Here is a 53878-nt window from a genome sequence, read left to right as displayed (position 1 = left end):
GCCTCGAGGCAACCGGCCTCGATCGCGGCCCGCACCAGCCGGTTCGGCAGCGCCGTGTTGATGCCCACCCACACCGGCTCGCCGCCGGCGCCGGGCACTTCGGCCTGTTCCCACGTCCAGGCCAGCTTGCGGCTGGGCGAGGGGTCGTGGCGCAGCCGCACGCGCCCGCCCGGCAGCAGCACGCCGGTCATGGGGCCGGTGTTGGGGCAATGGGCGGTCACCACGCCGCCGCCATCGAGCTGAACATCCGCGAGAAAGCGCTTGTAGCGCTTCAGCAGCACCCCCTCCACGAGCGGCGGGAACGCCAGGATCTGCGGGGCCATCACGGGCAAGGCAGGGCTGCCAGGGGGATGCCCGCCATACTGCCGCTCGAGCTGACGGGCCATCCGGTCCGGACCGATGCCCCAATCCCTGCGCCGCATTGCCCTGATCGTGGCCGTGGCCACCGCGATCAGCAAGGTGGCCGGTCTGGTGCGGCAGCAGGCCATCGCTGCCGCATTCGGCGTGGGTGCCGCCTATGACGCCTACAACTACGCCTATGTGCTGCCGGGCTTCCTGCTGATCCTGCTGGGCGGCATCAACGGGCCCTTCCACAGCGCCATGGTGAGCGTGCTGGCCCGACGCCCCCGCGAGCAGGGGGCCCATGTGCTGGCGGCGATCAACACCCTGGTGGGGGCCGGCCTGCTGGTCGTCACCCTGATCCTGCTGGTGGCGGCCGATCCGCTCATCACCCTGGTGGGCCCGGGTCTGGACGCGGAGCGCCATGCCATCGCCGTGGTGGAGCTGCGCTGGATGGCGCCGATGGCCCTGTTCGCCGGCCTGATCGGTCTGGGTTTCGGCGCCCTCAACGCGGCCGATGAGTTCTGGTTGCCCTCGGTGAGTCCGCTGCTCTCCAGCGTGGCGGTGATCGCCGGCCTGGCCCTGCTCTGGTGGCAGCTGGGCTCGGCGATCACCCTGCCGGAGAACGCCCTGATCGGTGGCGTGGTGCTGGCCGCCAGCACCACGGTGGGGGCGGTGCTGCAGTGGCTGATCCAGCTGCCGGCCCTGGCCCGTCAGGGTCTGCACCGCTTCCGGCTGGTGTGGGACTGGCAGGACCCCGGAGTGCGGGAGGTGCTGCAGGTGATGGGGCCGGCCACGCTTTCCTCGGGCATGCTGCAGATCAACGTGTTCGTGTCGCTGTTCTTCGCCTCCGGCATTCCGGCGGCGGCGGCGGGACTGGGCTACGCCAACCTGCTGGTGCAGACGCCCCTGGGGTTGATCTCCAACGCGCTGCTGGTGCCGCTGCTGCCGGTGTATGCCCGCCTGACGGCGCCGGGCGACCGCCCGGAGCTGGTGGCCCGCATCCGACAGGGCCTGATGCTCTCCAACGCCTCGATGCTGCCGCTCGGGGCCCTGATGGCGGCGCTGGCCGTGCCGATCGTGGCCCTGATCTACGAGCGCGGCGCCTTCGATGCCGGCGCCGCCACCCTGGTGGGCCAGCTTCTGATGGCCTACGGCATCGGCATGCCGGCCTACCTGGCCCGCGACGTGCTCGTGCGCGTCTTCTACGCCCTTGGCGACGGCGTCACCCCCTTCCGCTGGTCCCTGGCGGGGATCGGCCTCAACGCCCTCTTCTGCTGGGCCTTCGTGGGCGGGCCCACGCCCTGGGGCCAGCAGCTGCTGCCGGTGCTCTACGCCGGCGCCGCCGGGCTGGTGCTCGCCACGGTGGCGGTGAACCTGATCACCTGTGCCGGGCTGCTGCTGGCCCTGCAGGTGCGGCTGCATGGCCTGCCGTTGCTGGCCTGGGGCCGGGACAGCGGCCTGCTGCTGGGCGCGGCGCTGCTCGGTGCCGCGGCGGCCTGGGCGTTGGCCACCTACGTGGGCTGGCCGACAGGCCTGCTGGGGCGGCTGCTGCAGACGGGCCTGAGCGGCAGCTTGGGGCTGCTGGTGTACGGCCTTCTCGCCCACAGGGCCGGGGTGCCCGAGGCGGAGCAGGTGGTGAGCCAGTTCAGCCGCCGCCTGCCGAAACTGGGCCGCCGCTGAGGGCCGGGACCGGCGCAGCCGCCCAGCCGCCCAGCCGCCCAGCTGCTCAGCCGATCAGGAGGTGAGGCTCTGGGGCCCCACCTGCCGGTCCTCCCGCACCTGCAGCGGCAGCTCCAGGTGGGAACGGCCCAGCAGCTGCGGGCCCTGCACCGACACGATGCGGGCCTCGATGCCGAACTCGCGGAAGGCGGTTTCCAGCTCCTGGATGAGGGCTTTCTCCACCTGGGCCTCGGCATCCACCACCTTGCCGATCAGGCGGCTGCCGAGGCGACCGAGGCGCTGGCCCACGACCTCGCGGGCGTTGGTGACCTCGATCAGCAGCACGGCCCGCTCGCAATGGCCGCAACACTATCGGCAAAAAGGCTCCAGCACCTCCTCGAGGTCGCGCAGCTGACCAGCAGGCACCAGCCGGGCCAGAGGCAGGCGGGTGGTGCCGCCTCCGATCGGCACCTGCACGGCCTCCAGCGCCTGGCGGGCGCACACGCTACTGCCGGCCTGCAGCCGGGCGGCGCACTCGATCGCCAGCTCCTGGGCCAGTCCGGCATCCCCGAGGTAGAGGTGCCAGCCCGCCACCTGCAGGTAGAGCCTGTCGGCCAGGGCCACTTCCAGGTCCTTGAGGTCGCCGGCGGAGAGGCTCATGCTTGGTTGCGGGGACGCAGGGTCACGACCACTCCAGCGTGCACCAGCAGGGCCGCCAGCCACACCAGGCTGAACACACCCAGATGTCCCCAGGGGTGGCGCAGTTCCTGCACCACCCACAGCCCGCTGTTGATCGCCGAGAACAGGGCGGCGTGGAGGGTGAAATTCACGATCCGCTCGAAATGCCGGAAGGTGGGGTCCTCGGGGTTGGCGGGTCCGTACCAGCGGATGGGCATGGGAAAGCTCGGTGGGATCGCCGGAGGGCGCAATCACAGGTTGATGGAATCGCAGGCGGACCGTTTGACGGATGGGCCCTCCGTGCGCTGAGAATGGTGCCATGCGCTTGTAGCTCAGCGGATTAGAGCATCTGACTACGGATCAGAGGGTCGGGAGTTCGAATCTCTCCAGGCGCGCTTCCCACCACCGCCTCTGCTTCGGCAGGGGCGGTTTTTCATGGCGCCGCCGCTCCGGCCCGGGGACACGGGTCATTACCATCACCTCAGCACCCACCCCATCCCTCGAGGGCGGACACCCTGATGGCGGACTCCCTGATGGCTGACACCGTGATCGCCGCTGCCGCCGGCGCTGATTCCACCCTGGCGGCCTCCGATCCCGCCATCGCCGCCCTGATCGGCAAGGAACTGGAGCGTCAGCAGACCCACCTCGAACTGATCGCGTCGGAGAACTTCGCCTCCAAAGCCGTGATGGAGGCCCAGGGCTCGGTGCTCACCAACAAGTACGCCGAGGGCCTGCCCCACAAGCGCTACTACGGCGGCTGCGAGCACGTGGACGCGATCGAGGAGCTGGCGATCGAGCGGGCCAAGCAGCTGTTCGGCGCCGCCTGGGCCAACGTGCAGCCCCACAGCGGTGCCCAGGCCAACTTCGCCGTCTTCCTCGCCCTGCTCCAGCCCGGCGACACGATCCTGGGCATGGACCTCAGCCATGGCGGCCACCTCACCCACGGCTCGCCGGTGAACGTGAGCGGCAAGTGGTTCAAAGCCGTGCACTACGGCGTGGATCCAGGCACCCAGCAGCTCAACGTCGCCACCATCCGCGAGCTGGCGCTGGAGCACAGGCCGAAGCTGATCGTGTGCGGCTACTCGGCCTACCCCCGCACGATCGATTTCCAGGCCTTCCGGGCCATCGCCGATGAGGTGGGCGCCTACCTGCTGGCCGACATGGCCCACATCGCCGGTCTGGTGGCCGCCGGCGTGCACCCCAACCCGGTGTCCGTGTGCGACGTGGTGACCACCACCACCCACAAGACCCTGCGCGGCCCCCGCGGCGGTCTGATCCTCTGCCGCGATGCCGACTTCGCCAGGCAGTTCGACAAGGCGGTGTTCCCCGGCAGCCAGGGCGGACCGCTGGAGCATGTGATCGCCGCCAAGGCCGTGGCCTTCGGCGAGGCGCTGCAGCCCTCCTTCCGGGCCTACAGCCAGCAGGTGATCGCCAACGCCCAGGCCCTCGCCGCCCGCATCCAGGAGCGGGGCATCGACGTGGTGAGCGGCGGCACCGACAACCACCTGGTGCTGCTGGATCTGCGTGGCATCGGCATGACCGGCAAGGTGGCCGACCTGCTGGTGAGCGATGTGCACATCACCGCCAACAAGAACACCGTGCCGTTCGACCCCCAGTCGCCTTTCGTGACCAGTGGCCTGCGGCTCGGCACCGCCGCCTGCACCACGCGCGGCTTCGATGAGGAGGCCTTCCGTGAGGTGGCCGACGTGATCGCCGATCGCCTGCTCAACCCCGAGGACACCGCCATCGAACAGGGCTGCCGGCAACGGGTGGCCCAGCTCTGCGAGCGTTTTCCGCTCTATGCCCCGGCCCGGGCGCTCCAGCCTGCCTGACCCCGCCACTTCCCCGTAAGGTGGCGGCCAACGCCCTGCCCCCAGGCGCCTGCGTCGGCCCGCTGTCGTGACCCTTGCCTACAGCCCCAACGCTGCAGCGCTGCTCACCCTGGCCGTGGCCGCCGTGCTCACCGCACTCGTGGTGCCGGTGGTGCGCCGCCTCGGCCTGAACTTCGGGCTGATCGACAAACCCGATGCGCGCAAGCAGCACACCCAGCCGATGGTGCGGCTGGGTGGGGTGGGCATCGTGATCGGCTTCAGCCTCGCCCTCGCCCTCACCTGGGTGCTGGGGGGGTTCGCCCAGCTGGAGGCCAGCAAGGACGCCCTGATCTGGACGACGCTCGGCGGCTCCCTCTGCTTCTTCGTGATCGGCCTGGCGGATGACCTCTTTGCCCTGCCGCCCCTGCCCAGACTGGTGATGCAGCTGCTGGTGTCGATGGCGGTGTGGGTGGAAGGCGTGAGGATCGGCAGCATCGATCTTCCCTTCGGCTGGATGGGTTCGCCTGCGGCGGTGCTGCAGCTGCCCGACTGGCTCAGCCTGCTGGCCACTCTGGTGTGGCTGGTGGGCATCACCAATGCGATCAACTGGCTCGACGGTCTCGACGGCCTCGCGGCCGGGGTGAGCGGCATCGCGGCGGTGGGGCTGCTCTCGGTGAGCTTCAGCCTGCACCAGCCCGCCGCCGGCCTGCTCGCCGCGGCGCTGGCTGGCAGCTGCCTGGGCTTCCTGCGCCACAACTTCAACCCGGCCCGCATCTTCATGGGCGATGGCGGCTCCTACTTCCTCGGCTTCGCCCTGGCTGCGATCAGCATCGTGGGCCCTGCCAAGGGCCTCACCAGCGTCAGCCTGCTGCTGCCGCTGCTGATCCTGTCGCTGCCCCTGGCCGACATGTCGGCCGTGATCATGGGCCGCCTCAGCGATGGCCACTCCCCCTTCTATCCCGACCGCCGCCATCTGCATCACCGCCTGCTGCGCACCGGTCTGAGCCACCGGCGCACGGTGCTGCTGATCTATGCCTTCACCCAGTGGCTGGCCTCCCTGGCCCTGGTGCTGGTGAATGCGGAGATGCGCTTCCTCTGGCTGGCCCTGGCCACGGCCGTGCTGATCTGGGTGCTGGTGAGCACCCGTCGCGAGCTCCAGCGCCAGGCCAGGCCAACGGCCCACCCGCGATGACGGCCGCCCTGCGATGACAGCCGAGATCCTCTGCATCGGCACCGAGCTGCTGCTGGGCAACATCACCAACGGCAACGCCCGCTGGATCGCCGAGCAGCTGGCGGCCCTGGGCATTCCCCATCTGCGCCAGGAGGTGGTGGGCGACAACCGTGAGCGGCTGATCGCGGCCGTGCAGCAGGCCTCCCGGCGCTGCCGGCTACTGATCACCACCGGCGGCCTGGGCCCCACTCCCGACGACCTCACCACCGAGGCGATCGCCGCCGCTTTCCACACGCCGCTCACCGAGCGGCCGGAGGTGTGGGCCGACATCGAGGCCAAGGCCCGCGCCCGGGGCCGCCCGCTCTCCCCCAGCGTGCGTCGCCAGGCCCTGCTCCCCGAGGGCGCCGCCGTGCTGCCCAACCCCACGGGCACGGCGCCGGGAATGATCTGGAGCCCGGTGCCGGGCTTCACCGTGCTCACCTTCCCAGGGGTGCCCAGTGAGATGCGCGCCATGTGGGATGCCACGGCGGCCCCCTGGCTGCGCCAGGCCGGGCTCTCCCAGGGGGTGTACGCCAGCCGGGTGCTGCGCTTCTGGGGCGTGGCCGAATCGGCTCTGGCCGAAGCGATGGCCGACCTGCTGCAGGGCACCAATCCCACAGTGGCGCCCTACGCCGGCGCGGGTGAGGTGAAGCTGCGGCTCACCGCCCGGGCCGACACGGAGACAACCGCCTCCGCCCTGCTGGCGCCGTTGGAGGCCGAAATCCGCCGTCGGGCCGGCCAGGCCTGCTTCGGGGCGGATGAGGACAGCCTGGCGGCGGTGGTGCTGGAGCAGCTGCGCCGCCGCGGCGAGACGCTGGCGGTGGCCGAGAGCTGCACCGGCGGCGGCATCGGTGCGGCTCTGGCGGCGGTGCCCGGAGCCTCGGATGCGTTCCTGGGCGGGGTGATCGCCTATGCCAATGCCGTGAAAGAGAAGTTGCTCGGGGTGAGCGCCCTGGATCTGGAGCGGCACGGGGCCGTGAGCGATCCGGTGGCCCTGGCGATGGCGGCGGGAGCCCGGCGGCTCACCGGTGCCACCTGGGGCGTGGCCGTCACAGGCATCGCCGGGCCTGGTGGCGGCAGCGAGCAGAAACCCGTGGGTCTGGTGCACATCGCCGTGGCGGACGCTTCGGGGGCCTGGAGCGAGGGCGTGCGGTTCGGCTCCAGCCGCGGCCGCCACTGGATCCAGACCCTCACGGCCGGAGAGGCCCTGAACCGGTTGCGCCTGCGGTTGCTCGCCGCCTGAAGTCCCGTGCCGCCTGGTCTTCAGGTCCGCTTCCCCTGGCGCAGCAGCTGGGAGGGCAGGATGCCGAAGCGGCGCTGAAAGGCCGCGCTGAAGGTGGGCAGGTGGTGGAAGCCGTGCCGCCTGGCGATGGCGGCCACCGTGCCGCCGGGCTCCCCCCGGCTCAGCTCGGCATGCACGGCTTCAAGCCGGCGTTGGCGCAACCACTGCATCGGTGAGCAGCCCAGCCGTCGTTGAAAGCGGTACTGGAGATTGCGCACCGAGTCACCGCTGCGCAGGGCCAGGGCGGTGAGGGTGAGCGGTGCGTCGAGGTGGCAGTCCATCCACTCCAGCAACGCCTCGAGGATGGGATCGCGCCATGGGCCCATCGGCGGTGGAGGCTCCGGATCGATCAGGTCCGGCCAGAGCAGCAGCACCAGGTGGCGGCGCAGCAGATCCTCCAGCTGCAGGGCCTCAAAGCCACCACTGGCCTGCAACTGGGGTTCATCGAGAAGCCGCAGCGCCCGGCGCAGCGAGGTCAGGGTGGCCTGCAGGCGTGCATCCCCGCTCCCGTCCAGGACAAGCGGCCGGTTGAAACGGGCCTGAAGGCCGGGGTTCTCCCGCGCTTCGGGGGCCACCATGGCGGTGGCCGCGGCGGCGAGCCGCTGGGCTGAATCGTGCAGCAGCACCGACACGATGCCTGCCGTTGTGCAGTGGAAGGCGCAACCCGGCAGGAACATCGCCGCGCTGCAGGGGGGCAGAAGAACCCGATGGCCGTCGGCGCTGAGGTCTGCGCTGCCCGCTTCGCAGAAGGCAAGGGTGACCACATCCGGCAGGGGGGCCATCTCGAGCTGCAGCGCTGAATGGGCCGTGCCCGCCACCGCCATCGCACCCAGCGGCACCACCACGCTCCGCATCCGCAGCTTCGAGGCGGATCCAGCCTGCACCAGGCCCCGCAGCGGCAGTTGGTCCGCGATCCGCTGCACCACGGCGTCCGCCTGGGTGAGGGTCACGGCCTGCCGGTCAAGAAAGGGAAGCGGTCCGCGCATGGTGGGCCCCAGGCCGTGAACACCCCGACAGCCCCATCCTGGCCAAGGGCAGCAGCGCTGCGCCGTACCCCTGGTCGCCACGCCGAGGCTGCCACCACGTGAGGCATCCAGGCCAGGCCATCCGGCGGCTTCAATCCGTGGAACCCCCTGGGTCAGAGACAGTCCGAGTGATCGCTCCGAGTGATCAGTCCAAGTGATCAGTGGGAGCAATCAGTGAGATCCAGCGATGCGTTGAAGCGATGCGCTGAATCGATACGTTGAATCGATGGGATGAATCCTCGGGATCCCTCAGTGGCAGGAATCCCGTGGGAGGAAGTCCTGGAATCATCAGGTTCTGGATGGGTCTGCAGGCCTGGAGTGCCGATGGAAACCGACATCGGGCTGCTTGCACGTGACCTATGGCATGAAGTTGTTTCTTCGCCAGGGTCTGTTTCCCGGTGATCTGCGTTTTTTCGTTGATGCTGCGCCTGAGCGAGCATGCCCCGGCTGATTGCAACGTTTTCAAGCCCTTTCCTGCTCCCTGATCGATTCCCCAGCACGCTGAAGGTTGTAGCTGGCCCGCGTGGGCGTTCTCTCGACCGTTGTGTCTCGCGTGGGGATCCCGCTGCTGCTGCTCGGAGGCCTGGCCCTGGGCTGGCTGCTGGCGGGATGGCTGATCGGGGGCTGGCGTGTGCCACCCGCCCATGCCTTCGCCTGTCCCGATGGCATGGTGGCCATCCCGGCCGGCTCCTACCGGATCGGGGCCGGCGGACAGCGGCCCGAGGAAGGCCCGCCGGCGCTGGTGCGGCTGAGCCCCTTCTGCCTGGCCACCCACGAGGTGACCAACCGCCAGTTCGCCGCCTTCGTGGAGGCCACCGGCTACCGCACCGTGGCGGAACGGCCGCTGTCCAGAGAGCAGTTCCCCACCCTTTCGGTCGCTGAGCGCGCACCGGGCTCGCTGGTGTTCAGGCCCCTCGATCCCGGCGAGCCCATCGGCCCGATGGCCGGCTGGCACTGGGTACCCGGCGCCGACTGGCGCCACCCCGAGGGGCCCGGCAGCTCGATTGAGCACCTCCTCGATCATCCCGTGGTGCAGGTGGCCTACGAGGACGCCGAGGCCTACGCGGCCTGGCGCGGCGCCGATCTCCCCAGCGAGGCCCAGTGGGAATTCGCCGCCCGCGGTGGCCTGCGCGACCAGGTGTTCGGCTGGGGCGACACCTGGGACGCGAACCGGGCCAACACCTGGCAGGGACCGTTCCCCTACCGGGACAGCGCCGAGGACGGCCATGCCGGCACGGCGCCGGTGGGCTCCTATGCCCCCAACGGCTACGGCCTGCATGACACCACCGGCAACGTGTGGGAGTGGACCGCCGACTGGTTCGCGCCCGGTCATCAGCTGCTGGTCGACCGGCCCGACCCCCGCCTGGACGATGCCGCCGCCTCCAGCGATCCCCGCGAACCGGGGGTGGCCAAGCACGTGATCAAGGGGGGCTCGTTCCTCTGCTCCCCCAGTTACTGCTCCCGCTACCGCCCGGCGGCGCGGGAGGCCGAGAGCCCGGACACCGGCACCTCCCACATCGGCATCCGCCTCGCATCCCAGCCCCTCAACGCCTCCCTGTGACCCATGGCTGACTCTCCCCTGCAACGCCTGCGCAGCGCCTTGGGCCGCCTCCGTTTCGGCTGGGGGCGCAGGGTTGCGGCCTTTTCGGCGGTGCTGCTGCTGGTGGGCTGGCAGCTGGGCTGGACGCCTGCCGCCGCTCTGCAGCTCGTGAGCGGGGTGATGGGGAGCCCGGATGCCAAGGCCACGATCGCCGGAAACCAGCTGCCGGCTCCAGCTCCGCCCTTCGGGGGTGTGATCAAGGACAGCGCCCAGAACTCCAAGCCGTGGTGGCCGCCCACGGTGGTGCCCCCCAAGGACGCCCCCAACGTGCTGCTGATCATGACCGATGACGCCGGCTTCGCCATCGACAGCGTGTTCGGAGGGGTGATCCCCACGCCGGCGATGGAGCGGATCGCCAGCCAGGGGCTCCGCTACAACCGCATCATGTCCACGTCCCTGTGTTCACCCACCCGGGCGGCCCTGATCACCGGGCGCAACCATCACGCGGTGGGCTTCGGGGTGATCGCCGAGCAGGCCACCGGCTTCCCCGGCTACGACAGCATCATCGGCGTCGAGAACGCCACCATCGGCCGGATTCTGCGCGACAACGGCTACGCCACCAGCTGGTTCGGCAAGGACCACAACACCCCCACCTACCAGGCCAGCCAGGCAGGGCCGTTCTTTCAGTGGCCCACGGGCCTTGGCTTCGATTATTTCTTCGGCTTCGTGGGTGGTGATGCCAACCAGTGGGGGCCGAATCTGTTCCGCAACACCACCCAGATCTATCCCTGGAAGGGCAAGGAAGGCAGCCTGAAGATGGATCGCTCCAATCCGGAGGCGACGATCTGGCCGGTCACCGGGACGGAACCCTCCTGGAACCTGATCACCGCGATGGCCGACGACGCCATCGACTGGATGACGCGCATCCACCAGACCAACCCGGACCAGCCGATCTTCCTGCACTACGTGCCGGGCTCCTCCCACGCCCCGCACCATCCCACCAAGGAATGGGTGGACAGGATCCACGCCATGCACCTGTTCGACGACGGCTACGAGAAGCTGCGGGAAAGGATCTTCGCGAACCAGAAAAGGCTCGGTGTGATCCCGGCCGACGAGGAGCTCACCCCCTGGCCGGCCGACATCCTCACCCCCTGGGATCAGCTGAGCGAGGAGGCCAAGCAGCTCTACATCCGCCAGGTGGAAGTGTTCGCGGCCTATGTGGCCTACAACGACCACGAGATCGGCCGGGTGATCCAGGCCTTTGATGATCTGGGCAAGCTGGACAACACCCTGATCATCTACATCAACGGCGATAATGGCACCAGCGCTGAAGGTGGGCCCGAGGGCACCTTCAGCGAAGTGGCCTTCTTCAACGATGTGCGTCCCTCTGTGGATGTGCAGATGAAGTACTACGAGGCCTGGGGCACGGAATATGCCTACAACCACATGTCGGCGGGCTGGTCCTGGGCCTTCGACACCCCCTTCGACTGGTTCAAGCAGAACGCCTCGCGGCTGGGGGGTGTGAACCAGAACATGGTGATCTCCTGGCCCAACCGCATCAAGGACAAGGGCGGCCTGCGGGAGCAGTTCATCCACGTGATCGATGTGGTGCCCACCATCCTGGAGGCCATCGGCATCCCGGCTCCTCAGGCGGTGGACGGCATCTCCCAGAAGCCGATTGAAGGCACCAGCTTCCTCTACACCTTTGATCAGGCCAACGCCAAGGCCCCCTCACGGCACACGACCCAGTACTTCGAGATGATGGGCCAGTGGGCGCTCTATCACGATGGCTGGCTGTTGAGCACCAAGGTGGATCGGGCACCCTGGGATGCCTTCGGACCCGTCAATCCGGACCCGCTCAACAATCAGGTGTTCCAGCTCTACGACCTCACCAAGAACTTCAACCAGTCCGTGGACATCGCCGACCAGTACCCCGAGAAGGTGGCGGAGATGCGCAAGATGTTCGTGGAAGAGGCCAAGAAGCATCAGGTGTTTCCACTCGATGCCTCGGTGGCGGCCCGAGTCGCAGCGCCGCGGCCCAGTCTCACTGCCGGGCTTGACGAGTTGGTGTACACCCGGCCGATGACCGGCGTGCCTCAGGGAGATGCGCCTTACCTGCTCAACACCTCCTACTCGCTCACCGCCGACATCACCGTTCCCCAGCAGGGTGCCGAGGGCATGATTGCCACCTCCGGCGGCCGTTTCGCCGGCTGGGGCTTCTACCTCCTCGGTGGCAGGCCGGTGTTCAACTGGAACATGCTGAACCTCGAATGGGTGAAGTGGGAATCTCCGCAGGCCCTCACGCCGGGCCGCCACAAGTTGGAGTTCGACTTCAAGTATGACGGCCTTGGACTGGCTACCACCAGGTTCAACAGCTTTGCCGGTGTGGGCAAGGGTGGAACAGGTGTGCTGAAGGTGGATGGCCAGGTGGTGGCCAGCAAGCGGATGGAGAAGACGATTCCCATCATCCTGCAGTGGGATGAAAGCTTCGACATCGGCTCCGACACCATCACCGGTATTGACGACAGCGACTACCTGCCGCCCTTCCCCCTCACCGCCAAGCTCAACAAGCTCACGATCAAGATCGATCGGCCTCAGCTCTCCCCGGCTGACATCAAAAAACTGGAAGAGGGCATGAAGACCGCCGCCATGGGAATCCAGTGATGGCCAGCCCTCTGCTCACCCGCCTGCTGGTCGCCACTGTCGTGCTGGCGCCAGCGGCCAGCACCGCCCAGGTGCTCAAGGGGCCGCCGGCTGATCCCGGACTCAGGTTCTCAACCCCCGCCCCACCGGGTGTCGCCACGCCCCCCAGCCTGGACACGCGCCTGGGAACCCTGCGTTTCGACGGCGGCGTGCCCGATGCCGCCAGCACGAACAAGCTGCTCGACAACCTGGACTTCCAGCGTGCCGTGCAGGCCTATCTGCTGGCCCTGCCGCCGGGGAATCAGCTGGCCAACCGAACCGTGCCGATCTGGGAGCAGCTGGTGGACTCCCGCACCGTGGAACTGACGGCCAAGTGATCAACGACATGGGGTAACGCTGGACGCTGGATGACGGCATCACCGGTCCGGGCCCTGGCCTAGCGGATGCGCAACCGGCAGGGCTACAACTACGACAACGCCAACTGGCGCTACGCCTTCTTCTTCTTCGCCACCGGGGTCACCCCGGCTATGGACACCACGATCGGGGGCGAGGGCTCCACCTACCCCTGGGCCGCGCTGGAGGTGAACAACCATCCCCTCGACGGAGGCCGCACCTACCGGTTGCGCTTGCCGCCCGACGTGCCGGCCAGACCTGGTTCACGATCCTGCGTCTGTATGGCCCGCTGGAGCCGTGGTTCCAGCGGGCCTGGCAACCCGGCGCCATCGAACCTCTCCCCTAGCCCCCTGCCACGAGCCGCTGCGGCCGTGCGGATTGCTTTGGTTAAATCGGCTACAGAATCAGGATTAACAACCGATTAAGGCAGTTGGCCTTCTGTGCGTGGCCGCATGCTTCACCTGGATGCTTCCACGTACGTGGGCCGTGGCCTGCACCGCGAGTGCCATCGCCACCCCGACGACCCGGGACGCTGCGTCAAGGTGGACATCGGCGACGATCCCCACGACAGCCGGCGGGAGCAGCGCTTCTACCGCCAGCTCGAGCGGCGCGGCATCAGCTGGGAGTGCGTGCCGCGATTCTTCGGTCCCGTGGACACCAACCTGGGCCCCGGCACCAGCTTCGAGCTGATCCAGGACGAGCCGGGCGTGGTGTCCCGCACCCTGCAGCACTATCTGGAGGATCTGGAGGCCTCCGAGCGGTACTGCCGCCAGCTCTGCCAGGGCCTGCAGGCCCTGAGGCAGGCCATGCTCCGCGACGGCATCCTCACGCTGGCCCTGCGTCCCAAGAACGTGGTCTGCAGGCGTCGCGGTGAGGAGAGTCTGCAGCTCTACATCGTGGACAGCATGGGCAACACCGACTTCATCCCCATCGCCACCTACAGCCTCGCCTTCGCCCGCCGCAAAGTGGCCCGCAAGTGGGGGCGCTTCGAGCACAGCCTGCTGATCCGCTACCCCCACAACCCCTTCCTGGCCAGGATCCTGGGCCGGTTGCCGCTGGAAACCTCCCTGCCGGTCGCCCCCACCGCCCCTTCAGCCTTGCGGGTCCCCCTCGGCGGCAGCTGAGTCCCCTGCCTGGCAAGGTTGACCCTTTCGATTCACGCATGCGGGGAGTTCTGCTGCTGGCCACGGTGCTTCTGGCTGCCCTGCCCACCGGGGCCAGGGCGGCGTCCACCACGCCCGCCACCGACTGGCAGCGCTACCGCGACTTCTACCTGGGGGAGGGGCGCCCCTACCTGCTGAGCTTCTGTGCGATCTGGCGCGATGCCAACGCGGAGGGGCACTCCCTCTGGGAGCCTGGCCTGCTGCGGCGGCTCAATGCCCCCCTGGCCCGCCAGGGTTTCTCGGAGACGGAAATCGATGCGATCACCGCCGGTCAGGTGGTGGCCATGAGCCAGGCGTGCCCGGGCATCCGTTGATTAAGGTTGCCGATTGCGCGTCGAGGGGATCCGGTGAGCGCCGCCACGCTGTACGACAAGGTCTGGGACCTGCATCGGGTGGCCGATCTGCCCGGCGGTTCCACCCAGCTGTTCATCGGCCTCCACCTCATCCATGAGGTCACCAGTCCCCAGGCCTTCGCCGCCCTCGGGGATCTGGGCCTCACGGTGCGCCATCCCGAGCGCACCGTGGCCACGGTGGATCACATCGTGCCCACCACCTCCCAGGCCCGGCCCTTCGCCGACCCCCTGGCCGAGGCCATGCTCTCCACCCTGGAGCGCAACTGCGCCGAGCACGGCATCACGCTCCATGGCCTCGGCAGCGGCCGCCAGGGGATCGTGCACGTGATCGCCCCGGAGCTCGGGCTCACCCAGCCGGGGATGACCGTGGCCTGCGGCGACTCCCACACCTCCACCCACGGCGCCTTCGGGACCATCGCCTTCGGCATCGGCACCAGCCAGGTGCGGGATGTGCTGGCCAGCCAGAGCCTCTCGATGGGCAAGCTCAAGGTGCGTCGCCTCTGGGTGGAGGGCCGGCTGCAGCCCGGTGTCTACGCCAAGGATCTGGTGCTCCACATCATCCGTCACCTCGGCGTGAAGGGGGGTGTGGGCTACGCCTACGAGTTCGCCGGCCCGGCCGTGGCGGCCCTGTCGATGGAGGAGCGGATGACCCTCTGCAACATGGCGATCGAAGGGGGTGCCCGCTGCGGCTACGTGAACCCGGATGCCACCACCTTCGCCTACCTCAAGGGGCGCCCGTTCGCGCCCCGGGGGGAGGCCTGGGAGCGGGCCGTGGCCTGGTGGAGCCGCCTGGCCAGCGGCCCTGAGGCCGTGTTCGACGACGAGGTGCGTTTCGATGCCGGCACCATCGCCCCCACCGTGACCTGGGGGATCACTCCGGGCCAGGGCATCGGGGTGGATGAGGCGATCCCCACCCTCGAGGCGACGCCCGCCGATGAGCGCCCCCTGGCGGAGGAGGCCTACCGCTACATGGATCTGCGCCCCGGTGCCCCGATCGCCGGCACCCCGGTGGACGTGTGCTTCATCGGCAGTTGCACCAATGGCCGCCTCAGTGATCTGCAGGCGGCGGCCCACGTGGCCCGGGGCCGGCACGTGGCGCCGGGCATCAAGGCCTTCGTGGTGCCGGGGTCGGAGCAGGTGGCCGCCGCCGCCGAGGCCGAAGGGCTCGATCAGGTGTTCACCGCCGCCGGCTTCGAGTGGCGTGAACCGGGTTGCTCGATGTGCCTGGCCATGAACCCCGACCGCCTGGAGGGTCGCCAGATCAGTGCCAGCTCCAGCAACCGCAACTTCAAGGGGCGGCAGGGTTCAGCCTCCGGACGCACGCTGCTGATGAGTCCGGCCATGGTGGCCGCCGCCGCCGTCACCGGCCAGGTGAGTGACGTGCGCCAGCTGCTGGCGGCGACCCCGGCTGCCACCGCCGCCCCCACCCGCTGAACCCCAACGCCGCCGGCGTCTTTTTGTTTCTGCCATGGCCACCCCAAGCCCGTCCTATCCCAGCGGCCCGATCATCACCATCAGCGGCACCGCCGTGGTGGTGCGGGGTGACGACATCGACACTGACCGGATCATTCCGGCCCGCTTCCTCAGGTGCGTCACCTTCGAGGGGCTCGGTGAGCAGGTCTTCGCCGACGACCGCGCCGAGCTGCAGGGGCAGCACCCCTTCGATCGCCCCGAGCACCAGGGTGCCAACTTGCTGCTGGTGAACCGCAACTTCGGCTGCGGCTCCAGCCGTGAACATGCCCCGCAGGCCCTGATGCGCTGGGGCATCCGGGCCGTGGTGGGGGAGAGCTTTGCCGAGATCTTCTACGGCAACTGCCTGGCCCTGGGCATCCCCTGCCTCACCGCCCCCCATGCGGAGATGCTGGAGATCCAGCAGGCCGCCGCCGCGGCGCCCTCCGGCGTGTTCGAGCTCGATGTGGCCGCGGCCACGCTGGAGGGGGCAGGCGAGCGCTGGGCCCTGGAGCTGCCGGTGGGGCCCCGGCAGATGCTCACCACCGGGCAGTGGGATGCCACAGGCCAGCTCCTGAGCCATGGGGCCGAGCTTGACGCGCTCGTGCAGCGGCTGCCCTACCTCAACGGGTTCAAGGACTTCACTGGGTCCCCGGTGGGAGGGGTGGCGCTGGGGGCCTGAGCTCAGCCACCCCGGTGTTCCGGCCTGGGCACGAACGGCGTGCCACCACCGTTGAAGTCGAAATCGTTGAGGCGGATGCGGATGCCGCCGATGCCGTCGTAAGGGCTGTAGAAAATGCCCAGTTCGTAGGCCCGCTGCTGCAGTTTCAGCTCCACATAGGAGTAGCTCACATCGCCATAAAACGGCGAATCGTTGTCGATGTTGATGGTCGCTCCGGCCTCCAGCACCAGCGGCCCGTAGATCTGCTGGGAGGCATTGAAGCTCACGGTGCGCAGATCCACCGTGCGATCGAAGCTGAAGGGGCTGGCGCCATCGAGGTAGGTGCCGGCCAGGGAGGCCGAAAAGCGGGTGTAGTCGAAGAACGGCTTCTCGAAGCGGCCGATGGTGAAGGAAGGCCCGGCCGCCAGCGTCACCGTGTTCTGGCTCGCTCCGTCCTGATAGAAGGCGCTGCTGCCGCTGATGCCGAAGTCCAGCCCCACCCCGGGGATCACAGGTTCGGGTGCATGCCGCAGCTGCACGAGCGGATCGGGGTCGCCGCCCCCACGATCCTCCCAGAGCCGCAGGGAGCTGCTGATGCCGCCGCGCACGAGGCTGCGCCACTGGGTGTCGAGCGTGTCGGTCTCGAACAGAGCCGCCTGGTAGTTGCCGCTGAGCACCTGCCAGTTGAGGCTCACGGGCGTGAAGTAAGGCGTGGAGGGTGGTGGGTCGTTCGCCGCGTTGTCCCCGGCGTTGTTCGCGGCGTTGCTCACCGTGTTCTTGGGCGTGTTGAGCAGCACGGTGCCCTCGGCTTCGGCGCCGTAGGAGTACACCACGGTCTGCAGGCCCAGACTGCCGTTGTACACGCGCTGGCGGTAGCTGCCGAACAGCAGGGCCCTGCTGCTGCTGTGGCCCGGCAGCTCCAGCGGGGTGCCGAACTGAACGTTGCTGCGCGTGCCGGCGCGGACGTTGTCGGGGTTGAAGGTGGAGAGGCTGGCATCGCCGTAGAGGCGAAAGCGGCCCACGGGCACATCCAGCAGGGCGGCGAGGCCGAAGAGATCGCCGAACTTGGCGTCCTGCTCCACATCCGGACCCACCAGGTTGGTGCCCGGGCGGACGTAGCTGCCGGTGCGCCCTTCGATCGCCCGCTGGATCATCAGCTGGGGTTGGAGCCTCAGGCTTCCCTCCGACCCCAGGCGCAGGGGCGGCAGGTTGTAGCCGAGATACACCCCGTCGCGATCACGCCGATCGGAGTCGACGCTGAACGCCGCCTGCTGCTGGCCGATCTGGGCATCGCGGATGGCGGGAACGGCCAGCCGTTCGCCCAGCAGGATGCGGCTGTCGCGGGCCCGGATGCTGGTCACGCCGCCGGGCCGGATCTCGGCCTCCACCCCCCGGGCATAGGTCCAGGCCTTGGCCGGGGTGAAGGGATCGTTGGTGAAGGCCACCGCCTCGGCGAACCAGCCGTTGCGGCGGATGCTGATGCTGCTGGCCTGGAAGCGCAGGCGGTTGAGCTTGCCCTGGGGAGGCGGCGCCGGTCGGTAGGTGCCGGTGCCGCCCGGGGCGGGGTTGTCCGCCTGGATCAGTGGCGCCAGATCCACCTTCACCGTGGTGTCCACGCTCTGGCGAAAGCGCACGTCGCTCACCCGCTGCTGCAGGGGTTGGGGCGGCGCCGCGGCGTCGGAGGCGCCCGAGAGGGTGTTGGCCCCATCGGCGGGATCGCCCGCCGGAGCTTCCTGGCTGGTGGGTCCCTCCATGGCCACATCGTTGAGGATCTGGCTGAGGCGCCGGTCCCGGCGGCTGGCGTCACCGCCGGGGCAGCCCGGGGGCGCGGGCATGGTGGGGAGCGGCCCCCGCTGCGGGGGCAGCAGCTGCAGCACGGATCGGCTGTCGGGCCCGGTGGTGAGTTCCGGACAGGCGAAGCTGTCGTCGATCGCTGCCTCGTCGACCGTCACCTCGTCGACCGTGGAGTCGTCGACCGTGGTCTCCTCGTCGGTTGCTGACTCGTCGGTCGCCGTCCCGGCGCTGGGGGTGGGAGCGGGATCCGCCTCGCTTTCGTTGCCCGGGCGCAGGGCCTTGAGTTCGCGGGAGAGGGACTCCTGATCCACCACGCCGTACACGTCGGTGATGGTGCCACTGCCCTCCCAGGCGTTGTAGCGGAGGCTGGCCGCCTGCAGCCGCTGGTCGCCCTTGAACAGGCGGATCCTGCCGCTGGCGAACACGCTGCGGCGACCCTCGCGCAGTTCGATCCTGTCGGCCAGGAGCCTCCAGCCCTCCAGCCGGGCCTCCACGTTGCCGCTCACGGTGAGCGTGCCTGAGAGCCGGTCGTAGCTCTGCCGGTCAGCGCGGATCAGCACAACCCGGGTGGCGCCGTCGGCTTCGGCCTGGGTGGCCTCGGGGTTGGCCGCCGCGGGTTCGGTCGCTGGTGCGGGCGTCGCTTCGGCCCTGGTGGGCGCCGGCAGGGCGGGCAGCAGCAGCAGGCTGGCCAGCCCGGCCAGGCGCCAGCGGGGGGGTCGGTGCTGGCTGGCCCGCAACCTCGTCACAGCGTCAGTTGGGGGAAGGCGAGCATCGGGCCCTGCGGGCTGGGCATGGCACGGCCCAGCGTGCTCGCTCAGGGCTCCGGCGTGGGGTCCGGGGAGGACGGGCGTTCAACTGATCGGGTCCCGCTCAGGTCGATGGGCCTGGAGAGCAGCAGGCCGGAGCGGGAGCCCTGACGCCGAGAGGGGGGTGTGAGAGCCGACAGGATCTCAGTCCTCGAGATCCTTGCGGCTCGGCGTGCGGCTGGGATCGCTGGCCAGGAAGCCGAACACGAAGATCCCGATGAAGAAGAAGACGACCGAATAAACCGAGATCTTGAGAGCGAGCATGGTTCGGTCTGGCGCGGTGCGGGCGGGTAACAGGGAGTGACGGCCACCACTGGGATCTAGGCGGACCCCCCGGCAGCGGCATCATCCTATGGGACCTGGCCCGCCATCCAACGATGCCCGCAGCCTCCTGGGCGGGCCTGCGGCCTCAGATTGAAACGTTTCAGTCACGTTCCGCCCCGTCCCACCGTTGCGCCCACTCCCCAACCCCTGCGTCCGCTTCCCGCTCCGATGCCTGGCGGCCGGCCGTGCCTGATCCCGTGCTCGACCTCCAGGCGGCGTGGCGTTGTCTCCAGCCGGATGGGAGCCAGGGGCCTGCCCTGACGCATCCCTGGGGTGCCCTGCACCGTCCGGACTGGCACGCCCGCGCTCTGGTGATCTGGCCCCGGGGCGAGGTGTGGCACCACCTGCACCTGGAGCTGGGCTGCCCCCCCGCCTGGCAGGCGCTGCAGTGCCCCAAGCCCCAGGTGCAGGCGCGCCTGGCCCTGCGCTGGTGGGCCGACCGTGCCGAGCTGTGGGTGGATGGGGAGCTTGTTCACAGCGGCGATCTGTTCGATACCGCCTGCCGCTGGCAGCTGCCCGCGCACTGGTGGCGCGGTGAACCGCTGCGGCTGGTGCTGCGGCTGCGCAGTCCGCTCCACGACGACGGCGCCCTGATCCACAGCCGGGTGGAGCTGGAACCCCTCGATCCCGCCGACCCCGCCGGGGTGCTGGGGCCCACCCGCCAGGCCCTGGTGACCCTGCGGCGCGAAGCGGGCCTTGCGCCTCTGCCGGAGGCGGCCGCGGCTGTGCAGGTGCTGGGGCATGCCCACCTCGATCTGGCCTGGCTGTGGCCCGTGGCCGACACCTGGCAGGCGGCGGAGCGCACCTTCAGCTCCGCGCTCGATCTGATGGAGCGGTTCCCCCGGCTCCACTTCGCCCACTCCACTCCGGCGCTCTACGCCTGGCTGGAGCGCCATCGCCCCGCCCTGATGGAGCGGATCCAGGCGGCGGTGGCGGCCGGCCGCTTCGAGCCGATCAATGGTCCCTGGGTCGAGACCGACTGCGTGCTGATCAGCACGGCCTCGCTGCTGCGCCAGTTCCAGGTGGGCCAGCACGACAGCCGCAGGCGCTTCCCCCAGCTCAGCCACCATCTGGCCTGGCTGCCGGACAGCTTCGGTTTCGCCGGCGGCGTGCCGGCCGTGGCCGCCGCCAGTGCGGTGCGCTGGTTCTGCACCCACAAGCTGTTCTGGAACGCCTCCCATCCGTTCCCCCATCGCCTCTTCCGCTGGCGCAGCCGCTGCGGGGCCGAGCTGCTGGCGCTGATGACCGCACCGATCGGCACCGACGGGGATCCGATCGCCATCGAACGCCATCGCCTGGACTGGCAGCGGAGCACGGGTGTGGCCAGGGCGCTTTGGCTGCCCGGGGTGGGGGATCACGGCGGCGGACCCACCGCCGAGATGCTCGAGCAGCTCAGGCTGTGGGAGAGCCAGCCGGAGGCCGCGCCCCAGCACCATGGCCCCCTGCGCACCTTCCTGGCGGAGCTGGAGCCGCTGCGATCCCGGCTGCCGGTGTGGCGCGATGAGCTCTATCTGGAGCTGCACCGCGGCTGTGCCACCACCCGGCCCGATCAGAAACGCCACAACCGCACCCTGGAGCGCCTGCTGCGGGAGGCCGATGCGGCCGCCGTGCTGGCCGCTGGCGGAACCGGCGACGGGGCCGGCGACGGGGACGGTGCCGGTGCCGACTGGCGTCCCCTGCTGTTCCAGCAGTTCCACGACATCCTGCCCGGCACCGCCATCCCGGAGGTGTTCGAGCAGGCCGAACCGCAGTGGCGGGCCGCCCGCCGTGAGGCACGGGCCCGGCGTGATCACGGCCTGCGGCGCTGGCTGGCCATCGGACGGGCGGTGCCGCGCGCGCCCCGGTGGTGGGCCGTGCAGCTGCAGCCGCTCCCGAGCCACCGTCGCGTGCGGCGTCTGCCCGCGGGCCAGTGGTGTGCGGCGGGGGCGCCGCTGCCGCAGCAGCCGTCGGCAGCCGGCGGTTCGTGGGTGCAGCTGCCGCCGCTGGCGGGCGTGATGGCGCGCACCCTGGAGCACCACCGACCGGCTCCGGTTCCCGACGCGGCTCCCGACCCGGTGCCCGAGGCCGAGCATCCCGTGTGGACGGCCGGGGCCCGCGCCGGCAACGGGCTCGTGGCCGTGGAGATCGGGCCTCAGGGGGTGGAGCAGCTCTGGGACCGGGAAGGGCGCAGCCTGCTGGCGTCACCGCTGCGCTGGTGCCGCTTCGTGGACCGCGGTGAGTTCTGGGATGCCTGGGATCTGGCCGCCGACTACGCCGAGCACCCCCTGCCCTGGACCTGGCAGGGCGTGCCCGCTTGGCGCGAGCGGGGCCCCCTGTGCGCCAGCTTCGTGTGGCGCGGCAGGTTCGGCCGCAGCCGGGTGCGTCTGGAAGGCCGCCTCCTGGCCGGCACGCCCTGGCTGGAACTGATGCTCAGCATCGACTGGCACCAGCGCCATGAGCTGCTGCGGCTGGAGCTGCCCCTGGCCCAACCGGCCGAGCGCTGGGCCGCCGACACGTCCGGAGGGGTGCTGGAGCGCCCGGCCCAGCCCGTCACCGAGCGGGAGCAGGCCCGCTGGGAGGTGCCGGCGATCAGCTGGATGGCCTCGGCGGGCCCGGCCGGAGGCCTGGCGGTGCTGCTGGACGGCCCCCAGGGGGTCTCGGCCCGTGGCGACTGCCTGGGCGTGTCTCTGCTGCGGTCTCCCACCTGGCCCGACCCCGGGGCGGACAATGGCCGTCGGCGTCAGCGCCTGGCGGTGATGCCGGCCTCGCCCACCTGGCTCGCTGCCGGGGTTCCGGATCAGGCGGTCATCTTCCGCGAGCCCCTCTGGCTGCGGCCCCAGGGGCTGGCCACCACGCCGCCGGCTGAGCCGGCTGATGCCGTGCGTCAGGCCCTGCCGCCCCTGGCGCCCGGTCTCTCGTTGGTGAGCCTGCGGCCCGGGGAGCGGCCCGGCGCTGCACTGATCGCTGTGGCGAATCTCACGCCCTGCCGGCACGTCCTCGACCTGGGGCCGGGTTGGGAGATGCTGGAGCGGGTGAACGCCCTGGAAGAGCCACTGGAGCTGCCGGAACCCAACCTGCTGCGCCCCTGGCAGCTGGGGTTCTGGCGGCTCAGTCGTCCTGCTCAGTCGTCGTGATCGTCGAAGGGGTCGGTGAGCTGCTTGGACGGCGGGCCGAAGGCCATGTAGATGCCGAAACCGGTGAGGCTGAGCAGCACGGCCAGAACGGCCAGAGCGACGGAGAGAGCGGGGGAGCCGGTGGTGGTGGGATCCATGGGGAGAGGGGCGGCGAAGGAGGCGGCGGGAGGGCAGGGACTGGCGGGTGGTTCGGGCTCTGGACAGGAACGACTTTCGCGGCCAGCGAAGCTCCCGGCGCGCCTCAGGGCGCAGCCGCACGGTTCCGTCACAACTCTCGACAGCCCGGCACGCCGGAGCCTGTGAGGCCCTTACAGTAACGATCCCGACACCTCGCGCGAGACGCCCGAAGCAGCCATGGCTCAACGCACCCGTCTCGGAGACCTGCTGCGTCCCCTGAACTCCGAATACGGCAAGGTTGTTCCCGGCTGGGGAACCACGCCCGTGATGGGCATCTTCATGCTGCTCTTTCTGGTGTTCCTGCTGGTGATCCTGCAGCTGTACAACCAGTCCCTGCTGCTCGAGGGCATCAACGTGGTGAACTGGAACGGCGCGGGCTGACCCGCCCCGCCAGGCCACCCTGCGATGAACATCTTCGGAATCGGCCTCCCCGAGATGGCGGTGATCGCCGCCATCGGCCTCCTGGTCTTCGGCCCCAAACGGCTGCCTGAGCTGGGCCGCACCCTGGGTCGCACCCTCAAGGGGTTCCAGTCGGCCTCCTCGGAGTTCGAGAAGGAGTTCCGCACGGCCATCGCCACGGCTGAGGAGGTGGCTCCTCCCCTCAGCTCGGCCGCCGATGCCACTGCGGGCACGGCCCCGGGGGGCAACGCCGAGGCTCCCGCCCCAGACGACCCCCGAGACGCCCTCCCGGACGCCTCGTCCCCATCCACCCCGTCGCCTTCCGCGGAAGCCTGAAGCTCCCGGAGGTCATCCGGCAGGGCTCTGTGGCAGGGTCGGAGATCGGCCCAAAGGCGGACGCCGTTCGCCGGGGATCCAGGCTCCCGGCGTGCCCGCCCCCTTGCGGCCAGCAGGCCAGCCCCCCTGATGCCAGCAGGCCAGCCCCTGACGTGAACCTCTGAACTCGTGCCTTCCGAGTCCCCCACCCAGCCGGCGCGCCTGCAGTTGGTGGTGGGGCTCGGCAACCCCGGCAGTCGTTACGCCGGCACCCGCCACAACGTGGGCTTCATGGCCCTGGAACAGCTGGTCCGTTCCGCCGGAGGCTCCTTCCGGCAGCAGTCCAGGCTCCACGGTCTGCTGGCCGATGTGGGCCAGGGGGAGCAGCGCCTGCGGCTGCTGATGCCCCAGACCTTCATGAACGACAGCGGCCGCTCCATCCGCGCCGCCCTGGACTGGTTCTCGCTGCGGCCGGCCGAGCTGCTCGTGGTGGTGGACGACATGGATCTGCCGCTCGGGAAGCTGCGCCTGCGGGCCAGCGGCAGCGCCGGGGGGCACAACGGTCTGCGCAGCGCCATCAGCCACCTGGGCACCCAGGACTTTCCACGCCTGCGGATCGGCATCGGGGCGCCGGCCGAGAACCCCGCCGAGCGACGGGCGCGCACCATCGGCCATGTGCTCGGCCGCTTCAGTGCCGCGGAGCAGCCGTGCCTGGAGGCCGTGCTGAACGAAGTGGAGGCCGGCATCGGCCAGATTCAGCGCCTCGGCCTGGAGAGGGCCGGTAATCGATTGAACAGTTTTCAGCCCCAGACCCCGACAGCCTGAGCCCATGGCCCCTCTGCCTGCCACCACAGCCCAGCTGCGTGTGCTGCACCAGAGCTTCAGCAAGCGCAGGCTGGAGGGGGAGGTGAGTGCCGGCGGCTTCCACTGGACCTTCAGCTGGGCCTTCGACCGGGGCGAACTCTGTGTGGAGCCTTCCCTGGGCCGGGCCCTGATCCAGGATGCGCTGCTCCGGTTCCTGCTCAAGGCCGACTATCAGCTCGAGCCGGGCGGCGATTACGCCTTCACGGTGCGCGCCCGCTTCTAGGGCCCGCAGGGCCGGGCCACTGGCGCAGCACCGCCTCGGAGCATCGGCTGAGCGAGCGGCCGAGCCAGCGCTCCACCAGCAGCTGGGCCACCACATCGTCGATGTCGCGCGGAGGCAGCCGCATCCCCCGGGGCAGCAGCTGCCGCCAGCTAGGGGTGTGCCGCAGCTCCCAGTAGCGCGTTCGTGCCGCCAGGGTGGTTCCGTGCTCCTCCACGACCCGGGGCTCGAGGCCTTGCCGGCGCAGCGGCTCCGGCCAGGTGGTGCTGCCGGTGCCGTCCCCCAGCACCACCTCCCGCAGGCCCTGGCCCTGCCGCCAGTCCGCCAGCAGGGCCAGGGCCTGGTCCGGAGGCAGGATGGCGGCCTGCAGCACCTGGGCGGTGCCAGGCTCGGCCAGCACCAGACCGCATTTGCTCCGGCCTGGATCGAGACCGGCCACCGGTGGGGTTGGCGCAGGGGCCGGGGGTCTGCCGGGCTGGTCCGTCGTCATGGGCGTGCCGGCCGCAGCGGCGGGTTCTGCCAACCCCCCAGGATGCGCAGCTCCACCGCGATCGGGTCGGGGGTGTCGGCATCGCGCAGGGCCACGGCCTCCAGCTGCACCACCGTGTCCTCGGGCCGCTCCGCCAGGCTGCGGGCCAGCTGGTTGAACTTGGCGGCATCGAACTGGAGCCCATCCACCAGGGTGCCCTGGCGCTGGGCCTGGGCGTAGGCCGCGGCCAGCAGCAGGTTGAGCCGCCGCACCAGCTGTTCCGGGCTGCGCAGGTCCGCCTCGATCGTGGTGCGGGCCATCACCTCGCCCCCGTCCACCACGCGGCGGTTGGGGCGCAGGTCCGGAAAGGCCAGCACCTGGCGCTCGCCGCGCAGCACGTTGGCCGCCGAGAGGATGCTCACCACCCAGCTGCCCGGACGGGCCAGCAGGCTCTCCAGCCGGGCGATGTCGTTGCTGGGCACCAGCAGGATCTGCCGATCCACCGGCTGGCCGGGCAGCACCCGCCGGAAGGCGTTGCTGTTGGCCTGCTGCAGCAGCGCCGTGATCACCTCCTTCGCCTGATCCGGACGCTCCAGCTGCACCTTGGCGCTGGCCAGGGTCTGACCGGTGGTGATCACCACGTCTCCGCGGCGCAGGGCAATGAGGTTGTTCTCGAGGTCTTCCAGCTCCTTCGCCCCGGCGGCGATCTTCTCGCGCACGGTCTTCAGCTCGGCTTCGGTGCGCTTGATCTCGGCATCGCGGCCGCTCAACACCCGGGTCAGCCGTTCCCGTTCCCGCTCCAGGCGGGCGCGCTGGGCCTGCAGCGGCGCCAGTTCGCGGCGCAGGTCGGTGGCCCGCCGTTCGGCCTGGGCGAGTTCCCTCTGCACCCGGCGCTGGCCCTGCTGGGCGCGGGCCACCTCCGCCTGACTGGAGCTCAGCCGCTCGCGGCTCGCCTCCAGCTGGGTTCGGGTGGTGCTCAACCGCTCCTCGAGCCGCTCCAGCTCGAACAGGCCGGTGCGCAGCCGCTCGCTCACCAGCAGCATCAGCCCCAGGGACACGGCGCTGATCAGGCTGCCGGTGAGCACGGTGATCAGCACCGCCGTGCGCCGCGGCCGCATGTTGAACAGGCTCAGGCGGGCCTTGCCGACGCGGCTGCCCAGGCGATCTCCCAGGGTGGCGAGCACGCCACCCAGCACCAGCAGCGCCAGGATCAGCAGCCAGCCCGACACAGGTGCTCCGCAACGGGGTCAGTATCCCGCCCTGACGGGAACCCCCGGGCCGGCAGTGCCATCGGATCAGCTGAACCGCTTGGCCAGGGCGATCGGGTCGAACACGGTGATCTTCTTGCGATCGATCTGCACCAGACCCTCATTGCGAAGATCCCCCAGAAGCCGGGTGATCGTGACCCGGGTGGAGCCGATCGCCTCGGCGATGGCCTGGTGGGAGAGGCGCAGATCGATCGTGATGCCCTCGGTGCCCGGCACCCCGAAGTCACGGCAGAGCACCAGCAGAAAGCTCACCAGCCGGGAGCTCATGTCCCGGTGGGTGAGGGTTTCGATCATGGTCTCGGTCTGGAGGATCCGGGAGGAGAGCCCCTGAAGCAGCAGCAGCCCCACGCTGGCGTCCTGCTCGATCGCCTTGCGCACCGAGCTGGCCGGGGCGCTCAGCAGCTCCACCCTGGTGAAGGCGATGGCGTGATAGAAGCGATCCGAGCGTTGGCCGGTGAGCAGGGACAGCACGCCGAAGAGGCTGTTCTCCCGCAGCAGGGCCACGGTGATCTCCTCCCCCGACTCGTACACCCTGGAGAGCCGCACGGCGCCGCGCCGCAGCAGGTAGACCCGTTCGGCCGGATCGCCCGGGAAGAAGATGGTCTTGCTGCGCTCGATCGTCTCGATGCTGCTGCCGGACAGGCTGCGGATCACCTCCAGCAGGGTCTGGGTGTTCTGGCCGGCGGACCCGATGCCGCTCACCACCCCGGGGGCCCCACTGCTGGGCGTGCTGGCGGTCCTGCTGAAGCCGCGTGAGGCGCCAACCATGGGGTGGGGAAGGCAGATCGCCGGACCCTAAAGATCACTCCGGGCCCCCCGTGTAGCAACCATCACGCTTTGAGAGTCGGTGGGGCCGTCTGCGACGCGGCTGTGTTCCCCGCCAACACAGGCCGTGCGCCAGTCCGGCTCGGTGGTACAGATGTTTCCACTAGGGGTGGTGTCTGTGTGCTGCGCTACGGCGCGATGCCGCTACATTCAGTCCTGCGTCGCCGGAAGGCCCATGGCCGCCAGTCTCACGACCAGCCCGGGTCCCGGCAGCGCCGAACCCGCCGGTTCCGCGAGGGTGACAGCGCTTCCGCCGCGCCGCACTCCGCGGCTGGAGGTGCTGGGTGCGGCGGGCAGCGAGGCCCCAGCGGCGCCCACCCACCGGCCCCTGCCGCCCACGCCCCTGCCTGTGCGTCTGGCGGCCCAGCCTGAAGGGATGCTCCAGGTGCACACCGCCCCCTTCCGGGGCAGCGCCAATTCCGTGCTCAGCCAGGCTCTGCGCAGCGCGGGGCTGGGCAGCCGCGTGCTGGTGAGCCAGCTGCTGAAGGGGGGCGTCGACCAGGGCCTGGCCGCCAGCCCCTGGCTGTGCGGCCGGCTCCAGTGGCTGCGGCCCTCCGTGGTGGCCTGCCTGGCCGAGCCCGCCGGCGACCACCCCCCGGCGGTGCGGGAGGCCGTGCTGGCGGTGTGGGCCTACAGCCGCCAGCAGCTGCTGCAGGGCGCCGTGGACCTGATGGTGCTCGACGAGCTCGGCCTGGCCGTGGAGCTGGGCTATGTGCCCCTGGAGGAGGTGCTCGCCACGCTCGAGCAGCGGCCGGCCCACCTGGATGTCATCCTGACCGGGCCTTCCATGGGGCCAGAGCTGATGGCGCTGGCCGATCAGGTCACCCAGCTCCGCCGCGGCCTCTAGGTCCACTCCCCATGCTCAAGAACGACCGTTGGATCAAGGCGCAGGCGGCCGGTGGGATGTTGGAGCCGTTCCAGGCCAGCCTGGTGCGCCATCTCGAGCCGGACCAGGCCACCCGACCGGTGCTCAGCTACGGCTGCTCCTCCTACGGCTATGACCTGCGGCTTTCCCCCCAGGAGTTTCTGATCTTCCGGCACGTGCCCGGCACGGTGATGAACCCCAAGCGGTTCAATCCGGCCAACCTGGAGCCCGCTCCCCTGCATGACGACGAGGACGGCTCCTATTTCATCCTCCCGGCCCATTCCTACGGACTTGGTGTGGCGCTGGAGCGCATGCGCGTGCCGGCCAACATCACGGTGATCTGCCTGGGCAAGAGCACCTACGCCCGCCTCGGCATCATTGTGAACACCACCCCGGCCGAGGCCAGCTGGGAGGGGCACCTCACCCTGGAATTCAGCAATTCCTCCGGAGCCGACTGCCGGATCTATGCCAATGAGGGCATCTGCCAGCTGCTGTTCTTCGAAGGCGATCCCTGCGACACCACCTACCGGGATCGGGCCGGCAAGTACCAGCATCAGCCGGAACGGGTGACCCTCGCCCGCGTGTAGCCGCAGCTCACCGGGTTTCTCAGGGGGCCAGGCGGGCGCGGTGGAGCCGGCTCTTCTCGTACCAGGCGGCGATCTCAGGGGTCCAGGCCTGCAGGTGAGGCCAGATCAGATCGCAGAGCTCACGGATCTCCTGCTGGGCATCGAGCTTGGCCCGCAGGTCCAGGAAGTGCAGCAGGGCCCGCAGGGTGAAACTCACCACGAAGTGCTGGCGGTAGTCGAACGGCAGCAGCCCGCGGGCGTGCTCCTCGGCGAAGCCGCTGGCCAGCAGGTCGCGGTAGCGCTCGGCGGCCCGGCGGCAGAGGTCGAGGTCGCATGCACGCTGTTCCTCTGAGTAGAGGTATTTCTTGCCCTGCCGGTCGGCATAGCTGCCGACCGGCCGCAGGTAGAACACCTCCTCGAGATCCACCTCCCCGTTGGCCGCCCGGCAGATGCGCTCGCCGGTGTAGCGCATCGACTGCACATCGAAGCTCACGCCCACCCGGTGGGTGCGCGCCTGCTGCATCACCGAGTGGGGAAACCAGCCCACGTTGAGCACGATCTGGGCGTGCTCGAGCGGTCCGTAGTGCCCCCGCTCCCCGGCCAGCAGCCGCTTGACGCAGATCTCTCCGGCCTGGCGCTCGTCGGGCCAGCTGGCCTGGTCGAGCATCACGAAGCCTTCGCTGTAGTCCTGGTGCATCCCGGCGTAGACGCACTGCTGGGGGTTGGGGGTGGCGGCGATCAGGGCCACGCGGAAGCGGGAATCCATGGCAGCGGGGTGGTGGGGATCTCAGCCGTGGCTGCGTGGTCCTGCCATGGTGCCAGTGCCGCCAGCCTCGATCCCCGCCTCGCCCCCGGCCAGGGGGCTCACGGCGCCCACACCGGCCAGCTGGGGCAGGGGCTGGTCCGTCACCAGGGCCTCCGCCAGGGCCAGCAGCTCCGGCTGGCTGCGGACGCCGATCGAGCGGCCGACGGTGTCACCGCGGCCGTCGAACAGCTCGAGCTGGGGGATGCCGTTCACCGCGAAGCGCTCCAGCTCGGGTTCCCAGCGCGGGTTGTCCACGTTGAGCAGCACCACGTCCAGGCGGCCGCGGTAGCCGGATTCAACCGACTGCATCGCCGGCGCCATGGTGCGGCAGGCCTCGCACCAGTCGGCGTAGAACTCCACCAGGGTGGGGCGCCCATCGGCGAGGGCGACCGACAGCTCGGGAGAGCGGCGGGCCAGGGCCTCGAGCGGCGCCTGGGGTTGCAGCCCGCCCCGCAGCCAGAGCACCGCCGCGGCCAGCAGGCTGGCGATCAGCACCAGCACCAGCCGCTCGCGCCGGCCGAGACCCGGGGCACCGGAGGAACTGCTCATCGTGGATAGGTTGGGAGAGACTGCTGCGCTTGCGCTGCACTCTGGCAGCCCCATCAGGCCTCTGGACCCGTGAAGCGGCGACTCACCCTCCATTTCCCCCGTGAGGCGGTGCATCAGCCGATCACCTACCGCCTGGCGGTGGATTTCGACATCGCCGCCAAGATCCTGCGGGCCCAGATCGCCCCGAATCAGAGCGGCACCATGGTGGTGGAGCTCTCCGGCGACATCGACGAGCTGGAGGCCGCCGAGGCCTGGCTGGAAAGCCAGGGGCTGGGCCTCAACCGGGCCCCCGGGCAGATCGCCGTGGACCGACAGCGCTGCGTGGACTGCGGCATCTGCTCCAGCGTCTGTCCGAGCGGCGCCCTGCGGTTCGGTGCCCCGGACTGGCAGCTGCAGTTCGACGCCCAGCGCTGTCTGGTCTGCGAGCAGTGCATCCCCAGCTGTCCGCTGGAGGCCATCGCCCTGGTGCTGGACCCGTCGTGATCAGCGCGCTGGCCGAAGCCGTGATGTCGGTGCTGATGGCGTCGCTGCGGCTGCTGATCCTGCCGTTGCGGGCCCCCATGCTGCTGCTGCTGGCCGGAATCGCTGTCTATGAGGGGCTGCACTGGGGGCTGAGCGGTCCCGCCATCGTCATCGGCGGCGGGCAGGTTGCCGCCCCGGGTGTGGAGGGGATGGATGCCGACATCCTCTACCACGTGTTCTGGTCGATCGATTGTCTGCACGCCCTGCTGGTGGTGGTGGTGTGCACCATGCCTGAGCTCCTGATGCGCAGGCTGTCGGAGCTGATGGCCGCCAGCCGGGTGGTGACGCTCGTGCTCACCCTGCTGCTGGTGACGGTGGGGGGGCTCTATCTGCTGCACCTCAAGGTGCTGGGCAACATGTTGATCCTGGCCTCGGCGGTGCTGCTGGCCCGGCTCGATCTGGCGCGGCTGCGGATCGTGCCACCGGCCCAGAACCTGGCGCTGGCCTTCGCCACCGTGGTGCTGCTGGGGGCGGCGGCCGGCCGCTGGCTGGCAGCGGTGGTCTGATCAGGGCGGACGGGTCGCTCAGCTGCAGATGGGCAGATCGCTGTTCTGGAAGCTCCAGAGGTTGCCCAGCACCTTCTTCACGTACAGCCGGGTCTCGGGGTAGGGAATGGCCTCCACCCACAGTTCCGGCAGGGACTCCAGCCGGGGGTTGATCCAGCTCTCGGCCGCCCCGGGCCCTGCGTTGTAGCTGGCGGCCACCAGGAAAGGGTTGCCCTCCCAGCGGTCCAGCATCTGGCGCAGGTAGCGGGCCCCCAGGGCGGCATTCTGCTCGGGCTCCTCCAGGCTGTCGGGGCTGACAGGTCCGCCGGCCAGCTCCGCGGCGGTCTCCGGCATCAGCTGCAGCAGCCCCGCTGCGCCAACGGGTGAACGCACGGCCGGGCTGAAGCGCGACTCCTGCTTGGCCACCGCCGCCAGCAGAGTGCCCGGCACCCGCTCCTGCTGCCCCGCCTTGTTGAGAACGTCCGCGAAGGCCGGCTCGGCCCGGCTGCGGGCCAGCTCCAGCTGCAGATCGCAGTTGCTGCTGGGTGCCCGCAGGCTGGCCAGTTCCAGCTGGCCCAGGCCGGTCCAGTGGTCGCCCACGCCGCGTCTCAGCCGGCTTTCGAGCACCAGCTCCTCCGGGGTGGCGGCCGCCTCCTGGCCCCGCAGCTGCCGCCACTGCTCCCAGGCCTCCAGGTTCTGGCCGAGGCGCCAGAGATGGTCGAGGTCGGCGCGTCCGCTGTTCAGGGGCCGCCAGGCGGCCTGCTCCAGGGGTGGAGCCGTGGCCGGATCGAGATTGATGGTGCCGCGGCCGAGGCGCTCGGCCGCCCGCCAGGCGTAGTAGCCCTCGGGATGACGGGCCAGCAGCTCGGCCCAGCCTGCCTTCGCCTGCGGACGCTCACCCTGCTCCCACTGGCTGAGGGCCAGCCAGAAGCGGCGGCGGGCATCCTGCGGGGCCGCCATGCTGGCTGGATCGAGGACCGCGGTGCCGAGCAGCACGGCGGCGGCGCGCCAGTCCTCCTGCAGGAGCCGTTGGCGCGCCAGCTCCCACTGCAGGTCCCAGCTGGCCGGATCCCTGGGCCAGCGGCGCATCACGGTCAGGGCGGTGGAGGTCTGCCCCATCACCAGGGCGCGACGGGCCTGCACCGGCGCCGTGTCCTGCAGGGGGGCAGGCAGTTCGGCCAGCCGTTCGAGGCTGGAGGTGGATGGGCTCTCGGCCAGCAGCCTCGCCGCCTCCTCTGCTTCCTGGCTGCCCGGGTGGCTGCGGGCCAGCTCCAGGAGCCTGGCCTCACCCTCCTCCTGGCCGTCGTCCTGCCGGAGCAGGTTGCGGGCCAGCTCCAGCTGGGTGGCCGGGCTGCCGGCCGCATCGTCCAGGCAGGAGCGGGCCCCGTCCGAATCCCCCAGCCGTGCCAGGGCCAGGGCCAGCGCATCCCGCTGGGCCGGCGCCGACGGGGGAGCTTCACAGGCCTTGGCGATCACCGTCCGGGCCCCGGGCCAGCGGGCACCCCAGCGTGCCAGGTGGGCAGCCCCCTGCGGTCCGGCCTCCACCGCCGCAGCGAGCGCCGCCGGGTGGGCGGGGAACCGGGTGAGCAGGCGTTGGAGCAGCTCGGGTCGCTCGCGGCCGAGCGCGTAGAGGGCATCGGCGCTGGTCGTTGTCGCCGGGAAGCGGCTGAGCAGCTGCTTCCACAGCTGCTCGCTGCCCACCACATCCCCCTGGCGGGAGGCGGCCTGGGCGGAGCGTTTCAGCACCACGGCGGCGAGGGGATCCCGGCCCCAGGCCTGGTTGCGCAGCAGGCGGCCGATCCGGGCCTGGTCAGGCCCCTGGTCAGCTCCCTGGGCCGAGGACCTGTCCTCCGCCGCCACCAGCAGCAGGGCGGCCTCCCGGCGGCGTGCCGGATCGGGGGCGAAGCGCCGCTCCCAGTCCAGGGCGGCGGCCGGGGTGGCGGGGCTCAGCCCGGGCCGCTGCTGCAGCAGGTGCCGCCCGAGCAGCAGCACACCACCACTGCCCAGGCAGGAGAGAGCCAGCAGCAGGCCAAGAGAACGCACGAGCGGAGCCGCGGATGCACCGGCATTCTGGGGAGGTTCGCTCCCCGAGGTCCGGTGCGGTTGCCTCCCCTGCCTCCGTGGCTCTCCACCCTGCCGGGGGCGGAGCAGCGCTTGCGCACCCTGAGGCTCTGGGCCCTGGCCGGCGCCGTGCTGCTGCTGCGCCCCTTCTGGCCCCTCAGCCTGCTGCCGGGCTGGGTGGTGGGGGGGGTGCTGCTCTGGGCGGTGCTGGAGCTGCTGGCCTGGATCTGGTGGCCGCGCCGCTGGCGCTGAGGCAGCTCCGCGTAGCCTGCGCCGATCCGCACCGCTGCGATGGCCGCGACCGTGTCCCATCCCCTGGGTCATCCCCTCGGGGACGGACGGGCCGAATTCGGCACCGATGGGATCCGCGGCCATGTCGGCACCCAGGTGACGCCCGCCCTCGCCCTGCAGCTCGGCTACTGGGCCGGTGCCGTGCTGCCGGAGGACGGCCCGGTGGTGATCGGCATGGACAGCCGCCTGAGCGGTCCGATGCTGGCCGCCGCCCTCACCGCCGGTCTCACGGCAGCCGGCCGGGAGGTGTGGCAGCTCGGTCTCTGTCCGACCCCCGCCGTTCCCGGGGTGATCCGCCGGGCCCGAGCCGCGGGCGGCCTGATGGTGTCGGCCAGCCACAATCCCCCCCACGACAACGGCATCAAGCTGTTCGGCCCCTCGGGCGCCAAGCTCAGCGCGCTGCAGCAGGAGGCGATCGAGGCCGGCCTGGCCGGCCGCCCCGGTGTGGGACTTCCCTTCAGCGGCACCGGCACCGCCCGGGATCGCCCCGATCTGATGGGCGCCTACCGCGAAAGCCTGCTGGCGAGCGTGGAGGGGCGTCGCCTCGACGGCTGCAGGGTGGTGCTCGACCTCTGCCATGGCTCGGCCACCGCCTGTGGCGAAGCCGTGTTCCGGGCGCTGGGTGCCGATGTGATCGTGCTCCACGGTGAGCCCGACGGGGCCAGGATCAATGTGGGCTGCGGCAGCACCCATCTGGATCCGCTGCGGGAGGCCGTGCTCGCCCATGGCGCGGCCATGGGGTTCGCCTTCGACGGGGACGCCGACCGCATGCTCGCCGTGGACGGCCTGGGGCGGGTGGTGGATGGCGATCAGATCCTTTACCTGTGGGGTTCAGCCCTGCTGGGCCATGACCTTCTGCCCGGCCAGCGCATCGTGGCCACGGTGATGTCCAACCTGGGCTTCGAGCGGGCCTGGCAGGCCAAGGGGGGCGTGCTGGAGCGCACCCCGGTGGGGGATCAGTACGTGCACCGCGCCATGGAGGAGCTGGGCGCTGGGCTCGGCGGCGAGCAGTCCGGCCACATCCTCTCGGCCCGCCATGGCATGAGTGGCGATGGGCTGCTCACGGCCCTGCAGGTGGCCACCCTGCTGCACGGCGAGGGCCGGAGCCTGGCGGACTGGCTCGAGGCCAGCTTCCGCCCCTATCCCCAGGCGCTGGTGAACGTCACCGTGCCGGATCGCCAGCGCCGCCAGCAGTGGCAGCACTGTGAGCCGCTGCGCCAGGCCGTGGAGCAGGCCGAGGGGGCCATGGCCGGGGAGGGTCGCGTGCTGGTGCGGGCCAGCGGCACCGAGCCCCTGCTGCGGGTGATGGTGGAAGCCGCCGAGCAGGCCGCCGTGGATCACTGGGTGGGCCACCTGGCCCACCTCGCCAACCAGCACCTCAACGCCGCCTGATCCCGCGGCCCAGCAGCGCCAGCACCTCCCGGTCCTCCACCGGATCGAACCGCCCATACCAGGCTCCCACCGCCGTGAGCTGCTCCACCACGGCCAGGGCCACCAGGTCGTCCACCAGCGGTCGCAGCCGATCCGCCACCTGCCGGTCGATCACCGGCACCGCCAGCACCAGCCTGGCGGGGTGGCACTGCCGCAGCGATGCGAGGGCGGCCCTCACCGTGAGGCCCGTGGCCACGCCGTCATCCACCACCAGCAACGGGCGCCCCCGCAGCGCGGCCGGGGCGGGATCGCCATAGAGCCGCTGCCGTCGCTGCAGCTCCTGGGTCTGGGTGGCCACGATCCGGCGGCGCAGCGCGCCATCGAGGTGCAGTCGCGGCACACCAGGCTCGTCCCAGAGCAGAACATCGCCGGGCGCCATGGCTCCCACCGCCAGCTCGGGCTCGGCCGGATGGGCCAGCTTGCGCACGGCCCAGCTGGCCAGGGGCAGCTGGAGTGTGTCGGCCACCGCGGCCGCCACCGCCACGCCGCCGCGGGGGAGACCCAGCACCAGCGCCCGGGGTACGCCCCGCCAGCTCAGCAGCCGCTCCGCGAGCGCCACTCCGGCCTGGTGCCGATCCGGCCACAGCACTGCGGGAGCGGTCACGGCCCTGCTGGCGGCAGGCCCTCCTCGGGGGTGAGGCTGGCCATCGGTCGGGAGGCGGAGAGCAGCATGGCGCGGTGGCCCTGCTCCGAACGCTAGTGAGGGCGTTCAGATCAGGCGTGATCCGCTGGCCCGGCGGCGCTGCTCGGGATCGAACACCGAGGCCACGGTGCGGATCAGCCAGCGACCCTCCCGGGTCACCTGCACCCGGCCGCGCTCACCCGTGCGCTGCAGCTGCACCAGCCCATCGGCCGCCAGCTCCTGCAGCCTGCGCCACTCCGGCTCGAACCGTGTCAGGTCCAGCTCCAGCGCGAAGCTGCACATCACCTGGCGGATCAGCTCCCGCCGCTCCAGCACCTGGGGATCCCGCACCACCAGCCCCCGCTCCACCGGCAGGCGGCCCTGCTCCAGGTCTGTCGCCCAGGCCTTGAGGTCGCGCTGGTTCTGGCAGAACAGGTGGGGGAACTGGCTGATGGCCGTGGGCCCCACCCCGAGCAGCTCCAGTTCGCCGCCGGTGGTGTAGCCCTGGAAGTTGCGGTGGAGCCTCCCTTCGCGGGCGGCGGCGGCGAGGCTGTCGCCGGCCAGGGCGTAGTGATCCATGCCGATCGCCTCATAGCCCCGGGCGCACAGGAGCTCCTGGGCCAGTTCCAGCATGGTAATGCGCGCGTGCTGGCTGGGCAGGTCGGCGGCGGCGATCCGGCGCTGCAGGGGCAGCTGGTCGGGCAGGTAGGCGAAGGAGAACAGCGACACCCGGTCCGGATGCAGCGCCTCCACCAGCTCCAGGGTGTGGCGGAAACGCTCGGGCGTCTGCAGGGGAAGGCCGCAGATCAGGTCCACGTTGACGCTGGCGAAGTCGGCCTCCCGCAGCCAGCCCATCACCCGCCGCAGCTGCTCCGGCGGCACCACCCGGTTCACCGCCTTCTGCACCTCGGGGTCCGCGTCCTGGATGCCGAAGCTGAGGCGGTTGAACCCCAGCTGCCGCAGCTGCAGCACCCCATCACGGCTGAGGAATTCGGGGTTCACCTCGATCGAGGCCTCCAGGTCGGCGGCCAGGTCGAAGTGACGGGCGATCAGCTGCCAGAGCCGGGAGGTTTCCTGCGGGTTGAGGTAGTTGGGGGTGCCGCCGCCCCAGTGCAGCTGGGCCAGGCGCCGCCGCTGGGGCATCGCGGCGGTGATCAGCTCCAGCTCCCGTGCCAGGGAGGCCAGGTAGGGCTCCACCACCCGGGAGCCCAGCTGGGTGGTGATGCGGTTGCAGCCGCAGTACCAGCAGGCATGGCGGCAGAAGGGCACATGCACATAGAGCGAGAGCGGGGCCGTGGTGGGCTGGGCCAGCTGCTCCCGGAGCGCGGCCTCGCCCACAGCTGGGGTGAAGGCCGCCGCCGTGGGGTAGCTCGTGTAGCGGGGAACGGGCTGGTCGTACTTGAGCAGCAGCTCGAGCGGAGTGAGGGGCGATGCGACAGGAACCATGGGGCGGCGGCAGGGAGGGGGCTGCGGTGGATCGGGGCCGGTGGGCTGGGGGCGTATCAGGCCGGCGGCGGTGCGGGCGCCAGATCGGCCAGCTCCGCCAGCAGCTGCTGGGTGGCGTGGAAGGCCCGCTCGGCTTCCTCCAGCAGCTCCTCCTCCTGCTGTTCGGTGAGCACCAGCTGCTCGATGCCGTCGTGCAGGGCCTGCTTCAGGGCCGGAACTCCGCCGGCAAAGGCCCAGAATCCGGGCGCCGGCAGCCCGTGGCGCCGCAGGATGGCTGCGGCCTGCTCGGCCAGCTGCTGGCCGCCGGAGAGGTCGCCGCCGTAGCGCACGTACACGTGGGCCATCAGCCGATGGGGCGCCTGCCGGGCCAGCCCCCGCATCTGCTCCAGCCAGATGGCGGCGGCCGCCGAGGGCGGGGTGGCCGGCAGCGCCGCCAGCAGGGCCAGGTCGTGGCGCAGGGCCGGCGTGCGGGCCAGATCTGCCCAGGGCAATGCGGTGGCTCCCAGGGCGGCCGCCAGCGGCGGTGCCTCCAGCTCCAGCAGGGCATAGGCCGGGGCCAGGGCCCGCAGCAGGGCCGCCAGCTGCAGCGGCTCGGCCTGGCCGGCCAGCAGGGCCCGCGAGAACTGCATGCCCTCGGCGCGGTGATGGGCCTTGCCGATGCGGGCGTGCAGCCTGCGCAGCCGGGGGCCCAGCTTGGCCTGCCCGGTACTGGCGTCGGGTCCGGCGTGCTCGGAGATGGCCATGGGCTGGGAGGCGGGATGGGTGGTGGCCATGGCATCAGTCCTCAGGGGATCAGGAGGTGGTTCATGGGTGGGAGGGCACCATCGGCTGCAGGAACTGCCTCAGCAGCAGCACCGCGAACCGTGCCTGCAGACCCAGCCGGCGCAGGGGCTGCCCTTCGGTGGTTCCGAGCTGGCGGAAGGTGGCCACCAGCTGATCGCGCAGGGCCAGGTAGGCGCTGCCCTCCAGCTGGAACACCACCGGGAAGGCCCGACGGGCCGTGCGGTTGGTCTGCCGCATCACCTCGGCATCGAAGGCAGCGGGATCGAGGCCCAGCAGCCGGTAGAAGTCACCCCGCTCACACACCGTGAGGCTGTGGGTGAGAAAGACGCTCCAGAGGAAGACACGGCTCAGCAGCCGGCCCCGCAGGCCGCTGCGCAGCCCCGGCCAGCAGCGGATCAGCAGATTGAAGATGTCGCCGTGGCGGTTCTCGTCCTGGCACCAGGGCTCGAAGAAATCGAACAGCGGCGCGAAGGCGTGGTCGGGATGGGCCTTCAGGTGCCGATCGATCAGGATGTAGCGCCAGTAGCCGATCTTCTCGGAGAGATACACCGAGTAGAGCACCCAGTTGAGCGGGAACCAGGTGATCGGTCGCCGGCCGCTGAGCGCCGGCAGATCGATGTCGATGCCTTCGGCCACGAGGGCGCGGTTGAGAAAGCCGGCATGGCGGGCCTCATCCCGGGCCATCAGGTTGAACAGCCGGCTCAGCTCCGGCCGCCGCGCCTTCTGCAGCTGGCGGGAGAGCTCCTTGAACAGCAGGAACCCGGAAAACTCCGACACGCAGGAGCGCACCAGATAGCTCTCGTAGGCCGCCTTTTCCTCCTCTGAAAGGCTGGAGAGCCGGGCCAGCGGTGCCTTGCGATCGAAGTGATCGCGGTTGTAGTCGGCCTCCATCTCGGTGAGCATCGCCTCGAAGGCCGCCCGCTGCGAGTCGAGATCGGTGCGGGCGGCCCTGGCGATGTCTGTGGTGTAGAAGCGCGGCGTCAGCAGGTCTTCCCGCAGGTGGGGAGCCGGTGCTGCTGCAGCGGTGCTGGCGACGGTCATGGCCGTGGGGGGAGTGGGCGAGGGGCCATGGCGGCCGGGCCCTGACACGACCCGATCCATGACGACCTGACTGTATAACGACAACGTGATGTCGTGAAACAACGAGCACGTGAGGCCGTTGTACAGTGTCACAGTTCCCTGGGCTGGTCTGGGAGGGCCCGGCAATGGACCATCTGGCCGACTACTTCAAGGTGTTCTCCGAGCCCAACCGCCTGGCGGTGCTGGAGGCCCTGCGGCACGGTCCCCTCAACGTGACGGCCGTGGTGGAGAGAACCGGCCTGAGCCAGGCCCTGGTGTCGAAGCATCTGAAGCTGCTCACCATCGCCGGTGTGGTGCAGCGCCGCCCCGAAGGCGCCCTCGTCTACTACGCCGTGAACGATCCGGCCGTGTTCGACCTGATCGCCCGGGCCGAAGCGCTGTTGCTGGCGGCGCGTCGCCAGCAGCTTGATGCCCTGGCGGCGATCCTCTGAGATGCCGGAGAACGCCTCGGCCGCCGGGCTTCCCGCCAGCCTGGAGCAGCTGCGTGCCGCCCTGGCCGCCGGGGAGCGCCAGTTCCACGGCCTGAAGCTGGGAGAGCTGGACGCCCAGGATCTCGATCTCTCCGGGTGCAACCTGCAGGGCAGCTGTTTCAAGGAGGCCCGTTTCGGCCGGGCCCTGCTCCGCGGGGCGCACGTGGAAGGCTGCTGCTTCCAGCAGGCCCTGCTCTGGGGAGCCGATCTCTCCGGCCTGCAGGCGGCGCGCTCCTCCTGGCAGGACGCGGACCTCTCCGGCGCCCGCCTGCAGGGTGCCAGCTTCGCCGGTGCCTACCTGCATCGCTGCTGCCTGCGTGGGGTGGTGGCCGCGGGCAGCGACTGGCGCCAGGCACGGCTGGTGGAAGCCGATTTCCGCTCGGGTCTCGATCAGCTCACCGATCTGGGCGGCGCTGATTTCCAGGGGGCCGATCTCACCTTCGCTCTGCTCCAGGGCGCCACTCTGCATGGCGCCAACCTGCAGGGCTGCTGCCTCTACGGCGCCAATCTCAACCGGGCCGACCTGCGCCAGGCCGATCTGCGGGGCTGTGATCTGCGGGATACCCAGCTGCAGGACGCCCTGCTGCAGGGGGCTGCCGTGGACGGAGCACGGTTCGCCGGGGTCTGAGCTCCCCGCTCGGGCTCAGGGGAGCAGCTCGGCGGCGAGGGCCAGGGCCCCGGCACAGGCATCACCGGCCGGCGCCCGCAGGACCGCCGTGGGCAGCTCGGCGCCCAAGGCCAGCTCCAGGTGCGCCCGCACCACGGCGAGGTGCTCCAGCACGCCGCCCATCGGCCAGACGATCGCGGGCTCCAGCCCCAGTTCCCGGGCGATGGTGGACGCCATCGTGGCCAGGGCGCCGGCATGGCGCTGCACGATGGCCAGCCCGGCGGGGTCCCCGGCCTCGGCGGCCGCGGCCACGGTGGGGGCCAGCCGGGCAAAGCCCGCCGGACCGAACTCCGGACGCACCACCAGGGCCTTGATGGCCTGGGGGCTCTCGGCTGCCGCCGGGTCGAGTCCCAGGGCCCGCCAGAGCTGGGCCCGCAGCGGCGTCTCCGCTTCCCGGCCGTCCGCCATGGCCAGGGAGCTGGTGAGGCCATCGCGGCCGATGTCCATGGCCGAGCCCGCCCCATCCAGCAGCCATCCCCAGCCGGCGCAGCGATGGTCGCGCCCGTGCCGGTTGCGCCCCACGGCGATGGTGCCCGTGCCGCTGATCAGCACCAGCCCTTCGGAGGCCTGGCCCATCGCGCCGCGCAGGGCGGTGCGCTCATCCCCGGTCACCACCACCCGCTCCGGGGGCAGCGCCAGGATCTCGGCGGCCAGCCGCTGGCCTTGCCCCTGAACGGCGCTGCCCACTTCGATGCCGCTGGCGCCGATGGCGGCCGCCCCAAGGCCCGCTCCGGCCCTGCCGGCGGGGCTGGCCGCCAGCGCTTGGCCCAGGCTGACGCTCAAGGCCTCTCGGAACGCCTCCGTGCCCCGCTGGGCCTGCAGGTGGCGCACGCCCGGGCCTTCGCCTTCGGCGAGGGGGATCCAGCCGCCGCCGGACGGCACCAGGGCCAGGCGGCAGGTGGTGTGGGTCTGGCCGGCATCGAAGCCGGCGATCAGCGCAGCGTCCTCAGCCATCGCCTCAGGCCGCTGGCGCGGCCGGAGGGTCCGCGGGTTCGCCCCGCTGCGAGGCGGCCAGGCTGGCCAGGCTGAACCAGGCCGTCAGCTGCACCTCCGGCCGGAAGAAGATGGTGTCGGTGAGGCCCTGCACCCCGAGCCCCGCGATCACGGCCAGGGTGGCCAGCGCCGGCAGGCTCCGGGAGCTCCCTTCCCACCAGGCGCCGAGGGCCTGACGGATGGCGGTGATCACCAGCCCCACCCCCACCAGCAGGCCGGGGATCCCGGCCTCCACCGCCAGCTCCAGGGGGATCGAGTACGCGCTCAGGGCATTGAACTTCGGCTGCTGGAACAGGGGGTAGATGCGGTTGAAGGCATCATTGCCCGGGCCGATCCCCAGCCAGGGCCGGGCCTGGATCATGTCCAGCGCCGCCAGCCACACGTTGATGCGGAAGTTGTTGGAACTGTCCTCGCGACCGGCCACCAGGCTCATCACCCGCACCCGCAGGGGCTCCACCTGGGTCACGAGCACCGCCAGCAGAGCGGCGGCCACCACCAGCAGGAGCAGGGGGGCCAGCCGTCGCCACAGCCGCGGCCAGGAGCGGGTGAGGCGCATCGCCAGGAGCACCACCACCACCGCCACCTGGGCCACCAGCGCCATCCAGGCCCCACGGCTGTAGGTGAGCACCAGCGCCGCCGTGCCGAGCACGAGGGCGCTGAGGGCATAGAGCCTTGGCGGCCAGCACCTCCAGCGCAGCAACGCCACCAGGGCCAGCGGCAGGATCGGCAGCAGGTACCCCCCCAACAGGTTGGGGTTGCCCAGGGTCCCGTAGATCCGCACCGTGCCGTCCGTCACGGAGTTCGGATCGGCCCAGCGGGCCAGCTCGCCGGTGTCGCCGTAGAGCTGGCGGATTCCCACCACGCTGGTGAACAGCTGGCCGGCCAGCAGGGCGGCCACGATCCGATCCCACCAGAGCGGGGCCTGATGCAGCAGCTCCTGCATCAGGGCGTAGACCCCCAGGTAGCTCACCAGCTTGAGCAGGCCCTTGGCGGCGGCCACCGGCACCGGGGAGAATCCCGTGGCCAGCAGCGACACCGCCAGGATCGCCAGGATCCAGGTGTGGATGGCCCCGAGCCCGGCGGCCGGGCGCCGCAGCACCAGCAGCAGCCACAGCAGGCCGCTGGCCAGGATCAGCAGCGACAGTCCGGCCCGGCTGAGCACCGGCAGACCCGCCATCAGGGCGCAGAGGGTGAGCCCGGCGATCGGCAGCAGCCGCTGCGCCAGCGGTCCCCCTCCGTCCACCAGCCATCCCTGCCATCGCAGCAGCAGGGGTGCGGGTGCTGGGCTGACGGGTTCACCCACGGTGGCGATGGCTCGGCTCAGGCGGGATTATCGGCGCCCTCGCCGGCACGGAGACCCACACCATCCTCCAGGGCCCGTTCCAGCTCCTCCAGGGAGGGCACGGCTTCCCGGTTGCGTTCGTAGAGCACGCGATAGATGGGCAGCCCCTGGGCCTGCACGTGCCGTTCCCGCTCGGTGGGCACCGGCAGGGGGTTGCTGTCGCGCCAGGGCCGGCTGTCGTTCGGAGGCCGGGTGAAACAGCCGCTGGCCTCGATCAGCTCCACCATCGGTGTGATCACCGCCAGTACATCGCTCTGGATGAACAGCTGGCGGCCGGGCGCGAGCCCGCCGGCGATGGCCCTCAGCAGGGCCGGCTGCAGCACCCGACGTTTGTGGTGCCGGCTCTTGAACCAGGGGTCGGGAAACTGGATGCTGACCCGCTCCAGCAGGCCCGCCGGCAGTGCCTGCAGCCAGGGTTCGAGGCTCACATTGGCGTTGCAGAACAGGAAGCGGAGATGGTCCAGCCCCAGCTGCCGCCGCTCCGTCTCGGCGGCCTCCACCAGCGGCCTGCGGATCTCCAGCCCCAGGTAGTTGCGCTGGGGTTCCCGTGGGGCCAGGGCCAGCAGGAAGCGACCGCGGGCGCAACCGATATCGAGGTGGATCGGCAACGCCGGCCGTGGGAAGAGTTCAGCCGGCGGCGGCAGTGGCCGGGGCTGCTGGTAATAGCGGCTGAGAGGGTTGACGTGCTGCCGCACCATCAGGTGACGGTCCCGTCCTGGCGCGGCACCACGAACCCCCAGCTGGCCGTGTAGCCGTGCAGGTGGGTGCTGCCGGCGATCGGACCGATCTCGCCGTTGCAGAACGCCCCTGCCACCGGCAGGTCGCCGAAACATTCCCGGCAGAGGGCCACATCGCCGTTCGGTTCGCCGTAGAGACCCTGGCCGCGGCCGAGGCAGGCGAACAGGAGGGCGGCCAGGGGCGTTGACTCCCGCTGGTGCTGCCGCCGGAGCAGCTGGCGCAGTTCCTGGCGCGAGGCGCTGGCATCGCGGAGCTGGAACTGCACCTGCTGGCCGATCCGCATCCGCTCAGCCACCGCCACCGCACCGTTGCGGGGATCGACTCCGATCAGGTTGCGCACCAGGAAGGTGGGTGGCTCCTCGCTGCTGCGGCCCTCCAGGCTGAAGCTGTTGCGCCCCACGCCGAGAAAGAGGGAGTGCTTCACCAGATCCCGCTCCTCGGCGCTGAGGCCGGTGAGAATCTCCTGCAGCGCGGCCACCGGGCTGTTGCGCCGGTTGTTCTGACTCACCTCCAGCACCACGTTGCGCTGGGCCTGCTCCACCTCGAACACCGGCCCGATCGGCCTGCAACCCTGGGCCACCACCGGGTCCAGCCCCCAGGCGCCCCCGATCAGACAGCCCACCGCGCCACTGCACACCTGGTCGCCATGGAGGAGGGATCCATGGCGGGCGCTGTGCTGACCGGCGATCCCTCCCACCTTGGCGGAGCCGGGGCAGGCGTAGTCCAGGCCGCTGATCAGATCATTGATGGCCGGGAAGCCCGGGTCGATCAGCAGCAGCATCGAGGCTTCGGTGGCCGGATCCGGATTGCCGAGCAGCGACAGCCAGGGTTCGGCAGGCCCATCCAGATCGGGCAGGGGGCCGTTCTCGATCGCGAAGGGCAGCAGGGTGGCGCCGGGCAGGTGCAGCAGGGTGAGGCTCACCCCGGCCTCCTGCTCCAGTTCCCGGCCCTGCCCTCCGGCCGGGGTGCCCACCACGCCACCGCCGAGGCAGCCGATCCAGTGGGTGGCACGGAAGCGCTGGCGCAGCAGGGGCAGGAGCCGCGGCAGGTCGCTGGCATAGGTGGCTGACACGAACACCAGGGCCAGGTCAGCGGCGCCGACACCACGCAGCTGCCGGCTGAGCTCCTGCAGGGATCCTTCCAGGGAGGGCTCGGTGGCCAGAGCCGTTCGGCACCAGGCCGAGCCTGACGAGCCCTCCAGACGTTGGGCCAACCAGCGGGGAAGGGGAAAGGCAGCCATAGGGGTGGACACTATCGCCGCCAGGGGGTGCGGATAATGGCGCCTTACCGAACCATGCCTGTGCCGGATTCGCTGTACCGCTCCCTGGTGTGGCTCGACTACCGCCTGGCCGTGCTGTTCAGCGTCGGCCTGCCGCTGGTGCTGCTCCTGTGGGCCGCCGTGCGGCGGGAGCGGGCCCTGGTGCGGTTGCTGGGGATCTACTGGAAAGTGGCCAGCCTGCTGCTGATCACCGTGCTGCTGCTCACCGACCGCCGGCCCGCCGGCCTGGTGCTGGCGGTGATCGCCCAGCTGCTGGTGGTGGTGAGCCTCTGGTTCTGGGTGGATCTCAACGAGGAACTGGCCGATCTGCCCCCCTGGCGCCCCCTGCCGCTCACGGTGCGCATCTGGCGCTGGGCCATCACGTTCTGGGCTCCGCTCGGCGCCCTGTTCAGTGCCACGGCGCTCGGCTGCATGGACACGGCCCGGCTGGCGTCCCCCCGCTGTGCTGTGTGGATCCAGGCGCCGGTGGAGCTGCACCGCCATGTCGCCGCCGTGTTCGGCTTCGTGTTCGGTGGACAGTGGACTCCCGCCGTGGCCGCCTTCGTGGGCTACCTGGCCCTGGTGGCCTACGCCGTGGGCCTGCTGCAGTGGCTGCTGGTGCGCCTGCCGCGCCAGGGGAGGGTGGCCGGTGAGTTCTGAGCCCCCTGCCGATCTGTTGCGTCAGCTGGAGGAGCTCAGCCGCCAGCGCCCCGACCGGGTGCTGCGCCTGTGCGGCCGGATCGACGCCGAGCCGCTGGAGCTGCTGATCTTCCGCGGCTTCTCGTGCAGCACCACCCATCCCACGGCGTTCGACCCCGATCAGTCGGTGCTGCCCGCCGGGGCCAGCCTGGAGAGCGCCGCGCTGCTGCGCGGCCCCCTGAACCCTGCCGACGAGGAGAGCCTGACCGGTCCGCTGGCACCGGCGGCCTTCCTGGAGCCCGGAGCCTGGCAGTAGGGGCCCGCGGAGCAGGCTCCAGAACAGCCCAGCTCAGCTCAGCACCGCCAAGCAGCGCCCGCAGAGGCTGGGATGGGCGCTGGAGGTTCCGATGTCGGTGGTGTAGTGCCAGCAGCGCTCGCACTTGTCCCCTTCCGCCCGGGCGATGCGCACCGTGAGGCCGTTCTCCTCGGTTTCGGCCAGCATGCCTTCCGCCGGTTCCCGCTCCGGTGCGACGGCTCCGGCGCCATCGACCCTGCAGCTCAGCCCGGACACCAGCAGCCAGTCCGCCAGATCGTCCACGCCCGGCCGGCCGTTCGCGCTCAGCCAGGCCAGGGCCTCCCGCAGCGGCGCCGTGCGGGGATCGCCGCTGATCACCAGCTGCACCTGGGCTTCCAGTGCGGCGCCGATCCCCTCGCCGCCAGCTTGCTTGCGGCAGGCTTCCAGCTGGCGGTTCACCAGGGCGCGCAGCTCGAGGATGCGCCCCATCGGCGGCTCCAGCTCAGGCTGTCGCCAGGCCGCGGGGGCGGTGGGCCAGCCCCGCTCGAACACCGAGGCCTCCGCCACCGGATAGGGGAGGTTCTGCCAGATGTCTTCGGCCATGTGGCAGAGCACCGGCGCGATCAGGCCGGCCAGCCGCTCCACCACCAGGCTCAGCACCGTCTGGCAGCTGCGACGGCGGAAGTCTCCCGCCGCGCTCACGTAGAGCCGGTCCTTGGCGATGTCGAGGTACACATTCGAGAGGTCCACCACGCAGAAGTTCTGCAGGGCCTGGAAGAAGCGGTAGAACTCGTAGCGCCCGAAGTCTCCGCTCACCGCGTCGACCAGCGCGGCGGTGCGCTGCAGCATCCACTGGTCCAGCAGCGGCAGCTCCTCCAGGGGGATGGCATGGCCCCCCGCCGCCGCGGGGCGAGGATCGAAGTCGTGCAGGTTGCCGAGCAGGTAGCGCGCCGTGTTGCGCACCTTGCGGTAGACATCGGCCAGCTGCTTCACGATCCCGGGACCGAGGGGCACATCGGCGGAGTAGTCCACCGAACTCACCCACAGCCGCAGCACGTCGGCGCCGTAGGCGGGCTCCTGCTTCTCGTTGCGGCCGCCCTCCACCAGCACCGCCGGATCCACCACGTTGCCGAGGGACTTGCTCATCTTGCGGCCCTTCTCATCGAGGGTGAAGCCGTGGGTGAGCACCCGCCTGTAAGGGGCCTCACCGTTGACGGCCACGGAGGTGAGCAGGCTGCTCTGGAACCAGCCCCGGTGCTGATCGCTGCCCTCCAGGTAGAGGTCGGCGGGGTAGCGCAGGCCCCGCTCCTGCAGCACGCCGGCCCAGGAGGAGCCCGAGTCGAACCACACGTCCATCGTGTCGGTGCCCTTGCGCCACTGGTCGGCCTGGTCCGCCAGCTCCGGGGGCAGCAGGCCGGCCTCATCCCGTTCCCACCACACGTCGGCGCCGTGCTCCGCGATCAGGGCCTGGATGTGGCTCAGGGTGGCTTCGGTGAGCAGCACCTCGCCGGTTGTGCGGTGGTAGAACACGGGAATCGGCACGCCCCAGGTGCGCTGGCGGCTGATGCACCAGTCGCCCCGTTCGCTCACCATCGCCTCGATGCGGTTGCGGCCGCTGGCCGGCAGCCACTCCACCCGGGCGATGGCCTCCAGGGCGGCCTGGCGGAACCCCTCCACCGAGGCGAACCACTGTTCGGTGGCCCGGAAGATCGTGGGCTTCTTGGTGCGCCAGTCGTAGGGGTAGCGGTGTTCGTAGCGCTGCTCGCTGATCAGCACGCCGGCCTCCCGCAGGGCCGCCACGATCGTGGGGTTGGCGTCCTTGAGCACATTCGTGCCGGCGAAGGGCCCGGCCTCCTCGGTGAGGGTGCCGGCCTCATCGACCGGGCAGAGCACCGGCAGGCCGTATTTCCGGCCGGTGTTGAAGTCGTCCACGCCATGGCCGGGGGCGGTGTGCACCAGGCCGGTGCCTGCTTCGGTGGTGATGTAGTCACCGCCGATCACCACCTGGCCGCGGCGTTCCAGCAGGGGGTGGCGGTACACGCTGCCTTCCAGCTCCTCGCCCTTCAGGCTGAGCAGCGGCTTGAGGGTCAGCCCCAGGGTTTGCTCGAGGGTCGCCACCAGCTCGGTGGCGACCACAAGGTGGTTGGAGAGGCTGTCGCCGCCGTTCACCTCGCAGATGCTGTAGTCGAGCTTGCCGTTCACCGAGATGGCCAGGTTGGCGGGCAGGGTCCAGGGGGTCGTGGTCCAGATCGCCATGGAGAGTGTGATCGGCCGGCGATGGCCGCCCATCTGGCCGGAGTCCTCCACTTCGATCCCCACGGCCCTGAGGCGGCTGGCCAGAACGGAGGGCACGGCCTCCACGGGGAAGGCCACGTAGACGCTGGGGGAGGTGTGGCCGTCGGGATACTCGAGCTCGGCCTCGGCCAGGGCGGTGCGGGAGCTGGGGCTCCAGTGCACCGGCTTGAGGCCTCGGTAGATGTGGCCGGCCAGCACCATGGCGCCGAACACGCCGATCTGGGCGGCCTCGTAGCTCTTCTGCAGGGTGAGGTAGGGCTGCTCCCAGTCCGCCCAGATGCCCCAGCGTTGGAAGCCAGCCTTCTGCCCCTCCACCTGCTCGAGGGCATAGGCGTGGGCCTTGTGGCGCAGTCCCAGCGGCGTGAGGGCGGCGCGTTCGCTGCTCTTGAGGCCCTGCAGCACCTTCAGCTCGATCGGCAGGCCGTGGCAGTCCCAGCCCGGCACGAACCGGGCCCGCCGGCCCTGCAGCAGCGCCGTCTTGTTGATGATGTCCTTGAGGATCTTGTTGAGGGCGTGGCCCACATGCAGGGCCCCGTTGGCGTAGGGGGGGCCGTCGTGCAGGGTGAAGACCGGGCCCGGATTCTCCCGGCTGAGCCGCTCGTAGATCCGCTGCCCGGCCCAGAAGGCCTGGATCTCCGGCTCCCGCGCCTTGGCATTGGCCCGCATCGAGAACGGGGTCTGCAGCAGGTTGAGGGTGTCCTTGTAGGAGACAGGCGCAGAGCTGGCGGTCACGGCGCCTCGGGCAGCAAAGGGGGATTATCCCGTTTCGCCCCCATCCGGCGCCTGGGCGAGCGGCTTGCCCTCGGAGGGCTCGCTCTCCTCAGCGGCATCGGACGCTGCATCGGGATCTGCATCCGCTTGCAGCAGGGCCTCGACGCCCTCGAGCGATGTCACCACCACGGGCGGGGTCGCCGCTGCCGGTTTCGCCCCCGTGTCCGGGTCAGCCCCTACGGCAGCAGGATCGGCCGGGACAGGATCAGCTGCCGCAGGTTCAGCCAACGGGTCAGCAGAAGCTTCAGCGGGAGCGTCAGCTGGAGGTTCGGCCGGGAGCTCCTGACGGACCCAGCGCTTGGTGGTGGCGCGGGGTTGGCGCCGCTGCCGCAGCCAGTCCAGTGCAGCGCCGGCGGCCCCGCTGGTCAGCTCGAGCAGCCGCCCCAGGCTGGCGGCCAGTTCGCTGAGGCTGGCCTGCCAGCGTTCCTTCGACCACAACCGCTGCTGCTCCTCCGGGGACAGGGCCCGCCAGCGGCTCTGGCCCACCTCCAGACCCAGACGGCCGATCAACAGGCCGCCGCACAGCACCCCGAGCATCGGGGCCCCCATCAGGCGCTCGGCGCTCGTCACGAGCACCAGGCCCAGCAGCAGCACCACGGCGCCCCAGGCCGAGTCGCGCGGGCGGCTGAGCTCGGTGGCCACGACGGGCAGCAGCAGCACGATGAGCCCGGCCACCAGGGCCAGGACTCCCCCCAGGGTCGCGAGCATGGCGGCAGGGCAGCGGGCTCCATTCTGGGTCCAGGCTGGGTTCAGCAAGGGGCCTGGCTCCCGGAGCGGGGCTGCCTAGAGTCCGGTCCTGCCCACCTGGCGGAATTGGTAGACGCGCTGGGTTTAGGTTCCAGTGACCGTGGTCGTGGGGGTTCAAGTCCCCCGGTGGGCATCGACCTTTTCTTAAGTTGCAGGCAACTTGTCGCTCAACAGCGCGTCGTCGTCCATGACCCAGGTTCCGGCTGTTGAGCGCCACCTGGCCGTTCCCGCCCCGCGCCAGTCGCCGTCCAGCGCGGTGCCCCGGCATTTCCTCGACGCCCCTCCTCCCTGGAACCCCACCGTGGGGCTCTTCCTCGGTGGATTCGCCCTGGCGGGCCTCACGATCTGGGGCTGGTTCGTGGGGGGCTGGCCCCTGCCGGTGCTGCTGATCACCGGTTTCCTGGCCCTGCACCTGGAGGGCACGGTGATCCATGACGCCTGCCACAACGCCGCCCACCCCAACCGCTTCTGGAACGCGGTGATGGGCCATGGGGCCGCGCTGCTGCTGGGCTTCAGCTTCCCGGTGTTCACCCGGGTGCACCTCCAGCACCATGCCCACGTGAACGATCCGAAGCACGATCCCGATCACATCGTGAGCACATTCGGCCCGTTGTGGTTGATCGCGCCGCGATTCTTCTACCACGAGGTCTTCTTCTTCCGCCGTCGCCTCTGGCGGCGCTACGAGTTGCTGGAGTGGGGCCTGGCGCGGGGCATCTTCGTGGCCATTGTCGTGGCCGCGGCGAAGTATGGATTCCTACCCTTCATCTTCAACTGCTGGTTCGCCCCGGCCCTGATGGTGGGCGTCACCCTCGGCCTGTTCTTCGATTACCTGCCCCACCGACCGTTTCAGTCGCGCAATCGCTGGCACAACGCCCGCGTGTATCCCAGCCGTCTGATGAACTGGTTGATCATGGGCCAGAACTATCACCTGATCCACCATCTCTGGCCGTCGATCCCCTGGTTCGAATACCGGCCCGCGTATCACGCCACCAAGCACATTCTCGACAGCAAGGGTTCGCCCCAGCGCCTGGGCCTGTTCGAAAGCCGCGCCGATGGACTCAACTTCCTCTATGACATCCTGCTCGGCGTGCGCAGTCACAGCAAGCGGCGCAGCAAGCTGCGTCCCCTGGCGGCGTTGATGCCAACCCGCCATGCGCGGCGGCGGGTGCTCGAAGTGCTGCACCGCACGGCGGTCTCGCCGGTGCGCTGAGCCCCGTCTTCGGCTTCGATGTGCTGCGGCCTCAGCCCGCGCCTCAGCCCGCCAGGATCTGGGGCACCCGGAAGAAATCCCCCTCGCGCTGGGGGGCCAGATCCAGCAGCTCTTCGCGCACCTCGGTGGCCACCACCGCATCCTCCCGGGTCACGTTCGTGACCTCCACGGCCCGAGTCGTCGGAGGTACGCCCTCGGTGTCCACGGCCTCGAGATGGGCCACGTACTCGAGGATGCGCTCCAGCTGGCCGGTGTAGGTGGCGATTTTCTCCTCAGGCAGGGCCAGCCTGGCCAGATGGGCCACCTTGCGCACGTCCTCCGCCGTGATCTTGCTCATGGGGCACCGATGGGCTCAGGCCCATGAACCTAGCTGTCGGTGTTGAGGAAGCGCTCCAGATCGGTGCACAGGGCCGTGGCGGCGAGGTCGAGGAAGATGGCGCCGTGCTCGGCCCGGGCCAGGAAGGGATCGGAGCCCATGCGGCCGTCGGGGTGGCGGCGGCGGAAATCGGCAGGCCCATGGATCGGGCCGGCCGGCGCCGGCGCCGGCAGCGGCCGCTGTTGGCCCATCAGGCTCGGCTCCAGGTGGAGGGTGAGGGCAATCTCGCTGGGGGTGGCGTGGTGTCCTTCCAGGTCGCCGTAGAGCTCCCTGGCCTTCTGGAACACGGTTGGCACCATGAACCAGTTGGCGAGACGGCAGCGCAGCTCGGCGGCCCGGGGCAGGCCGCGGCTGGCCGCCGTGGCGTAGGCCTGGGCGAAGGCGGCCTTGCTGGTGGCGATGTTGCCGCCGTGGCCATTGATCACGAAGATCCGCTCGAAGCCATGGCCGGCCAGGGAGAGCACCACGTCGTGCAGCACCGCCATCAAGGTGCTGGGCTGCAGGCTCACCGTGCCGGCGAAGCCCAGGTGGTGCTCCGCCATGCCGAAGGCCTGCGCCGGTGTCACCAGCACCCCGCTGCGGCGTCCCACCTCCAGGGCCACGGCCTCGGCGGTGAGTGCATCGGTGCCGATGGCGCCGGTGGGGCCGTGCTGCTCCGTGGAGCCCAGGGGCACGATCACAGCCCGACAGCGCTCCAGATAGGCCTCCACCTCAGGCCAGGTGCGCAGCTGCAGGCGGATGTCCTCCGTGCGCCGCTCCGCGCTGGAGGGGGCGGTCGCCGATGGGGATGGGGGCTGGCTGGTCACAGGGGATGGGGGCGGGTTGGGTCGTGGTGAACAGCGGAAAGTCCGCCAGGTCTGCCTAGGATCGGGCCGCGCGCTGCGCCGTTGGGCCCATGCTGCACCGCAAGCTCTACCAGTTCTGTGCCGAGAAGCGGCCCGTGTGGGTGTTTCTGCGGGATCAGCAGCGCTGGATCGAAGAGGCACTGATCACCGAGATCGAGGGCGACCTCGTGACCCTCCACTACGACGCCGAAGAGGACGACGAAACCCACAGCTGGGAGGAGAGTGTGCGGCTCGATTCCATCGGCGCCGTGAGCACCCGCCTCTCCTATGTGAATCGCAGCGACATGGCCGAACTGCCCACGGCGGAGGACTGCCCCGAGGCCGAGCGGCTCAGCAGCTGACCTGCACAGCTCACCCGCTGAGTCCCTCAGGGCACGGCCCCTTCAGTGCGCCGTGCCGTTGCCGTCGTAGGCCTCCGTGTCGTAGTAGCCGCCCTTGGTGCCGAAGAACAGGGTGGCCAGGCAGAACAGGCCGCTGCCGGCCAGCAGCACGGTGGCCAGGGTGAAACCGGAAGATTCCATGGGCGTGGAGAAAACGGGCGTGGAGAAAAAGGTGAAGTCCGAAGGGCCTGGGGCGGGTCAGGAGGAAGGTGGCGAGACGGGTGCCGCGCGACCGCGACCGGACCAGGCAGCGGAGCCGGGCGAGGGACCCGCACCGCTGAAGAAACACCAGACCCATCCCAGTCTGCTGCCTACCGCCTTCTTTGCGCGACCGGCCGAGCTGGTGGCACCGGAGTTGCTGGGCTGCTGGCTGATCCGCCGCTGGAGCGATGGCCGCCAGCTGGAGGGATTGATCGTGGAAACCGAGGCCTATTCCCAGGACGAACCCGCCTGTCACGGCTACCGCCGCCGCTCCCCCAGCAACGCCACCCTGTTCGGGGAGCCAGGGCACTTCTACGTCTATCTCACCTATGGCATCCACCACTGCGTGAACGTGGTCACGGGGCGCCGTGACTGGGCCAACGGGGTGCTGCTCAGGGCCCTGCAGCTCCCCGGTGAGCCGGTGCGCACGGCGGCTGGGCCGGCGCTGCTGGCCCGTCGCTTCGACCTGGACCGGAGCCATGACGGCCTGGCGGTGGCTCCTGCCTCCGGACTGTGGATCGCCCCCCGGCGCGACCCGCCAGCTGCGACGCCGCTGGTCACCCAGACCACCCGGATCGGCATCAGCCAGGGGCAGGACCTCCCCTGGCGCTGGTACCTCCGCCACAGCCCCAGCATCAGCCGCCGGGCGCCGGGGGACCGGCCACGAGCCGGCCACTAGGTTGTGGAGGCTTGTGCTTCCCGGGTCTTGAGCAGCTGGGGTCATCGCCATGTGATCGATCTGGCGACGTTCTCGCACGATGACCTGGCCGTGGTGCTCGAGCTGGCTCAGCGGTTCCGGGCCATGCCCGTGAGCGGCTCCCGCAAGCTGCCTGCCCTGCAGGGGCGGCTGGTGACCAGCCTGTTCTTCGAGCCCAGCACGCGCACCCGCAGCAGCTTCGAGCTGGCGGCCCGGCGGCTCTCCGCCGATGTGCAGAGCTTCTCACCCTCCTCCAGCTCCCTCAGCAAGGGGGAGAGCCTGCTGGACACGGCGCGCACCTACGTGGCCATGGGGGCCGATGTGCTCGTGGTGCGGCACCGCTGTGCCGGCATCCCCCAGCTGCTGGCGGAGGAGCTGGACCGCTGCGGCGAGCGGGTGGCGGTGCTGAATGCCGGCGATGGCCTCCACAGCCACCCCAGCCAGGGCCTGCTGGATCTGTTCACCCTGGCCCGCCATTTCTCGCCGGAGGCGCCCAGCCCCGAGGTGCTGCACGGCCGGCGCATCGTGATCGTGGGCGACGTGCTCCACTCCCGGGTGGCCCGCTCCAATCTCTGGGCCTTGACGGCCTGCGGCGCCGACGTGGTTCTCTGCGGTCCGGCCACACTCCTGCCGGAGGCCTTCGCCGCCTTCGTGGACGGCCCCCCGCCCGGCCAGGCCAGCGATCCGGTGCCCGCACGGGGCCGGGTGAGCGTGGAGCGGAATCTGGACACGGCCCTGGAGGGGGCTGATGCGGTGATGACGCTGCGGCTCCAGAAGGAGCGCATGCGCGAGCACCTGCTCACCAGCCTGGATGCCTACCACCGGGCCTATGGCCTCACCCACGCACGGCTCCGGCGCTGCGGTCGGCCCGTGCCGGTGCTGCACCCCGGTCCGGTGAATCGGGGTGTGGAGATGGCCTCCGCCCTTCTCGACGATCCTGCCCTCTGCCTGGTGGAGGAACAGGTGCGCAACGGCATTCCCGTGCGCATGGCCCTGCTCTACCTGCTGGCCGCCGAAGCGGCGGCCGCCCCCCGCTCACAGCAGCTTGAAGCCGTCCAGCAATAGTCCGTAGAGCAGGCCGATCCTGGCCATGTCGAGCAGGTTGAGCCCCAGGGTGTGGGTGGAGCGCCGCAGCAGGGGCCCCCGGGCACGGATCGCCAGCTCGATCACCAGCACGCACAGCAGCGCTCCCACCGGATCGATCTGGGAGAGCTGGCCCGCAATGGAGGCCACCACGCCGCCGATCGAAAAGCTGAGCAGCAGCACGATCAACTGCAGAGACAGGCGCCGCCAGGGATTCCGGGCCCAGCGCTGCAGCTGTCGGGGGGCCTCGGCCACACGCTGCTGGAAGCGGGTCTGCTGGAAGGGCCGCGGTTGCAGGTTGGTCACGGCGAGCCGCCGCTGCGGCGCTGATTCAAGCCGATTCAGATGCGGCAGGGAAGAAGTGGCAGGACGTCGGAACTGGCGATCCCCATCACCCGGCCCGGTCCTGCCAGCCACTGTCTACACCATCTCTGGAGTCTTGACAGCCCTCTGGCGCTACTGATAGGGGATTCCAATGAAAAAGCCCGAGGCCAAGGGGCCCGGGCCGGGTGATGGGGACGTTGTAAAGAAAGCGACGGATTGGGGGCCCATCAAGGGGCTTGGGTCGTTTGCCAGAGCGTC

General features: G+C 70.5%; 59 protein-coding genes and 2 tRNA genes (1 of these 61 running past the window's edge). 33 read left to right on the top strand and 28 right to left on the bottom strand.

Annotation, left to right across the window (positions count from 1 at the left end; genetic code table 11):
• On the bottom strand, positions 1–323 hold the start of the coding sequence (gene sfsA / locus CPCC7001_RS08445; RefSeq protein ID WP_043369784.1) for a DNA/RNA nuclease SfsA. Its footprint begins 451 nt before the window's first position; the window shows 323 of its 774 coding nt (coding positions 1–323); it begins with the start codon at positions 321–323; the stop codon falls past the left edge of the window.
• A gap of 76 nt (positions 324–399) precedes the next feature.
• Between sfsA and murJ the strand changes: the two genes are divergently transcribed.
• Positions 400–2022, top strand: a complete 1623-nt coding sequence (gene murJ, locus CPCC7001_RS08440) for a murein biosynthesis integral membrane protein MurJ (RefSeq protein WP_006911530.1) — start codon at positions 400–402, stop codon at positions 2020–2022.
• Between the two features lie 54 nt (positions 2023–2076).
• Here the strand turns inward: murJ and CPCC7001_RS08435 are convergent, their stop codons facing one another.
• The 3 genes from CPCC7001_RS08435 to CPCC7001_RS08425 are packed head-to-tail and all read right to left on the bottom strand — an operon-like array spanning position 2077 to position 2897.
• Positions 2077–2346: a hypothetical protein gene (locus CPCC7001_RS08435; RefSeq protein WP_006909273.1), complete on the bottom strand. Its 270-nt coding sequence runs from the start codon at positions 2344–2346 to the stop codon at positions 2077–2079.
• A 24-nt stretch (positions 2347–2370) separates the two neighbouring features.
• A complete protein-coding gene (locus CPCC7001_RS08430) occupies positions 2371–2661 on the bottom strand; it encodes a DUF3181 family protein (RefSeq protein WP_043368822.1) in 291 nt (96 codons plus the stop codon).
• Positions 2658–2897, bottom strand: coding sequence for a hypothetical protein (locus tag CPCC7001_RS08425; RefSeq protein WP_006910853.1), 240 nt, complete (start codon positions 2895–2897; stop codon positions 2658–2660). The genes CPCC7001_RS08430 and CPCC7001_RS08425 overlap by 4 nt, the downstream gene beginning before the upstream one ends.
• A 103-nt stretch (positions 2898–3000) precedes the next feature.
• Between CPCC7001_RS08425 and CPCC7001_RS08420 the strand changes: the two genes are divergently transcribed.
• The 4 genes from CPCC7001_RS08420 to CPCC7001_RS08405 all read left to right on the top strand — a co-directional run bounded on the left by CPCC7001_RS08420 (position 3001) and on the right by CPCC7001_RS08405 (position 6943).
• A tRNA-Arg gene (locus CPCC7001_RS08420) sits at positions 3001–3074 on the top strand.
• 138 nt (positions 3075–3212) lie between these two features.
• On the top strand, positions 3213–4511 hold the full coding sequence (glyA, locus tag CPCC7001_RS08415) for a serine hydroxymethyltransferase (protein ID WP_043369782.1): 1299 nt from the start codon (positions 3213–3215) through the stop codon (positions 4509–4511).
• A gap of 67 nt (positions 4512–4578) precedes the next feature.
• The gene (locus CPCC7001_RS08410; RefSeq protein WP_006911800.1) at positions 4579–5682 is read left to right on the top strand and encodes a glycosyltransferase family 4 protein; all 1104 of its coding nucleotides are present in this window, start codon (positions 4579–4581) and stop codon (positions 5680–5682) included.
• A 13-nt stretch (positions 5683–5695) separates the two neighbouring features.
• A complete protein-coding gene (locus CPCC7001_RS08405) occupies positions 5696–6943 on the top strand; it encodes a competence/damage-inducible protein A (RefSeq protein ID WP_006910185.1) in 1248 nt (415 codons plus the stop codon).
• Positions 6944–6963: 20 nt separating this feature from the next.
• Here the strand turns inward: CPCC7001_RS08405 and CPCC7001_RS14055 are convergent, their stop codons facing one another.
• Positions 6964–7968 (bottom strand): helix-turn-helix transcriptional regulator, encoded by a 1005-nt coding sequence (locus tag CPCC7001_RS14055; protein ID WP_006910383.1) that lies wholly within the window; start codon positions 7966–7968, stop codon positions 6964–6966.
• Positions 7969–8560: 592 nt separating this feature from the next.
• Here CPCC7001_RS14055 and CPCC7001_RS08395 point away from each other — a divergent pair.
• The 8 genes from CPCC7001_RS08395 to CPCC7001_RS08365 all read left to right on the top strand — a co-directional run bounded on the left by CPCC7001_RS08395 (position 8561) and on the right by CPCC7001_RS08365 (position 16230).
• Positions 8561–9568, top strand: coding sequence for a formylglycine-generating enzyme family protein (locus CPCC7001_RS08395; RefSeq protein ID WP_006910320.1), 1008 nt, complete (start codon positions 8561–8563; stop codon positions 9566–9568).
• A gap of 3 nt (positions 9569–9571) precedes the next feature.
• Entirely contained in the window at positions 9572–12211 is a 2640-nt protein-coding gene (locus CPCC7001_RS08390) for an arylsulfatase (RefSeq protein WP_198006471.1), read from the top strand.
• Positions 12211–12567: a hypothetical protein gene (locus CPCC7001_RS15545; RefSeq protein WP_006910168.1), complete on the top strand. Its 357-nt coding sequence runs from the start codon at positions 12211–12213 to the stop codon at positions 12565–12567. The genes CPCC7001_RS08390 and CPCC7001_RS15545 overlap by 1 nt, the downstream gene beginning before the upstream one ends.
• A 66-nt stretch (positions 12568–12633) precedes the next feature.
• Positions 12634–13008: a hypothetical protein gene (locus CPCC7001_RS15540; RefSeq protein ID WP_006909626.1), complete on the top strand. Its 375-nt coding sequence runs from the start codon at positions 12634–12636 to the stop codon at positions 13006–13008.
• Between the two features lie 27 nt (positions 13009–13035).
• Complete coding sequence (locus CPCC7001_RS08380) at positions 13036–13707, top strand: YrbL family protein (protein WP_006909189.1); 672 nt, start codon at positions 13036–13038, stop codon at positions 13705–13707.
• Between the two features lie 38 nt (positions 13708–13745).
• Complete coding sequence (locus CPCC7001_RS08375) at positions 13746–14060, top strand: hypothetical protein (protein ID WP_006911237.1); 315 nt, start codon at positions 13746–13748, stop codon at positions 14058–14060.
• Positions 14061–14093: 33 nt separating this feature from the next.
• Positions 14094–15533, top strand: a complete 1440-nt coding sequence (gene leuC / locus CPCC7001_RS08370; protein WP_006911034.1) for a 3-isopropylmalate dehydratase large subunit — start codon at positions 14094–14096, stop codon at positions 15531–15533.
• A gap of 34 nt (positions 15534–15567) precedes the next feature.
• Positions 15568–16230, top strand: coding sequence for a 3-isopropylmalate dehydratase small subunit 2 (locus tag CPCC7001_RS08365; RefSeq protein WP_006911562.1), 663 nt, complete (start codon positions 15568–15570; stop codon positions 16228–16230).
• A gap of 2 nt (positions 16231–16232) precedes the next feature.
• Here the strand turns inward: CPCC7001_RS08365 and CPCC7001_RS14050 are convergent, their stop codons facing one another.
• Both CPCC7001_RS14050 and CPCC7001_RS08355 read right to left on the bottom strand, forming a co-directional pair.
• A complete protein-coding gene (locus tag CPCC7001_RS14050; RefSeq protein WP_006911301.1) occupies positions 16233–18749 on the bottom strand; it encodes a DUF3769 domain-containing protein in 2517 nt (838 codons plus the stop codon).
• 204 nt (positions 18750–18953) lie between these two features.
• The gene (locus CPCC7001_RS08355; protein WP_006172424.1) at positions 18954–19073 is read right to left on the bottom strand and encodes a photosystem II reaction center protein I; all 120 of its coding nucleotides are present in this window, start codon (positions 19071–19073) and stop codon (positions 18954–18956) included.
• 245 nt (positions 19074–19318) lie between these two features.
• Between CPCC7001_RS08355 and CPCC7001_RS08350 the strand changes: the two genes are divergently transcribed.
• A complete protein-coding gene (locus CPCC7001_RS08350) occupies positions 19319–22246 on the top strand; it encodes a glycoside hydrolase family 38 C-terminal domain-containing protein (RefSeq protein WP_225867208.1) in 2928 nt (975 codons plus the stop codon).
• Here CPCC7001_RS08350 and psbN read toward each other — a convergent pair.
• On the bottom strand, positions 22234–22383 hold the full coding sequence (gene psbN / locus CPCC7001_RS08345) for a photosystem II reaction center protein PsbN (RefSeq protein ID WP_006909586.1): 150 nt from the start codon (positions 22381–22383) through the stop codon (positions 22234–22236). The genes CPCC7001_RS08350 and psbN overlap by 13 nt on opposite strands.
• 217 nt (positions 22384–22600) lie before the next feature.
• On the opposite strand from psbN, the gene psbH reads away from it, so the two are divergent.
• The 4 genes from psbH (at position 22601) to CPCC7001_RS08325 (ending at position 24224) form a co-directional block, all read left to right on the top strand.
• A complete protein-coding gene (psbH, locus tag CPCC7001_RS08340; protein ID WP_006910389.1) occupies positions 22601–22804 on the top strand; it encodes a photosystem II reaction center phosphoprotein PsbH in 204 nt (67 codons plus the stop codon).
• A gap of 24 nt (positions 22805–22828) precedes the next feature.
• Positions 22829–23158 (top strand): TatA/E family twin arginine-targeting protein translocase, encoded by a 330-nt coding sequence (locus CPCC7001_RS15800; RefSeq protein ID WP_006909120.1) that lies wholly within the window; start codon positions 22829–22831, stop codon positions 23156–23158.
• Positions 23159–23326: 168 nt separating this feature from the next.
• Positions 23327–23962 (top strand): aminoacyl-tRNA hydrolase, encoded by a 636-nt coding sequence (gene pth, locus CPCC7001_RS08330; RefSeq protein WP_006910841.1) that lies wholly within the window; start codon positions 23327–23329, stop codon positions 23960–23962.
• Between the two features lie 4 nt (positions 23963–23966).
• Complete coding sequence (locus CPCC7001_RS08325; protein WP_006911006.1) at positions 23967–24224, top strand: DUF3146 family protein; 258 nt, start codon at positions 23967–23969, stop codon at positions 24222–24224.
• On the opposite strand, the gene CPCC7001_RS08320 is transcribed toward CPCC7001_RS08325, so the two are convergent.
• The 3 genes from CPCC7001_RS08320 to ntcA form a co-directional block, all read right to left on the bottom strand.
• Positions 24202–24711 (bottom strand): resolvase, encoded by a 510-nt coding sequence (locus tag CPCC7001_RS08320; protein WP_050757214.1) that lies wholly within the window; start codon positions 24709–24711, stop codon positions 24202–24204. The genes CPCC7001_RS08325 and CPCC7001_RS08320 overlap by 23 nt on opposite strands.
• Entirely contained in the window at positions 24708–25919 is a 1212-nt protein-coding gene (locus CPCC7001_RS08315; RefSeq protein ID WP_006910300.1) for a DUF3084 domain-containing protein, read from the bottom strand. Before CPCC7001_RS08315 ends, CPCC7001_RS08320 begins: the two co-directional genes overlap by 4 nt.
• Positions 25920–25985: 66 nt before the next feature.
• On the bottom strand, positions 25986–26726 hold the full coding sequence (gene ntcA / locus CPCC7001_RS08310) for a global nitrogen regulator NtcA (protein ID WP_043368820.1): 741 nt from the start codon (positions 26724–26726) through the stop codon (positions 25986–25988).
• A 334-nt stretch (positions 26727–27060) separates the two neighbouring features.
• Between ntcA and CPCC7001_RS08305 the strand changes: the two genes are divergently transcribed.
• Together CPCC7001_RS08305 and dcd are read left to right on the top strand one after the other, a co-directional pair.
• A complete protein-coding gene (locus CPCC7001_RS08305; protein ID WP_006910824.1) occupies positions 27061–27630 on the top strand; it encodes a cob(I)yrinic acid a,c-diamide adenosyltransferase in 570 nt (189 codons plus the stop codon).
• An 11-nt stretch (positions 27631–27641) separates the two neighbouring features.
• The gene (gene dcd / locus CPCC7001_RS08300) at positions 27642–28235 is read left to right on the top strand and encodes a dCTP deaminase (protein WP_006909944.1); all 594 of its coding nucleotides are present in this window, start codon (positions 27642–27644) and stop codon (positions 28233–28235) included.
• 19 nt (positions 28236–28254) lie between these two features.
• On the opposite strand, the gene thyX is transcribed toward dcd, so the two are convergent.
• On the bottom strand, positions 28255–28980 hold the full coding sequence (gene thyX / locus CPCC7001_RS08295; RefSeq protein WP_006911656.1) for an FAD-dependent thymidylate synthase: 726 nt from the start codon (positions 28978–28980) through the stop codon (positions 28255–28257).
• Positions 28981–29001: 21 nt separating this feature from the next.
• A complete protein-coding gene (locus tag CPCC7001_RS08290) occupies positions 29002–29568 on the bottom strand; it encodes a thioredoxin domain-containing protein (protein WP_006911410.1) in 567 nt (188 codons plus the stop codon).
• Positions 29569–29637: 69 nt separating this feature from the next.
• On the opposite strand from CPCC7001_RS08290, the gene CPCC7001_RS08285 reads away from it, so the two are divergent.
• Complete coding sequence (locus tag CPCC7001_RS08285) at positions 29638–30051, top strand: NIL domain-containing protein (RefSeq protein ID WP_006910695.1); 414 nt, start codon at positions 29638–29640, stop codon at positions 30049–30051.
• Positions 30048–30596: a hypothetical protein gene (locus CPCC7001_RS08280; RefSeq protein ID WP_006909786.1), complete on the top strand. Its 549-nt coding sequence runs from the start codon at positions 30048–30050 to the stop codon at positions 30594–30596. The genes CPCC7001_RS08285 and CPCC7001_RS08280 overlap by 4 nt, the downstream gene beginning before the upstream one ends.
• A gap of 18 nt (positions 30597–30614) precedes the next feature.
• Here CPCC7001_RS08280 and CPCC7001_RS08275 read toward each other — a convergent pair whose 3' ends face one another.
• Positions 30615–32618, bottom strand: a complete 2004-nt coding sequence (locus CPCC7001_RS08275) for a lytic transglycosylase domain-containing protein (RefSeq protein ID WP_006909254.1) — start codon at positions 32616–32618, stop codon at positions 30615–30617.
• A 54-nt stretch (positions 32619–32672) separates the two neighbouring features.
• Here CPCC7001_RS08275 and CPCC7001_RS08270 point away from each other — a divergent pair, with 54 nt between their 5' ends.
• Positions 32673–32888 carry a hypothetical protein gene (locus CPCC7001_RS08270; RefSeq protein WP_006911661.1) on the top strand — a complete coding sequence of 72 codons (216 nt, stop codon included), beginning with the start codon at positions 32673–32675 and terminating at the stop codon, positions 32886–32888.
• A gap of 39 nt (positions 32889–32927) precedes the next feature.
• Positions 32928–34319: a phosphoglucosamine mutase gene (gene glmM, locus CPCC7001_RS08265; protein ID WP_043368818.1), complete on the top strand. Its 1392-nt coding sequence runs from the start codon at positions 32928–32930 to the stop codon at positions 34317–34319.
• Here the strand turns inward: glmM and CPCC7001_RS08260 are convergent.
• From CPCC7001_RS08260 to acsF, 4 genes are all read right to left on the bottom strand, one after another.
• Positions 34306–34962: a phosphoribosyltransferase gene (locus tag CPCC7001_RS08260; RefSeq protein WP_156796731.1), complete on the bottom strand. Its 657-nt coding sequence runs from the start codon at positions 34960–34962 to the stop codon at positions 34306–34308. The genes glmM and CPCC7001_RS08260 overlap by 14 nt on opposite strands.
• A gap of 105 nt (positions 34963–35067) precedes the next feature.
• Positions 35068–36426, bottom strand: a complete 1359-nt coding sequence (gene hemN / locus CPCC7001_RS08255) for an oxygen-independent coproporphyrinogen III oxidase (protein ID WP_006910643.1) — start codon at positions 36424–36426, stop codon at positions 35068–35070.
• Between the two features lie 56 nt (positions 36427–36482).
• Positions 36483–37199 (bottom strand): biliverdin-producing heme oxygenase, encoded by a 717-nt coding sequence (locus CPCC7001_RS08250; protein ID WP_006911124.1) that lies wholly within the window; start codon positions 37197–37199, stop codon positions 36483–36485.
• A gap of 31 nt (positions 37200–37230) precedes the next feature.
• A complete protein-coding gene (gene acsF, locus CPCC7001_RS08245; RefSeq protein WP_006909568.1) occupies positions 37231–38250 on the bottom strand; it encodes a magnesium-protoporphyrin IX monomethyl ester (oxidative) cyclase in 1020 nt (339 codons plus the stop codon).
• A gap of 125 nt (positions 38251–38375) precedes the next feature.
• Between acsF and CPCC7001_RS08240 the strand changes: the two genes are divergently transcribed.
• Positions 38376–38720, top strand: coding sequence for a metalloregulator ArsR/SmtB family transcription factor (locus CPCC7001_RS08240; protein ID WP_255347430.1), 345 nt, complete (start codon positions 38376–38378; stop codon positions 38718–38720).
• Position 38721: 1 nt separating this feature from the next.
• Positions 38722–39387, top strand: coding sequence for a pentapeptide repeat-containing protein (locus CPCC7001_RS08235; protein ID WP_006910312.1), 666 nt, complete (start codon positions 38722–38724; stop codon positions 39385–39387).
• Between the two features lie 15 nt (positions 39388–39402).
• Here CPCC7001_RS08235 and CPCC7001_RS08230 read toward each other — a convergent pair whose 3' ends face one another.
• Genes CPCC7001_RS08230 through CPCC7001_RS08215 form a run of 4 tightly spaced genes read right to left on the bottom strand, consistent with a single transcriptional unit; the run spans position 39403 to position 43739 of the window.
• Complete coding sequence (locus tag CPCC7001_RS08230; protein ID WP_006910297.1) at positions 39403–40380, bottom strand: N-acetylglucosamine kinase; 978 nt, start codon at positions 40378–40380, stop codon at positions 39403–39405.
• A gap of 4 nt (positions 40381–40384) precedes the next feature.
• Complete coding sequence (locus tag CPCC7001_RS08225) at positions 40385–41722, bottom strand: IctB family putative bicarbonate transporter (RefSeq protein WP_006910506.1); 1338 nt, start codon at positions 41720–41722, stop codon at positions 40385–40387.
• A 17-nt stretch (positions 41723–41739) separates the two neighbouring features.
• Complete coding sequence (trmB, locus tag CPCC7001_RS08220; RefSeq protein ID WP_050757213.1) at positions 41740–42456, bottom strand: tRNA (guanosine(46)-N7)-methyltransferase TrmB; 717 nt, start codon at positions 42454–42456, stop codon at positions 41740–41742.
• 2 nt (positions 42457–42458) lie between these two features.
• Positions 42459–43739 carry an FIST N-terminal domain-containing protein gene (locus tag CPCC7001_RS08215; RefSeq protein ID WP_006909419.1) on the bottom strand — a complete coding sequence of 427 codons (1281 nt, stop codon included), beginning with the start codon at positions 43737–43739 and terminating at the stop codon, positions 42459–42461.
• Between the two features lie 60 nt (positions 43740–43799).
• On the opposite strand from CPCC7001_RS08215, the gene CPCC7001_RS08210 reads away from it, so the two are divergent.
• Both CPCC7001_RS08210 and CPCC7001_RS08205 read left to right on the top strand, forming a co-directional pair.
• Positions 43800–44417, top strand: a complete 618-nt coding sequence (locus CPCC7001_RS08210; protein ID WP_043368816.1) for a DUF3177 family protein — start codon at positions 43800–43802, stop codon at positions 44415–44417.
• Positions 44407–44712, top strand: a complete 306-nt coding sequence (locus CPCC7001_RS08205; RefSeq protein ID WP_006909352.1) for a hypothetical protein — start codon at positions 44407–44409, stop codon at positions 44710–44712. The genes CPCC7001_RS08210 and CPCC7001_RS08205 overlap by 11 nt, the downstream gene beginning before the upstream one ends.
• A 33-nt stretch (positions 44713–44745) precedes the next feature.
• Here the strand turns inward: CPCC7001_RS08205 and ileS are convergent, their stop codons facing one another.
• Together ileS and CPCC7001_RS08195 are read right to left on the bottom strand one after the other, a co-directional pair.
• Positions 44746–47718, bottom strand: coding sequence for an isoleucine--tRNA ligase (gene ileS / locus CPCC7001_RS08200; protein WP_006911447.1), 2973 nt, complete (start codon positions 47716–47718; stop codon positions 44746–44748).
• Positions 47719–47742: 24 nt separating this feature from the next.
• A complete protein-coding gene (locus tag CPCC7001_RS08195) occupies positions 47743–48465 on the bottom strand; it encodes a Ycf66 family protein (RefSeq protein ID WP_043369770.1) in 723 nt (240 codons plus the stop codon).
• Between the two features lie 90 nt (positions 48466–48555).
• On the opposite strand from CPCC7001_RS08195, the gene CPCC7001_RS08190 reads away from it, so the two are divergent.
• Positions 48556–48637 (top strand) — tRNA-Leu (locus tag CPCC7001_RS08190).
• Positions 48638–48691: 54 nt separating this feature from the next.
• Positions 48692–49714: a beta-carotene hydroxylase gene (gene crtR, locus CPCC7001_RS08185; protein WP_006910258.1), complete on the top strand. Its 1023-nt coding sequence runs from the start codon at positions 48692–48694 to the stop codon at positions 49712–49714.
• Positions 49715–49757: 43 nt separating this feature from the next.
• Here crtR and gatC read toward each other — a convergent pair whose 3' ends face one another.
• Both gatC and CPCC7001_RS08175 read right to left on the bottom strand, forming a co-directional pair.
• Positions 49758–50051, bottom strand: a complete 294-nt coding sequence (gene gatC / locus CPCC7001_RS08180) for an Asp-tRNA(Asn)/Glu-tRNA(Gln) amidotransferase subunit GatC (RefSeq protein ID WP_006911731.1) — start codon at positions 50049–50051, stop codon at positions 49758–49760.
• Positions 50052–50080: 29 nt separating this feature from the next.
• A complete protein-coding gene (locus CPCC7001_RS08175; protein WP_006910588.1) occupies positions 50081–50896 on the bottom strand; it encodes a creatininase family protein in 816 nt (271 codons plus the stop codon).
• A gap of 89 nt (positions 50897–50985) precedes the next feature.
• Here CPCC7001_RS08175 and CPCC7001_RS08170 point away from each other — a divergent pair, with 89 nt between their 5' ends.
• A complete protein-coding gene (locus CPCC7001_RS08170) occupies positions 50986–51276 on the top strand; it encodes a DUF6679 family protein (protein WP_006910509.1) in 291 nt (96 codons plus the stop codon).
• Between the two features lie 42 nt (positions 51277–51318).
• Here the strand turns inward: CPCC7001_RS08170 and CPCC7001_RS15530 are convergent, their stop codons facing one another.
• Positions 51319–51456, bottom strand: a complete 138-nt coding sequence (locus tag CPCC7001_RS15530) for a hypothetical protein (RefSeq protein ID WP_006910719.1) — start codon at positions 51454–51456, stop codon at positions 51319–51321.
• Between CPCC7001_RS15530 and CPCC7001_RS08165 the strand changes: the two genes are divergently transcribed.
• Positions 51455–52195, top strand: a complete 741-nt coding sequence (locus CPCC7001_RS08165) for a DNA-3-methyladenine glycosylase (protein ID WP_006911247.1) — start codon at positions 51455–51457, stop codon at positions 52193–52195. The genes CPCC7001_RS15530 and CPCC7001_RS08165 overlap by 2 nt on opposite strands.
• A gap of 27 nt (positions 52196–52222) precedes the next feature.
• On the top strand, positions 52223–53278 hold the full coding sequence (locus tag CPCC7001_RS08160; RefSeq protein WP_006911517.1) for an aspartate carbamoyltransferase catalytic subunit: 1056 nt from the start codon (positions 52223–52225) through the stop codon (positions 53276–53278).
• On the opposite strand, the gene CPCC7001_RS08155 is transcribed toward CPCC7001_RS08160, so the two are convergent.
• Positions 53249–53602 (bottom strand): DUF565 domain-containing protein, encoded by a 354-nt coding sequence (locus CPCC7001_RS08155; protein WP_369699345.1) that lies wholly within the window; start codon positions 53600–53602, stop codon positions 53249–53251. The two genes, CPCC7001_RS08160 and CPCC7001_RS08155, sit on opposite strands and share 30 nt — an antisense overlap.
• Positions 53603–53878: the final 276 nt, after the last annotated feature.

Source organism: Cyanobium sp. PCC 7001, from assembly GCF_000155635.1.
Classification (GTDB): Bacteria; Cyanobacteriota; Cyanobacteriia; order PCC-6307; family Cyanobiaceae; genus NIES-981.
This window is presented reverse-complemented; position numbering and strand designations above follow the sequence as displayed.

What these genes read in the sequence shown, in the direction of transcription:
- hemN (WP_006910643.1), bottom strand. Translation starts at nt 36,426, where the DNA reads ATGGTTCCTGTCGCATCGCCCCTCACTCCGCTCGAGCTGCTGCTCAAG.
- CPCC7001_RS08195 (WP_043369770.1), bottom strand. Translation starts at nt 48,465, where the DNA reads ATGCTCGCGACCCTGGGGGGAGTCCTGGCCCTGGTGGCCGGGCTCATC.
- CPCC7001_RS08165 (WP_006911247.1), top strand. Translation starts at nt 51,455, where the DNA reads ATGGGCGTGGAGAAAACGGGCGTGGAGAAAAAGGTGAAGTCCGAAGGG.
- CPCC7001_RS08425 (WP_006910853.1), bottom strand. Translation starts at nt 2,897, where the DNA reads ATGCCCATCCGCTGGTACGGACCCGCCAACCCCGAGGACCCCACCTTC.
- CPCC7001_RS14055 (WP_006910383.1), bottom strand. Translation starts at nt 7,968, where the DNA reads ATGCGCGGACCGCTTCCCTTTCTTGACCGGCAGGCCGTGACCCTCACC.
- CPCC7001_RS08390 (WP_198006471.1), top strand. Translation starts at nt 9,572, where the DNA reads ATGGCTGACTCTCCCCTGCAACGCCTGCGCAGCGCCTTGGGCCGCCTC.
- murJ (WP_006911530.1), top strand. Translation starts at nt 400, where the DNA reads ATGCCCCAATCCCTGCGCCGCATTGCCCTGATCGTGGCCGTGGCCACC.
- thyX (WP_006911656.1), bottom strand. Translation starts at nt 28,980, where the DNA reads ATGGATTCCCGCTTCCGCGTGGCCCTGATCGCCGCCACCCCCAACCCC.
- CPCC7001_RS08230 (WP_006910297.1), bottom strand. Translation starts at nt 40,380, where the DNA reads ATGGCTGAGGACGCTGCGCTGATCGCCGGCTTCGATGCCGGCCAGACC.
- psbN (WP_006909586.1), bottom strand. Translation starts at nt 22,383, where the DNA reads ATGGATCCCACCACCACCGGCTCCCCCGCTCTCTCCGTCGCTCTGGCC.
- CPCC7001_RS08380 (WP_006909189.1), top strand. Translation starts at nt 13,036, where the DNA reads ATGCTTCACCTGGATGCTTCCACGTACGTGGGCCGTGGCCTGCACCGC.
- CPCC7001_RS08320 (WP_050757214.1), bottom strand. Translation starts at nt 24,711, where the DNA reads ATGACGACGGACCAGCCCGGCAGACCCCCGGCCCCTGCGCCAACCCCA.
- CPCC7001_RS15530 (WP_006910719.1), bottom strand. Translation starts at nt 51,456, where the DNA reads ATGGAATCTTCCGGTTTCACCCTGGCCACCGTGCTGCTGGCCGGCAGC.
- CPCC7001_RS08375 (WP_006911237.1), top strand. Translation starts at nt 13,746, where the DNA reads ATGCGGGGAGTTCTGCTGCTGGCCACGGTGCTTCTGGCTGCCCTGCCC.
- CPCC7001_RS08405 (WP_006910185.1), top strand. Translation starts at nt 5,696, where the DNA reads ATGACAGCCGAGATCCTCTGCATCGGCACCGAGCTGCTGCTGGGCAAC.
- CPCC7001_RS08365 (WP_006911562.1), top strand. Translation starts at nt 15,568, where the DNA reads ATGGCCACCCCAAGCCCGTCCTATCCCAGCGGCCCGATCATCACCATC.
- CPCC7001_RS08215 (WP_006909419.1), bottom strand. Translation starts at nt 43,739, where the DNA reads ATGGCTGCCTTTCCCCTTCCCCGCTGGTTGGCCCAACGTCTGGAGGGC.
- CPCC7001_RS08250 (WP_006911124.1), bottom strand. Translation starts at nt 37,199, where the DNA reads ATGGCCACCACCCATCCCGCCTCCCAGCCCATGGCCATCTCCGAGCAC.
- CPCC7001_RS15800 (WP_006909120.1), top strand. Translation starts at nt 22,829, where the DNA reads ATGAACATCTTCGGAATCGGCCTCCCCGAGATGGCGGTGATCGCCGCC.
- CPCC7001_RS08355 (WP_006172424.1), bottom strand. Translation starts at nt 19,073, where the DNA reads ATGCTCGCTCTCAAGATCTCGGTTTATTCGGTCGTCTTCTTCTTCATC.
- glyA (WP_043369782.1), top strand. Translation starts at nt 3,213, where the DNA reads ATGGCTGACACCGTGATCGCCGCTGCCGCCGGCGCTGATTCCACCCTG.
- CPCC7001_RS08235 (WP_006910312.1), top strand. Translation starts at nt 38,722, where the DNA reads ATGCCGGAGAACGCCTCGGCCGCCGGGCTTCCCGCCAGCCTGGAGCAG.
- CPCC7001_RS15545 (WP_006910168.1), top strand. Translation starts at nt 12,211, where the DNA reads ATGGCCAGCCCTCTGCTCACCCGCCTGCTGGTCGCCACTGTCGTGCTG.
- CPCC7001_RS08325 (WP_006911006.1), top strand. Translation starts at nt 23,967, where the DNA reads ATGGCCCCTCTGCCTGCCACCACAGCCCAGCTGCGTGTGCTGCACCAG.
- glmM (WP_043368818.1), top strand. Translation starts at nt 32,928, where the DNA reads ATGGCCGCGACCGTGTCCCATCCCCTGGGTCATCCCCTCGGGGACGGA.
- dcd (WP_006909944.1), top strand. Translation starts at nt 27,642, where the DNA reads ATGCTCAAGAACGACCGTTGGATCAAGGCGCAGGCGGCCGGTGGGATG.
- CPCC7001_RS08290 (WP_006911410.1), bottom strand. Translation starts at nt 29,568, where the DNA reads ATGAGCAGTTCCTCCGGTGCCCCGGGTCTCGGCCGGCGCGAGCGGCTG.
- CPCC7001_RS15540 (WP_006909626.1), top strand. Translation starts at nt 12,634, where the DNA reads ATGCGCAACCGGCAGGGCTACAACTACGACAACGCCAACTGGCGCTAC.
- gatC (WP_006911731.1), bottom strand. Translation starts at nt 50,051, where the DNA reads ATGAGCAAGATCACGGCGGAGGACGTGCGCAAGGTGGCCCATCTGGCC.
- crtR (WP_006910258.1), top strand. Translation starts at nt 48,692, where the DNA reads ATGACCCAGGTTCCGGCTGTTGAGCGCCACCTGGCCGTTCCCGCCCCG.
- CPCC7001_RS08430 (WP_043368822.1), bottom strand. Translation starts at nt 2,661, where the DNA reads ATGAGCCTCTCCGCCGGCGACCTCAAGGACCTGGAAGTGGCCCTGGCC.
- ntcA (WP_043368820.1), bottom strand. Translation starts at nt 26,726, where the DNA reads ATGGTTGGCGCCTCACGCGGCTTCAGCAGGACCGCCAGCACGCCCAGC.
- psbH (WP_006910389.1), top strand. Translation starts at nt 22,601, where the DNA reads ATGGCTCAACGCACCCGTCTCGGAGACCTGCTGCGTCCCCTGAACTCC.
- acsF (WP_006909568.1), bottom strand. Translation starts at nt 38,250, where the DNA reads ATGACCGTCGCCAGCACCGCTGCAGCAGCACCGGCTCCCCACCTGCGG.
- CPCC7001_RS08170 (WP_006910509.1), top strand. Translation starts at nt 50,986, where the DNA reads ATGCTGCACCGCAAGCTCTACCAGTTCTGTGCCGAGAAGCGGCCCGTG.